The organism is Acidobacteriota bacterium (genome assembly GCA_016208495.1).
GTDB lineage: Bacteria > Acidobacteriota > Blastocatellia > Chloracidobacteriales > Chloracidobacteriaceae > JACQXX01.
Window position 1 is genome coordinate 1 of sequence record JACQXX010000117.1, and the last position, 49,023, is coordinate 49,023.

Sequence of the window (49,023 nt, forward strand, 5' to 3'; positions counted from 1 at the left end):
AGTTGAGCAGGCGATTGCCCGCTTCCAAAATACCCAGGAGGAAATTTTGGCGTTGTGTGGGTTGCGGGAAGCAGCTTAATCACCTTTTGGTTTTTCTTATATTACTGAGAAATGACGCGCGTGCCCTGGAAATATTTATCTGAAAAGCTATAGTTAAAATCATTCAATCCAGTGGTCTCGGCTATTTAACATCCCCCTGATATCATTTCATAAGGCAATTTCCCAAAAAATCATAACTGCATCCAGGTACTTTCCCATGAAACAATTCCACCTCTCCCTTGGGATCTCAAATCTGTTCATCAACCGGCCAGTGATGACAACGCTGGTTATGCTTGGGATTCTCTTGTTTGGGGTGCTGGGGTACAACGCGTTGCCGGTCAGTGACTTGCCCAACGTTGACTACCCTTCGATTTCAGTTTCAGCCAACCTGCCCGGCGCCAGCCCTGAAACCATGGCCTCTGCCGTTGCCTCACCCCTGGAGCGACAGTTTTCCGGGATTGCCGGAATTGATTCAATCAACTCACAAAGCTCCCAGGGGTCAACCCAGATTACGATGCAGTTTGCCTTGAATCGCGACATTGACGCAGCCGCGCAGGATGTCCAAACCGCAATTTCCGCGGCACTTGCCCAGCTCCCGCCAGGGATGCCCTCTCCGCCCAGCATGCGCAAGGTGAACCCGGCTGATGCCCCCATTCTGTTTATGGTGCTGAGTTCGCCGGTTTTACCGCTGACCACCGTCAATGAATATGCCGAAACCGTGATTGCACAGCAGATTTCAATGGTGAAAGGGGTCGCCCAGGTACAGGTCTTTGCACCCCAGAAATTTGCGATTCGGGTTCAAATTGATCCGCACGAACTCCAATCGCGGGGCATCGGGATTGACGAAGTCACCTCAGCCATACGCCGGGGCAATGTCAATCTCCCAGTGGGTTCAATTTACGGAACTGATCAATCACTCACGCTCCAGGCCAACGGGCAACTCAATAATTCGGCTGAATACCAGCAGTTGATCGTGACGTACCGCAATGGCGCCCCTGTCCGGTTAAAAGACGTGGCCACGGTCATTGAGAGCGTGGAAAATGACAAAAATGCCGGATGGTTCAACGGCACCCGGAGTTTTACGATGGCCGTTCAACGCCAACCGGGGACAAATACAATTGAAGTCGTTGATAATATTAAGCTTCTCCTGCCTCGTCTCCACGAACAGCTCCCCGCCTCGGTGAGACTTGATATCCTCAATGACCGGTCAGCTCAAATCCGCGAGTCAGTTCACGATGTCCAGTTCACACTGATGCTGACGGTTGGGCTGGTGGTAATGGTCATCTTTCTCTTCTTGAGGAATGTGCGGGCAACCATCATACCCAGTCTTTCCCTTCCGGTTTCCATTTTAGCCACCTTTGCCGTGATGTATGTACTGGGGTTTAGCCTCAACAACCTGTCGCTGATGGCACTCACTCTGTCGGTCGGGTTTGTGGTGGATGACGCCATTGTGGTTCTTGAAAACATTGTTCGTCGGATGGATCTGGGCGAACCTCCGCGTTCCGCTGCCCTCAACGGAGCGCGTGAAGTCGGGTTTACCGTGGTTTCGATGACCATTTCCCTGGTTGCCGTCTTTATTCCGATTTTATTTATGGGCGGGATTTTGGGGCGGTTATTTAAAGAATTTGCCATCACCATCAGCCTGGCAATTCTGTTCTCGGGGTTTGTTTCCCTTTCGCTGACGCCGATGTTGTGCAGCCGGTATTTGCGCCCCACGGCGGAACACAACCAATCCTGGTTGTATCGGCTGACGGAAAAAATATTTAACGGCATTCTGAAAGTCTATTCCCAGAGTCTGCGCGAGGTGATGCGGTTTGGGAAAACCACACTCACGATTGCGTTTATCCTGATTGGTATAACCGGATGGATTTTTACCCAGGTCCCAAAAGGGTTTATTCCCAACGACGACTATGGCTTTATCTTTGGAAGCACAGAGGGGATTCAGGGAATTTCCTTTGCGGAAATGAAAAAGATCCAGGAACAGGTGGTTGCCATTGTCCGCCAGGATCCCAATGTGCTGGCGGTGTCTTCAAACGTTGGGGCCGGGGGCAGAAATTCGACCTCAAACAGCGGTTCAATGTTTGTCAAACTCAAACCCTTAAAGGATCGAAAAGTCAGCTCCGAGCAGTTTATCAATCAAATTCGCCCCAAACTGGCCAAAGTTGCCGGGGTTCGGGTGTTTTTATTTAACCCCCCGGCCATTCGGATTGGTGGCATTTCCTCGCGGAGCGTGTATCAGGCGACGCTCCAGGGCACCGATATTGCCCAATTAAATGCCGCAGCCCAGCAGCTTGAACGAAAAATGCGCGGTATCAAGGAGTTGCAGGATGTCACCAGCGATCTGGAGAACCGCAATCCGGAACTTGAGGTTTCGATTGACCGCACACAGGCAGCCGCCTATGGACTGTCAGTTGAACAAATCCAATCGGCATTAAATGACGCCTTTGGAACCCGGCAGATTTCAACCATTTACACCGAAACGAACGAATATCAGGTCATTGCCGAACTCAAACCTGAATTTCAGCGAAATGTCGAGTCAGTCACATTGCTTCCCATTCGATCCAACACTGGGAAATTGGTGCCGCTGGGCGCCGTGGCCTCGGTACAGGAAAGTGTCGGCCCACTGGTCATCAACCACGTTGGCCAGTTGACCTCGGTCACGATTTCATTCGGGCTGCGGCCAGATATTTCACTGAGTCAGGGAACGGCATTGATTCGTGAAGCTTCAACTGGATTGTTACCGGCGGATATCGCCCTTTCCTTTCAAGGTACGGCTCAGGTATTTGAAGAATCAATGAAAAACCTGAACTGGTTGCTGCTCATCGCCGTGCTGGTTATCTATCTGGTTCTCGGCATTTTGTATGAAAGCTTTATCCACCCGTTCACCATTCTTTCCGGATTGCCTTCAGCCGGGATGGGGGCACTGTTGACCTTGTTGCTATTTCAACAGGAACTCAATGTCTATGGGTTTGTGGGTCTCATCATGTTGATTGGAATTGTGAAGAAAAATGCGATTATGATGATTGACTTTGCCCTCGAAACCCAGCGGTCATCGGGGTCTTCACCGGAAGAAGCCATTTATCTGGCCTGTGTCGTTCGCTTTCGTCCAATTATGATGACAACGATGGCGGCCTTGATGGGAACACTGCCCATTGCGCTTGGGTTTGGCGCCAGTGCCCAGGCCCGCCGGAGCCTGGGATTGACCGTGGTCGGAGGGCTGGTGGTATCGCAAATTCTGACGCTGTATTTGACCCCAGTGGTGTATGTCGCCCTTGAACGATTCAAAGCCCGGTTTGGTTATGCCGAATCAAGTTCTGATCACCTGTTCCTTTTAAAAACCAGGTCGTTACCAACGAACTTTAACCAGTAAGGTCAAATCTTTTGATCTCGATCCAAAGGCACAGGCTGGGCTGGGCCTGCGGTGTCTTCGTGTTTCTTTTATTGGAATGCTGTCTACCAGTCTGGCAGGCCATGTGCCTTTTGAATTGGGCAATTCACCTGGCCAGACATTGAAGTCATTCACCTTGGTGGAGAATTGTCAAAAACCGTCAAACATTTGACGATGTCAACATCCGGAGCCCAGTTAACCCTCTGGAGGATGCGCAGCATGTTGTTATATTACCGGAAACATCAGGGCCTGATGGGAGCGTGGCTGGAGCGGCTTTTCGAACCATCCTGGCATAAAATCCAAGCCTGGGAAAACTCTGGTACGGAAAATGCCTATTCATTGGCCAAGGCCGCCGACTCCCAAAACCTTCTTTCCTTGATGCGGCAAGCTTGGCAAGAAACACAGGGAGGGCGGCTCTCTCCTCCACGACCCTGGTAATTCAACCGAAGAAGTAAGAAACCGGGTCGCATTGAAGGGTCAAGGGTTATTTCAGTCTTAATAAAATTGAACAAAATAAAATCAACAGCTTTCATTCTGGAGGAATGGTTGAGTTGAGACCAGTCCTGTGGGGCCAGAGCCGGTGATCGGGGATAAATTGATGGCTGCGGGCGGCGAGAAAACCAGCCGTGCCGAATCCCAGATTTCCAACCAGTCTCTAAGTACAAGTCCCCATAAATAAGGGGTGGGAATTCGGTTCCTCCGAATTGGCTTTCGCCCGGATGGGCGCCGGACAATAGCCGGTGGTTTGCCGCTTTGGGCACACCACCGGAGCGTCGGTCCACAGTGGTTCGCGCCCGGATGGGCGCTGGAAGCTGGTTTGGGTCCCGGTTTTCGTGGAAGTTTCGGCTACTGGCTCACGACGCCTGTTCCAGCGCCCATCCGGGCGAAAACCAATGTTTCTCCCAGCGGGTGGTTGAATTTGATCCCTCTTTTATGGAAATTTGTACTAAAGCTAGAATAAATCAAAGATCGCCAAAATAAGAAGCGCCTGCTGGAAATGGCTGACACAACAGCAGCAGGCGCTTCGGTGGTTGTCGAGGGAAATGATTTGGATTACCAAAGTTCAACGCCAGAGTTCGAGGTTGGTTCCAAAATTAAAAACACTGGTGACAAAGACTGTCCATCTGCCGCAAACAGGTATGTCCAGAGTTGACAAAATCCGTCAACCAGGTGCATTCCCGCCAAAGAGTACTCAATTTAACTCTTTAAAGAAGAATAGTTTAAAAAAAATTAAGACTCCTGGCACACAAGTTGTAACCAGAAAATACATCTCAATCAAATCCGCACAATTGAATACTGAAGACACTGGGACCCGGGTCGTTGCCAACAGGTTTTTTAGCGACAGAGTCCTGCCTATAGGTGTTGTGTATGCGAGTGACTGGAAATCTATTGCCTGATGGTGAGCGACTCAGTGATGGGAGTGGCACAGGGATAAGTTCTAAACCTGTAATCTGGAAATTTACCAGCGTAGTCCTGCTCGTTGGATTAGCGATATCCCTTGGGTTTAATTACGAAATGCTTAGACAGCAAAAAATCCGCCTGGCCGACCAGCGAGCCTGTTTGCTCCTTCGACTCATTTTCCAGGCCCAATACTCCCGCCAGTTGATCAATTTTAATGGAGGATATGCCACTGAATTGTGGGAGGTTTGGCCTCCGTGCCTTAAATCTGATGTAATCTGTACCATTGGTGCAGACAATGAATACCACATCAATCAATACCAGCGTACCCGGGCCCAATTCGAAAAATCTTATCTCATCACCGGGTTTCAGGTTTCCAAAAACACAAATCCTTCAAAATCAACATTTTATGTAACCCTTGAACCAACGATCAAAACCGGGTTCTTTCAAACCGGATCAGATTGTTTTTACCTTGATCAAACCGGAGTCATAAAACATTCAGGGTCGGCTCAAATTCCGGCGGGACCAACCAGCCCGCGGCTGGATGAGTTTGAGTACCTGTATTTCAAACCACGGCTATATCTGAACCCCCGGTTTTTTCCATTTCCGATATGGTTGCACCATTTTGCAATGATGTTATCGCATTAGCACAAGGTTAAGTTGTTGATAAAATTGTATTTCCCTTAGCTATTAGCCCAATCCCCTCAGTCCCAAATGGCATTACCCCGCTTAGCCTGACCTTAACCCCACTTTGTTGTGAGGAGAACCATGTCCAATCTCATCATTCGCTCAATGGGTTTGCCCACCCGGTGTGAAATTTGTCATCAGTTTGATCTCTTTGATCAGGAGTCAAATTTCTGTGCCAGGTGTGATGGGCTGGACCTGCAATTTGTCCACGGGTCAGCCGGCGTTCACTTACCGGAATCGGAGCCGCTTCAGCTAGGGTTTTGGGGAATTTGTACTTACTTGCTGGTCGGCGGGATTGGAGGGGCCTTTGTTTTCAACATTGGTATTTTAAGCTGGGCTGAGTTTTTTCAGTCTGGAACCAATCTCATCATCGCAGTGTCCTTGCTTTTGGGTATTTGGGTTACATTGTTGTGCATCCCAGTGATCCTTGATCATGCGAAACCAATTGAAATGACACCTCCCTTTCAACCTGCGATTGAACCAGGAAGTGTTTGGATTCCAATTGTCAAAAAACAAATTCATTGGCGATGGATTCTCCTGATGGCTGCCTCGTTTTTGCTGACCGGGGTGAGCTTTTTCCTGTTTTTGCAATACGTTACACTCAATAATACAAAACTTGTGGAAATGATTAATGCGGGTGAAGCCCACAAACTGGACCTTTTGCTTCAGCTTGGGGTGAATCCAAACACCATTTATGAGGACACCCGGTACTTTTCAAACACCTTTCTTTCCTTTGCGATTGAATCTCAGGAGGTGGCTGTTGTAGAGGTATTATTGCAACACCATGCCGATCCCAAGTTACTCGTTCGATCCCAAAAACCTCAGTACAATGGTCAAGCTTCATTCAAAACAATGCTGGAAATGGCGGCTTCACTTGGCCAATCTCGTTCGGTTTCAGGTTTACTGCGGACGTGTTTATGGGCTGAAATTGAAAAAAATGAGGCACTTGCGGCAGCCGTAAAAAACAAACATGTATCAGTTGCTCAAACATTGTTACGTGTGGGTGCCGACCCCAATTTCTCTCATAATCTCCCGTTACATCTGGCTATCAGGGCCGGGCACTTGAAAATGGTCAAATTGCTTTTAGCCTGGGGAGCCGATCCAGGTATTGATGAGGGCAGCTCCCTCAAGCTGGCAAAATTGATGGGCGAGAAACCAATTTTTGACGAATTAAGCCAGCTTGCATTACTTGAAAAACCAATTCCACCCCCAGAACTTAAACCTCAGCCCAATCAACCCCAGACGGATGGCCTTTTGATTTCACTTGTCCTACATTCTTTTTGTTCAGAACAGTTGGCTCAGGGGAAAGGAAATATTTCGATCATTTTAACCAATGTTTCAGGTCAGAACCTCAAGGTGTGGAAGACCAATTATAACGATAACCGCTGCCCCTTCAGACTGGAATATCTGGATGAATGGGGACACTCAGGCTTTATTTATCAGCCCAGGAATGTCTGCTCTGACTTCCAGCCCACACCGCATGTGTTGGTTCCATTTGAATCAATCGAATTCCAAATGCGACTGAATGATTCGACCTGGGTTCAATATCCCAAAACTTCAGAATTCTCGAAGGATCAAATCCTCCGCTTCCGCGCGGCATATGATTGCCCGAAGACAGATGCCCTGGTTCAACAGCATTTCTGGACAGGTGTTATTGCTACTCCCTGGACACCCGTTCCTGGCTAAATCAATCCGCAAAAGTTCAAAGACCTGAAGGTTGTGAAAAATTCAGCCTTCAGGTCAGTGGGGAGAACCAGAAAAACTAACATTTCTCAAGTTTGGTTATGCAACACCGAAGTAATTTTGTTAACGGCATCTTCACTGGCTCCAATGATTTCCCGGGTAAAGACGCCAGCCGTTGACTGAATCTGGATGATGGACAGCGCAACCGCCGCTATTACTTCATGTACTCGCGGGTCATTTAACGAAATTTTTTGGTTCCCAAAAAAAGTGTTTGGGCGTTCCGCGGCTTCATTGATCAGGCGCTTCATCAGGTACACCGCCGGGCTCAGAATTCGTTTTTTCTGTTCGATTGGCTTGTCCTGGCACATATGCTCGATCTGTTCGGTACAGGAGCGCCCCTTTCCATTTTCAGGATCAATGTGCATTTGCACGGAAGGCAGATAGTCAGGTGACAACAGTCGTTTGCGAAGCATAATGATGAGGACTTCGATTCCTTCTCGGACCAGCCGTTTTTTGAGCCACTCCTGAAGTGGTTCAGTTTCATTTTCCGGTCCAAAAATATAGGACATCATGCCTGGGACGAGCTGACGCGCAATCTGCCAGTCCGACTCATTCGCATTCAAATCCGGCTCTTTGAAAGGATTGAGGAATTGTCCGGTTTGATGGATGTCAAAATAATTCATATGGCGACCTTTAAGTATGAAAAGAGTGCCCAAGATAAGGATTGGCAGGATAACCAGATTGAGGGAGTGTGACGCTGTATTTTCATCATCCATCAACTGGAAATTTCCGGCAAGGACTTTTCACAAATTTCCACCAGACTCTTTCAAATTCATCGAATCCAACCTCTGCCGCTACAATTCTGGTGCGAAAAATCGAGTCACTGATATATGCTCCCGCCCCAACTCAATCCTTTTCAATCCGCGAGTATTTTCGGTTATGTCTTTTGCCCTGTTCCACATCCTGGGTTTGGTACTGACTGGATGTCTGGCCCTCTCTGGATTGGGCTGGTCCATCCAGGCTAAGACACACCAGGAAATCCAGCCTCACCCCCAGCCGGCATCCCAAACGGAGCCCGAACCTCCATCAGTCCCCAGTCCCCCACGCTGGAAATGGGAATATACCCTTCGAAATCGAACCGGCCTCAAGCTCAACCAGCCGCACGTGGTGCAACTTTCCCGGACAATGGTTGATGTCAAAGGCGTATGCGAATTTAACCCGACCTGGAGACTCACGGTTGAAGGCCGGGCCAGTCTGGATCCAGTCCACCGACTGGGTTATCCAACCGGAGTTTGGGCCGAACCACGCCAGGTTTTTATTGAAGGAACCGTGAAAAAAATCGGTCTCAAGTTGGGACTTCAGCAACTGGTTTGGGGTCAGGCAGATGGGCTTCGGGTGCTGGATGTCATCAACCCGCTCGATTACCGCGAATTTCTTCTGGATGATTTTCTGGATTCACGCCGTCCGTTGTGGATGGCACGGGCTGATATTCCCATCGGCACCGGGTCGCTTCAGGTCGCCTGGATTCCCTATTTCGCGCCTGGACGGCTACCGGTCAATACCGATGAATTCGGGTTTGGAAAATCGTTCGGACTGGGGCTCTTTGAAGCCCAGGCAGCTTTGACCGGAACCATTGCCACCAGGGTCGAACCCACCCGCCGCCCCGCGTACCGCCTGAATTCAAGCCAGATTGGGCTTCGATATAGCCAGACTCTGGGAAACTGGGACGTCACCGCAAATTTTTTTCACGGATGGGAAGATGTCCCGACGCCGTACCCCAAAGGAGTTGAATTTTCACCTCAACCCACCGTGGTTTTTGAGCCAGATTTTGACCGCAAAACCGTGCTTGGCGGGACCGGTGCCACGACCTTTGGGCCGGTTGTGCTGCGACTTGAAGCAGGTTGGAATTTCAACCGCTCCCAATTTTTGAGAAAATCGGCCACTGACATCGGATTTGAGAAAAAAGGACAATTTTCAAGTGTTGTGGGTTTGGATTATTCACCCCGCCAATGGCTCTGGTTGAGTGGTCAGTACTTTACCCAGGTCATTGCCGCACCGGGTTCGCAACTCTTTGTTCCTAAAACCAACCACCTGGTTTCAGGATATGCCAAATTCAATTTTTTTCGTGAAACTTTGAGACCAGAACTCTTTATCCTGACTGGCCTGAACCAGTCGCAATACCTGATTCGGCCCCGAGTGTACAAAAGCTTTGGTGACCACTGGAGCGTTGGACTGGGAGCAGATTTTTTTGGCGGGAATCCCAAATTGAATGCTTTCGGCTTCTTCCAAAACAAAGACCGGGCGGTACTTGAAATAAAATGGACCAAATAAATGGAGCGCACCGGCGCAGACAGATTTGAGGTAAAAATGAGCTTCCCCACGCTTTTTCGAAATAATAAACCGGTGATTGGAATGATCCACGTCGGGGCCCTCCCCGGAACACCCGCCAGTCACCAATCAGTGGATGAGATTGCAACCGAAGCACTCCGTGAAGCTCGACTGCTTCGCAACCTGGGGTTTGACGGTCTGATGATTGAAAATATGCACGACACGCCCTATTTGAAAGGAAGCGTTGGGCCGGAAATCGTGGCGGCCATGACCGTGATTGCCTCCCGAATGAAAGCTGAAATTGACGTGCCGCTTGGAATTCAGATTCTGGCGGGTGCCAACCTCGAAGCCCTGGCCGTGGCCCACGCCGCCAATTTTGATTTTATCCGCGTCGAAGGATTTACCTTTGCTCACGTGGCGGACGAAGGGCTGATTGAATCTTCAGCCGCCAAACTCCTCCGGTATCGCCGAATGATTGGCGCCGACCAGATTCAAATTTGGGCTGATATCAAGAAAAAACACTCATCGCATGCCATAACCGCAGATGTGGGGTTAGGCGAAACGGCTGAAGCGGCTGAATTTATGCGGGCTGATGCGGTGATTGTAACCGGCGCGGCAACCGGGAAACCGCCCAACCCGGCAGATTTTGGTGAAGTGAAGCGGCACTGCACCTTGCCGGTCATTCTTGGGTCAGGAGTGTCTCCGGAAAACCTCGAATTATTCTTTCAACTGGCAGATGGCTTTATTGTCGGTTCAAGCCTGAAAGTAGCCGGGAAGTGGTCAAATCCAATTGATCCAAAACAGACCTCAATTTTCATTGAAAAGGTCAATGCGCTTCGACAGGCTACCCAATCAATACGTGATAGTTTTTAAAGACCAGGAAAAGTGCCACTGCCATCACAAAAACGGCAAACCCATTGCGCAAGCTGGAGGCGCGGACACGGGTCGAAAGTGCGGTTCCGCCAAGTGTTCCGGTAACGGCCAGCAGGGCGACCAGCCCCGTCAATTTCAAATCAAAATGTGCCTGACTCAAGTGACCCAGCAATCCAGCCGCGCAGTTAATGGCAATCACCACCAGTGACGTTCCAACCGCGTCTTTCATATCCAGACCAGCAAACAGGACCAGGGCTGGAACAATCAGGAACCCGCCACCGACGCCCAAGAATCCGGTTAAAACCCCAACCACCATTCCAACTCCAATGGCTTTGGGCATACTGGGTGGACCTTCTGGCGTTTGTGAAACTTCATCCGACTGGTCTTTTCGGGTCAGCATCAAGGTAGCCACAACAAGCATCAAGGCCGCAAACGCCAGCATCAGCGCGTTGGAGGAAAGAAGCCGGGTAAATCTGGCGCCAACCACCGCGCCAGCCATCCCAGCACCACCAAAAATCAAACCGGTTTTGAGTTCAACACAGCCATTTCGATAGTGAAGCGATGCTCCAACCAGACTCGTCGCCCCAACTACGGCCAGCGACATGCTGATGGCATCGTGGGCTTCAACCCCAAGCACATAGACCAGTACCGGGACTGTAATAATTGAACCGCCTCCACCGATTAAACCCAAAGAAAACCCAATCGCGGCGCTTAAAATCAACCCAATGATAAATTGAAGACTCACGTTGTGCTCCGTGGTGTAAGGGAAGGATGGTGAAACTACCAAGCATAGAACAGAATCAGGGGAAATACCTAATCGGACAATTTTTTCTGTTTCATTCCCACTCCACCACGGACTACGGGAACTGATAAAAAGCAGGCCGATGGTTCACTTTACCTGAGCGACTTCAAATTTCACGCCTTCAAAAGGTGTATGGTTTTGGATCAAAGATTTCAACACCGTGCCAATTGAAGTTTCGTCATTCCCACTTATCAAAAAAATGGTTGATTTAGGATTGCGTTTGACCGCCAGCACAAACGCACGGTATTTTTTGGCGGCTTGAAGTGCCTGTTTGAGGGCGGGCTTCCCTAGTATTTTTTCCCAGCTTTCCAGTTCCTTGACCTGACTTGATTTCAAAACTACCAGTCCATTCATTCCTGGGTAGGTCTCAAATGCAGTGAGGGCATCAGGAGAAAGTCCATTGCCGACATAGGTGCTGCTATATCCAGCTCGGATACCTCGGGCCAGTTCCTGTGCCAGAGGCCGAAACCCGGCATCAGCCAAAACACTGGTTCGAACAAACAGACGCAAATGCGGGTCACTTATCCTGTCACCCAGGGCCTGGCGGGCGGTCGAGACATATTCATCAACAAACCCATCAAAGAGCGACTGACCCGATTCAATTCGTTTTCGAATTGCCGGCATCATCGCTTTGGCGGTTTTATCAATAAATGGATCGTTGTAAAACGACTGGTCAATCGCAATAAATTTTTCGAAATACTGGCTGGTCGAGACTTTTTGAAATACCAGCCCGTTGCCCAAGGCCGTCGCCAGCACTTCATCCAGAATGTGATACACGGCCAGTGAATCCGGGTCCGGGTGCCTCGCAAAGGCATTGACCAGGGCAATCCGTTTTTCAACCGGCGACAGGCTAAAGAAATGGTGAAAAACTTCGTGGAGCACCACATCAATTCGCTGCTCTGGCCTTTCGCCTTCCAGCACTTCAACAGTTGAAAAGTTGTCAAAGACTTCGCCGCTGGTGTGCTGATTTTTGGATTTGGGACGCGCCATCAAAAAAATGTTGATCGCATAACCCGGTGCAATTTGGGACTCATAAAACCGGGCGACCTGATTGCTGAATTCGGTGAGATTTTTCTGAGCCATGAGATCGGTAAACTGTTTGACGAACGGCTCGGAAATCCGCTTGCCTTCGGTTTCCCACCACGGATGAAACCGAAGCTGGAAACTTCGGAGAATCGCTGTCAACTGGTAGGCATCCGCCGGAAGGACCGTCACGGCCAGGGCTGACTGGTAATCATCAACGTTGGTCGCAATTAAACTGGCAATCCGGATTTTCTTGCTCAAATCAACATAGGGTTGAACGGGCGGATTGGGCTGATACAGCGGCTCCTCGGGCAGTTGCCCAAGTTTAACTGATTCAAAATATCGCTGGCGGCATTCACGCCACTGGGCAAGGAGTCTTTCATCTTCGGCTGACCAGCCGATTTTATTTTTCCACAGTTCGCGAAAGACTTCGCCTGAGCCCATTTCCAGGCCAGCCATGGCATCAAGCTGATAACACAGGTTGGAAAGTTCAGTGGTGTAAAAGTGAAAGGTAATCCCCTGGGGATTTGATTGAGGTGGGAAACTGGCGGTAAACCCAGAAATTGAAAACAGCCCAAAACACAGAAAAAGCAAGATGATTCGGCGCAAAGCCAGATTCATAGGTATCTCCAGGCACAGAGTGAGATTGAGTTCATTTTGAGGTTGGGGGAGAGCAAACAGCAACTCCATTACAGCCTGTTTTACCTGGAGAGTTCCATTTTTTAGGGCGGAAGACATTGGGCGGAAGACATCGGGCTGAGAAAACCAGGGCTGAGGGCCTGGGGCTTGGGGCTGAAGGCTCGAAGACTCGGGGCAATTGAAGGGATGAGGGATGAAATAAAACCCATTCTTCAGCCCAAATATTCAATTCGACTTTAGAAACCAAAGAAGGGTAATCTGGGGTTAAAGGACAGCCGTGAACTTCAACTGAGACTTGGAGCTGGAAACGATGATTCTGACTGAAATAGAAATGGTAAATTACCGGGGCGCCTCAGCTTTGAAGCTGGAGTTAAACGAAAAACTGAATGTCTTTTTTGGAATGAATGGCGCGGGAAAGTCAACTGTTTTAGATGCTATTGCTCTCATGCTCTCGTGGCCTGCGAGCCGAATCCGTCACACCAACAACCCTGGACGACCGATTTCCGAAAGCGAAATTATGAATCATAAGTCTTTCGCCTCAATTGAAGTATCGTCCAATACGCCTCAAGGGAAAGTGAATTGGAAACTCTTGAAAAATAGGGCTGGTCACCTTGCCTCGGATGAAAAGAGCCAATTTCTCAAATTGAATGACTATACACGGTGGCTTCAAACACAAATTACAGAGACTTCGGAGCGCTGTAACCTTCCAGTCTTTGTGTATTACCCGGTCAACCGGGCGGTTGTGGATATTCCACTGCGGATTCGGGACAAACATCAATTCAGTTTACTTTCAGTTTATGAAGAAGCTTTAATCAGCGGCGCCAACTTCCGAACGTTCTTTGAATGGTTTCGGGAACGAGAAGACCTTGAGAATGAAAACCGAAAATATTTAGGCAGTCTCCTACCGCCTGAAGATTTTCAGTTTCCAGACTTGCAACTTGAAGCCGTTCGTCAGGTCCTTTCGGAATTTCTTCCGGAGTTTTCCAACCTTACCGTTCGTCGCAACCCTTTGCGTATGGAGGTCGAAAAAAATGGTCGGCGACTGGCCGTGAATCAGCTTTCTGATGGCGAAAAGTGTTTGGTGGCTTTGCTTGGTGATCTGGCTCGAAGGATGGCCATTGCCAATCCTCGACTTAAAAACCCGTTACAAGGAGTGGGGATTGTCCTGATTGACGAAATTGATCTCCACCTGCACCCAAAATGGCAACGTTTGATTGTTCCCACATTAGTCAAAGTATTCCCCAACTGTCAGTTTTTTATTTCCACCCATTCACCCCATGTTATTTCCCACGTGCAGCCAGAGGATTTGTTTCTGCTTGAACAAACAGGAACGGATATTATCGCCACGAAGCCAAACGAGTCCTATGGAAAAAATGTAGATCGTATTTTAGAAGACTTGATGGGATTGGAAACGACCAGACCTGATCAGGTTCATGTTGACCTTCAGAAAGTGTTTCAAGCCATTGAATCTGGAAACCTGGATGATGCCAGAACCCGAATTTCAGCACTTCAGAAAATGATAGGGAGTGATCCAGAATTGGTGAAAGCCGGAGTCCTCATTCGCCGAAAGGAACTGATCGGCAAATGAAGTACATCGTAAAAAACGTTGAACCTCAAGCGTTTACGGACTGGAAGGCTCTGGCGAGTGAAGACTGGAAACCGTCATACGACAAGCTAAGTGGAGTTGAAAAGCAGACGGTCAAGGCCGCCTTAATGCGAGAGCAGGGAGATTTGTGTTGTTATTGTGAGCGGCGATTGACTGACGAGGACTCTCATATTGAGCATTTTAGACCCCAACATGACTCGCTGGTTGATCCTTTGGATTTTGCCAATCTGTTATGTTCTTGTCAGAACAAACTCATGGCTGGTGAGCCCCGGCATTGTGGGAATTTGAAAGGTGACTGGTTTGATGACCGATTGTTGATCTCACCTCTCAACCCAGGATGTGAACAACGGTTTGTTTATTATGGCAATGGCACGATCCATCCTGCAAATGCTGAAGATGAAGCCGCCAAAATAACTATTCAACGTCTTGGGTTAGGAATTGCTAAATTGAATGACCTTCGCAAAAAAGCGATAGATCCTTTTCTTGATGAATCACTAGACGATAGGGAGTTCAAGACTTTTGTGGCTGCCTATTTGCAGCGAGATAATGAAAATAGATTTGGGGAGTTTTGGACAACGATTCACTCTTTATTTGGCCAGGATCAAGAAAGACCAGGGCCTGGGGCTCAGGGCTGAAGACATCGGGCTGAGAAAACCAGGGCTCAGGGCTTGGGGCTCAGGGCTGAAGAATTGGTTTTATTTCATCCCTCATCCCTTCTTTTGCTCCGAGCTTGCGAGTCTTCAGCTCCGAGCCCGACAGTCTTCAGCCCGATTCCTTCAGCCCTGAGAGAGAGGAGAAATCCGAACGGCGACGTGTTTGTGATATGGCGTTCCGGCAATCGGGTCCATATCGTGGGTTGAGGTTAGTTCGTTGATGCGGGCGCCGGACCGTTTCCTCCCTGCGCCATTGGAAGGATGTTCCATTCCGTACCCGTGCGGGAGCGTGACCACGCCACGCTGAACCGATGGATGAACTTCAAGTTGAACCTGAACCTGACCGCGTTTGGATTCACACACCACCCAATCTCCGTTTTTGACGCCCAATTGTGTCGCATCCTCAGGATGAATCCGAAGCGCCCCGTCCGGATCCTGTTTGCGCCAGGATGGGTCACGGTAGATGGTGTTGGCATTGTATGAACGGCGTTCACCCGCCACCAGCACAAATGGATAGCCAGAAGCTGTCTGGTCATTCCTGGTCGAAAGCTGCCGAACCGCTTCGAGCATTTCGGGAATTTCCAAATGGATTTTCCCATCTTTGTGGCGAATGAAATTCCAGTTGTCTTCATATTCGTTGACGCTAAAGACAACACCTGACCGCGAGCGGAGCAAGGCTTCAAAGAGCACTTCCCCAAGCATTGGCCCGTCTCCGCGATGCCCGGCGCGTTTAACGGCCTCAGGATTTCGTGCGGCAAACTGATGAGCGGTTGCCCACAGGAAGGCAGCCGCGGCAGCGCCATCAGGGAGTGTCGGTCCGAGCGTTCGATACAAAATGATCGGGGCCAGATCGGCCAGTTCCGGATGCTGTTTGAGGTATTTCTGGGATGCCATGGCAAAGGGCAGACGACCCATTTTTGCGGCGGCGGAAAGCTCGGGAAACTCGGCTGGAAGAGCACCCATTGCCTGAACGAGCCGGGTGTAAATTTCTGGTTCGGGAAGGGTTCCAGGGAGTGGCTCCAGCAATGGTTTGCGCAAGTGAAAGGCGTTACTCGGAAACTCAAGATTGAAAAACGTGGCTTCCCATTTCTCAAACTGCGACGAAGCCGGCAACACATAGTGCGCCAGCCGGGCTGATTCAGTCATGGCCACATCAATCACCACCAGCAGCTCAAGTTTGGCAAACGCTTTTTCATAGGCATGCGTATCCGCCGCCGTCACCAACGGGTTGGCACTATCAATCACCAATCCACGAGTTCGGTCTGGATGATCGGTATCAATTTCAAGCGGTAAAATATTGGGAGGCAACAGGTTGGCGATGAATGGAAAACCGGTGACCGCCGACCGCATTTGACGCTCGCCTTCCTCGGAATGACCAATCAATGGCACCAGATAGGTATGAAAATTGTTGCCGCCCGGTTTTCCGAAATTGCCCGTCAATAAATAGAGCAATGCCCGCAAATAAGAATTGAGCGTGCTGTTGAGTGTTTGTTCGATTCCAAGGTCGGTCCGGACTGCACAACTTGACGCCCCGGTAATCACAGCCACCGCCTGTTCAACGTCGGCCAGATTGACTCCGGCACAGGCAATAAATTCTTCGATTGGAATATTAGCCAGTGTGTCACGAACGGCTTCAAACCCGACGGTGCGCTGATCGAGAAATGATTGATCCTGACGCTGATCACAAACAATCATGGCCAGCATGGCCGACAGCAAAAAGGCATCGGTTCCAGGTTTGAGTTGCAAATGCAGATCCGCCATCGCCGCCGTTTCAGTCCGTCGCGGATCAATCACAATCATTTTGCGGTTGGGGTCTTTTTGAATCTCAATCAACACCGTGCGGGCGTTCCGAATCCCATGCGATTGCCAGGGATTGGTGCCGATAAACAGCACAACCTCCGCGTTTTCAACATCTTCGGTCGGGTGACAGTTTTGCCGCCCATACAATCGCCCGTCAACCCAAAAGCCACCGGTTTTTTCCTGAGCCAGCGCCGAATAATAATTGACGGTTTTCATAGCAACCCGAAGCGCCTTGGAATAGGGACCCGCCAGATGATTTCCCTGTCCGCCGCCGCCGTAAAACGCCAGGCTTTTGCCTCCAAAGGTGTCGCGTAACTCAACCAGTTTGGCGGCAATTTCGCTGATGGCCGTCTCCCACGAAATTTCTTCAAAGGTCCCATCCGGTCGCCGACGAAGTGGCGACGTGAGCCGGTCTCCGTGATTTTGATAGTAATTGAGCCGCTGGGCTTTCTGGCACAAATACCCGGTTGAAACCGGATGTGCTTTGTCACCTCGAATTTTGGCGAGTTCACGCCCGCGAACTTCGACTTCGATGCCACAGTTACGGCTGCATAGGATGCAGGCCGTCGGTTGCCAGGTGCTGGTCAGTTCGGTTTGGGTCATACATCTCCTTGGGTCGAGTCTTCAGTTGGTTGATCTTTGGATTTTTTTGAAAGCAGCTCCTGGCAAAGCTGGAGCGCAATCGTCCGGTTGGCTTTCAGGATTTCGTCGGAAAACTGTGGGGAATCAACTGCCCGGGCCAGCATCAAGCCCCCAATCATTTGCGAGACAAGAGCAATGGCCAGGGTTCGATCCGTTTCGGCGTCGGTTGAGAGTCGTTTGCAAATTTCGGAGACCAGTCGCTGAATGTATTTTTCATACATTTGTCTGGCTTCGGGGCTGCTCCGGGTCACATCCGGCGTCAGAGCCGGGAGTGGGCACCCTTCGCTGACCATATCGCGGTGGGTACGACTTAAATAGGCTGAAACCAATGCCTGAATCCACTCAGCGTCCGAGTGATGCTTCAGAAGTTCTCCGACAGCCGCGCTCCGAGCCTTCAACGATGAGGCCAGAGCCTCAGCAAACAGGGCCTCTTTGGAAGGAAAATGGGCATAGAACCCGCCCGGCGTCAGTCCGGCTTCGGCCATCACGGCATCAACACCAACTCCGTTATAGCCGTGTTCACGAAAAAGGCGGGCTGCGGCCTGGAGGATTTTCTGTCGGGATTCTTCTTTTCGGTTGGCTGGATATCGCATATCGCCATAATATGACGAACGTCATATTATGGCAAGCAAAAAGTCTCTTCAGAAAAAGGGGTTGCGTTTAAATCAACAGACCAATTCCAAACTCATCGGCCTGGATGGATTCGTTTTCTCATCTCATTTTGGAATCATATCCCTGATTTATCAGAGAGTTAACCCATTGAAATAATTGCTTTTCCCTGAACCCTGAACCCTCACTGGTACGACTCTGTCAATACACATCCGGTCGTTCGAGCGTTTGCTGGGAAAACAGACTTTCATTCAGCCCGGTATTAAACTTGATGTCTTCAATCACCATCAGCGTCCGGGTGTTTTCAGTCTTGGAAGCCATTTCCACTTTTTTGGCCACCCAGATGTTTGAGATTTTCACCAGATCAGTGGCGTGGTATTCGCGAATCATCTTCCCCTGTTTGTCAAACATTTGCGCCAGAATGACATATGGCACATCCACCGGCACCCAAAGGTAAATGGACTGGTATTGCGAACGATCAGGTGCCACCGGGCGAGCTTCGATTTTGTAGGTTCTTCGTCCGTCAATCCAATCGTTTTCGACAATCATCTTGTAATTGAAATCATCCAGAACGCGTTCCTGCATGTCTTCATTGGTAAAATCCGTGCCTAAAAAGCGGCGGTCACGTTCCTGTGGAGCAATCCGGCGGGTACGTTGAATGGCCGGGGTGTAGAGCCATTGCCGGTCTTTCTGGCCTCCCTGATTAATGGTTAACAACCCAACACCGCGAACTTCAGCCGGATCCAGAAACCGAACCAGCGTTTTGCTGTTTCCAAGCGCCCCAAGTTTCCGAAAGACAAATTTCTTGCGCCGCAACCCGCCTTTTTTGTCATAGACATCCATAAATGCCTGCCAGGCGGTGTCCTGGCTGGTGTCTTGACGATACACCGCTTCCATTATCCGGCGGGCATCAACCGCCGCATTCACATCGGTAACAAAATTGATTCCGAAACAAAACAATAAAAACACGATCCAGACTGTATGAACCCCACGATTATTCATATCCAATTGCCTCGACAATTTTCAGGTTTACGGCCCTGTGTGCCGGCCAGTAGGCAGCAATGAGCGCAATCACCACCACCACGGGCAGCGTTCCAAAAATCAGACTGAAGGACAGATCAAATGGAATGGTAAAGCCTCCCAGGATCAACGCCACCAGTCGGACCAGAATATAGGTATTGAAGGCCCCGGCAAAAACCGCCGTCACCAGACCCACAATCGCAATCACGACGGCTTCGAGGAGCACCATTTTCCGAACCTGCCCGCGCAATCCGCCAATGGCTCGCAACACGCCGAGTTCACGTTTCCGCTCAGCCACGGAAATCATCATGGTGTTGAAAATTCCAATCGCCGCCACCAGTACCGAAATAATCGTTTGCAGGTAAATCACAAAAAAGAAGGTATCGAGCAGGTCAAAAACCCATTTTTTGTATTCCTGGTTGGTATAAATAAATGCCTGCTGCTCAGTTGAAATGACTTTTTCCAGTTCACGTTTAAAGGCGACGGCATCCACTCCGGGCTGTAAATTGATGTCCACAATGTCAATTCCGTCATCTTTCCAGAATTGAATATAGAGCGCCCGATCCATAAACACCGTTCCCTGGTCGGAGGTGTAATCTTCGATGATGCCGGCAATCGGACGTTCCAGGATGCCAGTTGGGGTATCGAGCGCCACCGTGTCGCCAACCTTGAGCTTCCACCGAAGGGCAAAATTTCGGGCGACCAGAAATCCTTCGCCTTTGCACGCCATCGCTTCAGCCCGAACCGGGTCGCCTTCATCCACCATATCTTTGGTTCGGGCAAACAGACCATCCATTTCCAGCGCAATCAACGAAGGTGTCGTCCCACGATACTCAACCGTAATAAAACGCACATTTTCAAGCCGTTTGACGCCGGGCACCGCCGCGATTTTCTGACTGAACTCCGGGCTAAAATGGTAACTGCGTGAACGAACCTGCTCTGAAGTGGTTTTGACAAACAAATCAGAATTGATCGTGCGGTTCATCCAACGCTCAACCACGCCTTTATAACTCTGGACATAGGATCCAGTGGCATACACAAACATCAGCCCAAACATCAGTGCGCCAACGGTGGCATTCATTCGGCGCGGCGCGTGAATCATGGCATCAACCGCCAGGGCGCCTTCGGTCCCAAACAGAAAATCCATCGGTGTCCGCAAACTTCGCGCAATCAATTCCGCCATTTTGGGCAGCATCAACAACAACCCGAAATTCAAAATTCCAGAGTAGACAAGCTGAAACATGCCGCCGACTTGCGCCGGGCTAAATCGAACGAAAACCACGGCCACTGTGACCAGCAGGGCACCCGCCAACGTGCGCATCCATCCGGCAACAACTTCTGGCTGGCGGATTTCAATGTTGTGCAGCGCCAGTACCGGATTGAGTTGCGAGGCGGCCCGAGCGGGCATCCACGCGGCGATGAGTGACGCCAAAACGCCCAAAACAACGGTCGTGGCGGCAAAATCCCAGCGAAAAACCGGTTGATCAACCCCGGCAGCCAGCCCAAAAATCGTGGCGGCGACAATACTCAGGATTTTCGCTGCTCCCTGGGCTAAATAGAGTCCCGCAACAATGCCCACGAGCGAGCCAATCACCCCAATCACCAGCGCTTCGCCCATAAACATAAGGGCAATGTTGCGGCGCTCAACCCCAAGGGATCGCAGGATCCCAATCTCTTTCCAGCGTTGATTCACTGAAATGGTAAATGAATTAAAGATGATGAAAATACCGACCAGTAGCGCGACATAACTGGTAATGAGCATTCCCTGCTGCATGGCCGCCATCACGTTTTCGATGTTTTTTCCTCGTGAAGCAGGTCGTTCGACTTCGATGGCCGCCGGAAGCTTGCTTCGAAGCGCTGCCTGAACCTGTTCGACCGAAACACCGGGGTCGGTTTGAATATCAATCCGGTCAAAATTCTTGCCACGTCCAAACACATACTGAGCCGAATAGACGTCCATCACCGCAATTTGCCCGTCAAAAACAGCGCCAATTCCCGCCGGAGCAAAAATACCGCGAACATTAAAAGAGAGTTTTCCACGTGAGGTGTAGAGCGGCAGTTTATCGCCTTCCTTCAAATGGTAGCGGTCCGCAAACTTGCGCGAGACCAGAATTGAAAAAGGTTCTGACAAATAGACGAGCGGATCATTTAACTCCATCTGCGACTCGTCAAACTGATATTCGCGGATGGATTGGTCGCCAGTGGTATCAGTTCCCACAATCAAAATGTTCCCCGGCGGGTCAAAAGCCGTTTTGGCCAGAGTTTCAACCACGGGTTCAGCCACCATCACGCCGGGTGTTTCGCGCACAACGTCGAGGACTTCCTCGGGAAATCCGCTTTCACCCGATGCAACCTGGAGCGTGGCTTTTCCGGCTAGTTTTTCAACCGTTGTTTTGAGCGAACCCAGCAAGGTCAGATTGGCGGTTTTGACGGCGAAAAAAACTGAAACGCCGAGGGCAATCCCGAGAATGGTAAAAGCGAGCCGGAGCCGATGTGTTCGCCACTGCTTCAATGTCACTGAAAGTAAAGCACTTAGCATACAACAGCCACTCCTGTGCTGACCAGTTCGCCATCTTTCATCGTCAACACCTGGTCGCAATGTTTGGCCGCCTGGGCGTTATGGGTGACCAGCAAAATGGTGGTGTTCAGTTCCCGGTGCAGTTCATCAAGCAACGCCAGAATTTCATTTCCAGTTTTGGAATCCAGGTTTCCAGTCGGTTCATCACCCAGGAGCAACGGGGGCTGAAAGATCAACGCTCGGGCAATGGCGACACGCTGGCGCTCGCCGCCTGAAAGTTCATCGGGGCGATGGGTCTGGCGTTCGGCAAGCCGAACCCGATCAAGCATTTTCGCTGCCCGGTCCATGGCTTCGCGACGGCCAATCCCTTTTAACCTGAGCGGAAGCGCGACGTTTTCCTGAGCGGTCAAAGTCGAAAGCAAATTAAAAGTTTGGAAAATAATGCCGATTCGTTCCCGTCGAAGCCGCGTCCGTTGATCGTCGTTGAGTTCAGAAATATTACGGCCTTCAAACACAATCTGGCCTGTGGATGGCTCATCAAGCCCGGCAATAATATTGAGCAGAGTGGATTTTCCCGAACCCGACGGACCCATAATTGCCACTCGTTCGCCTTGATTGAGTTCAAAATTGATATTTTTCAAAGCTGTCACGGCTTTGCTACTGTCGTACACTTTTGAAATATTGCGTAATTCTATTACTTTCATTGCAAAGTCACCTTTCCATCAGTAGAGGAAGAGTCAATAGTCAGTAGTCAGTAGTCAGTAGTTGATAAGTCAGTAGTCAGTAGATCAAACCTGGATCGTTGAATCCGTGGAATTCTTGAAAAGAATTGTTCCTAACTGATTCAAATCGAACAAAATCCACTTGACACGAATTCCAAAATCCCGACACTCGACTACTGACTACTGACTACTGACTACTGACTACTGACTACTGACTACTGACTACTGACTACTGACTACTGACTACTGACTACTGACTACTGACTACTGACTACTGACTACGATCTTAAGGAGCTTCTTCCTCTTCAATTTGGCGCAGATTGACCCTGGCTTTTAACCGGAGCGCCATTGACCGGATGCCCAAAAAATTGCGGTTGAGCCAGTTATTGACTGGCTGTGAGCGGGTATAGCGCTTGCCGATAATTTCCATCAGGATTTCCATCCCCCGCTGTAAATATCGTTCATTCCCAAAATCAAAAGTACCATCAACCCGAAGCGGCTCCCACACCCAATCAATATATTTTTGGAGTACTTTTTCGAGCTCCGGGTCAAGATCATCAGACGGACCGTAACCAACTGATTTTAAAAGGGCACCTTTGAGTTTTTCGGGACTGTTTTTGCAACTCGCCTCCATTTCAAACATGTAGTCAAATTCTTCGTCTGAAAGGTCGCGGCAACAGCCAAAATCAATCATTCCAAGTCGGCCATCCGGCAAAAACAGATAATTTCCTGGATGCGGATCTCCATAACACATCCGCCCCAAATTCATCAGTCGAAACGCAGACCGGGCAATCCGTTCGCCGTGCTGGTCACACTCGGCCTGAGAAGGGTTCGTCGCCAGATAAGCGTTGATATGCTGTCCCTCCAGGAACTCCATGGTCAAAATCCGGCGGGTGGTAAATTCACCAAACACCCGTGGAATGACAATCCCTTCGTCGGGTTGAAACAAAAATCGGGCTTTTTGTAATTGTTGAGCTTCACGCAGGTAGTCGGTTTCCTGCTCCAGCACGTGCAGAATATCCGCCATTTGCTCGCGGAAATTCTCCCAATCGTCACCCAATCGAACCGGCCAGAGCAGGGCGTTCAGATTTTTGAAATCTTCGTGGATGGTGCGAGCAATGTTTGGATATTGGATCTTGACCGCCACCCGTTCGCCTGATTTCAACCGGGCCCGATGGACCTGCCCAAGTGAAGCGGCGGCAAATGCGGTGGTTTCAAATTCAGCAAAAATATCTTCCGGGTCGGCCCCAAGCTCGTTCGAGACGTGTTCGCGCAGTAACGAATAGTGCATCGGCGGGGCTTCAAAATGGAGCCGCCCCAGCGTGTCAGCTAATTCAGTTGGTACAACACTCGGAAAATTGGCAATCGCCTGCCCCAGTTTCAAAAAGGAACCTCGCAGGTAACTCATGCAATGCAACAGTTTGACGGCGGCATCGAGATTCGTTTGATTGAGTTGTTGCTTTCGCTCAGGTGCGCTGAGAAAGGGCGACCGCATCCAGTAGGCCAGATATCCCAATCCGATTTTGACCTGAGTGGCACCCAGCGGGAGCAGACGCGAAATCCGTCCAACTGGAACTGGTCGGTGCGATAAACTTTGAAAGAATTCATCCATTTGCCCCCGACGCAACACCTCGCCGTCGAGGTCAGGCGGTAATTCTTTGAGAAAATCAGGATGCGAACGCACCATGTGACCAACCTCCCTAAACGTCGGTGGCAGGTTTGAGCGAACCGGAAAACAACCGCATCGCCTGATCCAGCACCACCAGCGTATCTTCCTGGTTAGGCGAATCATCATTTGACCAGAAGGCCAGAACGCCAATGTAGAGAATCCAATACAGGTGCAGCGTGATGTAGGTCACCTCAGCGTTCCGCACGTGGTTTTGAATAATCTCGATGACGGTTTCAAGATGCTGCTGGCGGACCTGCTGGCCGTGGCTGGTGCGGGTGTGTTTGGCAAATGGGCTGAAGGCCGATTCAATCACTTCGCCAATGTAATGCCGGGCGGGTTTCAGTTCGCGCAAACCAGCCAGAATATACGCAAACAAATCCTCAGCCAGCGATTCCGTACCACGCCTCCGCCGGTGATAAACAGCAGCGCCATCGTGCAATCCCTGAGCCAAAATAAACATTGCCAGTGCTTCTTTATTGGGAAAGTAATTAAACAGCGTGCCCGTCCCAATTTGGGCTTCGGCGGCAATGTCGCGAATCGTGGTTTTGTCAAAGCCTTTGGACAAAAACAACTGGCGAGCGGTCGCCACGATCCGCTCCTGAGTTTCAGCTTTGGCCTGGGCAGTGATTCGCATTGGCTTTCCTTTCTAAAATGAACGTGTTCATATTACTCAAAGAAAGACCAATGTCAACCAGAAAGTGAACACGTTCATAAAAGCAGCGGGCGGAAGACTTCAGCCCTGGTTTTTTCAGCCCTAAAAAGAAGCCCCTATCCGAACACCGCTCCAGGCTGGTATGATTTTTTCGGCTCGCATTCCAGCAACTCCAACCCTTTACCCCATCACAGAGATAAACTTATGGCACGTTCCGATACCCGTCCGCTTCAACCGATCAACCTCGAAGATTCCGCCGTTGAATTTGTTCCACCTTCCCTTTCGGGCTCGCGCCATCTTTTGTTTAACCGCGAGTTAAGCTGGCTTGAATTTAACCGCCGTGTGCTGCAGGAAGGTCTGGATCCAACTCAGCCACTCCTTGAACGGCTCAAATTCCTGGCTATTTTTTCCACCAACCTGGACGAATACTTTATGATCCGGGTCTCCGGATTGCAGGAAAAACTCGAAGAAGAAGTCCAGGAATTATCACCCGACGGAATGACACCGTTTGAGCAGTTGCGTGAAATCAGACATCGAACACTTCCCTTGCTGGCCGAACAAATGAAGTGCCTTCGAACCGAGGTCTTGCCCCAACTGGCCGAAGCCGGGATTGTCGTAAGTTCCTACACCGAATTGTCCAGGGCTGAAAAAAAGAGCGTGGACCATTATTTCCACGAAAAAGTGTTTCCCGTACTGACGCCCCAGGCTGTGGATCCAAGCCACCCGTTTCCCTATATTTCCAACCTGAGCCTGAATCTGGCCGTGATGGTTGAACCTGCCCAGTGCGCTGATATTGGTTTATCAGGCGTGCGGTTTGCCCGAATTAAGTTACCGCCGATGGTGCCGCGCCTGGTGCCGGTTGATGCCTCGGGTACCAAATTCACCCTTTTGGGAAGTCTGATTGCAGCCAACGCCAACACCTTGTTTCCTGATATGAATTATGGCCGGTTTCATCTCTTCCGGGTCACCCGTGACGCGGATATTGAAATCCGTGAAGATGAAGCCGGTGACCTGCTTCGGTTTATGCAGCAAAAGCTCAGCCGCCGGCGCCGGTTTGGCGCCGCCGTCAGACTCGAAGTTGCCTCAACGATGCCCAATGATATGGTTGACTATTTGATGGCATCGCTCGACTTAACCCCAGAAGATGTGTATGTGATTGATGGGCCGCTCAATATTCCCGATTTTATGCAACTGCTGTCGCTGGATCGGCCCGAACTCAAGGACCGCCCAATGCAGGTTGTGGTTCCAGCCCCTTTGCGTCAACAAAAGAAACAGAACATCTTCGACCTGGTCAAAAAGCAAGACATTTTGCTCCATCATCCATACAACTCGTTTTCGACCGTGATGGATTTGATTGATATGGCCGCCCGTGATCCGCAGGTGGTGGCGATCAAAATGTGCCTTTACCGAATCGGGCGGCATTCACCAATTGTGCAATCTCTGATTTCAGCCAGCGAACAGGGGAAACAGGTTGCGGTTGTGGTTGAACTCAAAGCCCGGTTTGACGAAGAAAACAATATTGAATGGGCCAAACAGCTTGAACAGGCTGGGGTTCACGTCGTCTATGGGTTGATGGGCCTCAAAACGCACTGCAAAGTGGCCCTGATTGTCCGCAACGAAGGTGAGACCCTGCGGACCTATGTGCACATTGCCACCGGAAACTACAACGCGGCCACAGCTAAGATTTATACCGATTTGGGAATTTTTACCGCTGACCAGGAAATCGGCTTTGATGCCACCAACCTCTTTAATTATTTGACCGGGTATTCGCGCTATTCCAATTACCGGCGATTGATGGTGGCGCCAGTGAATTTACGTCAGCGATTTTTTACCTTGATCGAGCGTGAAACTGAGCATGCCCGTGCTGGTCGTCAGGGCCATATCATTGCCAAAATGAACAGCCTGACCGATATGGAAACCATTCAGGCACTCTATCGCGCGTCACAGGCCAATGTGAAAGTCGAGTTGATCATTCGAGGGATTTGCTGTTTGCGGCCTGGCGTTTCCGGATTTTCTGAAAATATCACGGTGCGCAGCATCGTCGGTCGGTTTCTGGAACATAGCCGGATTTACTATTTTGCCAACAATGGCGAAGATGAGGTTTTCATCGGGAGCGCCGACTGGATGGGACGCAACCTCAGCCGCCGGGTGGAAGTCGTGACACCGGTTCTCAATCCGGAATTAAGGAAATATTTGCGCGAAGACGTACTCAATGCCTACCTGCGCGACAATCTCAAAGCGCGGATTCTTCAACCAGATGGCACCTATGTGCAGACCAAACCTTCTGAAACGGAAGAGCCATTTAGTTCGCAGCTCTATTTCGCCAATCTGCCTCAGCTTGAAATGGATGAGGATTAACGGGTTGCTCCTGGTCAATCTTTTATGATGACGACTGAGTTGGAAATCCTCAAAGAGGTTTGTCAAAAGCTGGAGGGGGTTGGGATTGACTACATGCTCACTGGTTCGTTTGCCATGATTCACTATGCTCAACCCCGGATGACTCGTGACATTGACCTTGTTGTTTCACTGAAACCTCAAGTGATTGAACAGTTTGTTGGATTGTTCGATTCTGGGTATTACCTTTCAAAAAGTGTAATTGAGCGGGCGATGAATAACTGTTCAAATTTCAATCTGATCCACCTTGAAAGCATTGTAAAGATTGACTTTGTGGTTCTCAAAAACGAACCATTCCGACAAGATGAATTTGCCCGACGAAAGCGAGTTCCCCTGGCCGATTTTGAAGTGTGGATTGTCAGCCTGGAAGATTTAATTCTTTCAAAACTGATTTGGGCCAAACCAACCAGGTCTGAACTCCAGCTTCGGGATGTGAAAAACTTGTTGAAGGGCACTTATGAGGAAGCATATCTGCTTGAAAAAGCCAGATCACTTGGTGTGAGTGAGTTATTGGAACAGGTTTTAGCCTTATGACTGACACGCCCCCGGAAATCCAGAAAATCCTCGACGAACGCTTCCAGGCACTGACCCCAACTGAACGGGTGATCATGGCGAGCCAGATGTTTGACAGCGCCCGGCAAATTATTCTTTCATCGTTCCCGCCAGATTTATCTGAAATCGAAGTCAAACGACGTCTCTGTGAGCGGCTATATGGCGATGAAGTGGACGTAGACGCTTTTATCAACTATTACCTCGAACGGAAATCTATTGTAAAAGATATTTAAAGTCAAATTACCCATATATTTGCTATGGTCAATGACTTTCTTCTCACTATCACCAGTTATTTTTGAACACTCCCTCAATTTTGCAGTGTTTTCTCCCAGGAGGTCGCTATGTCGAAAAGTGGATCTGGAATGCGTTTCAAAAACCGCCCCGCCGTTCGAGCACAAGTCACCAAACAACGAGTCAAAGCCGCACCACCTCAGTCACCCAGGCGGCCTTCACTGAAAAAACCAAAACCCCAGGATCAAAACACACACGGAACCACTCATGAATAAAGAATTCTTCAAGACATATGGCTTGATCTTGTTTTTGACGGTTATCGCTTTTGGAATTGCCTTTCAGTTTGCCGAACCGGCCCCGCCACGCAAAGTTGTGATGGCAACGGGTTTGGAAAGCGGCGCTTATTACAAATTTGCGCTCCGGTATCGAGATTATTTTGCCCAAAATGGAATCCAGCTTGAGGTGCTGCAGACTTCAGGTTCAGTCGAAAACCTGGAACTGCTCAAAACCCACGGCAAAGGCGTGGATATCATTTTCGCCCAAACTGGAACCGGGGATCCGGCTGCCACCCCTGACTTTACTTCGGTGGCAAGTGTTTTTTATGAACCGCTGTGGGTGTTTTATCGCGGGGAACAGCCGATTCAGCGACTGATGGAATTGAAAGGGAAGCGGATTGCGGTTGGCTCGGAAGGCAGCGGCACCCGGATGGTCTCGCTGAAAATCTTGTCTGACAATGGCTTGACGGTGGCCACGACCCAAATCCTGCCACTGGGTGGAAATCAGGCTGCCGAAGCGTTAAAAACCAGTCAAATTGACGCTGCATTTTTTGTCGGTGCGCCAGAAGCCCCGGTCATCAATGATTTGCTGCGGGCTGAAGGTGTCCGATTGATGAATTTTGAACGAGTCGAAGCCTATAAAAGCCGCTACCGCTATTTTTCCAGCGTCATTTTGTATGAAGGCGTGGTGGATATGCAGAAAAATATTCCAGCGGAAGATGTGGTCCTCCTGGCCTCAACTGCCTCGATTGTCGTGCGGGAGAATTTCCACCCGGCACTTGTCAATTTGTTACTACAAGCCGCAAATGAAATTCATCGCAAGGAAACCGGAATGCTCGAAAAAACCGGCCAGTTTCCCTCCTCTGATTTTATTCAATTTCCGCTGAATGAGGAATCCGTGCGGTATTTTCGATTTGGCCCATCATTTCTGACTCGCCATTTGCCGTTTTGGGCGGCCACGGCGGCTGATCGGTTGAAATTTGTGCTGTTGCCGTTGTTGACGATGCTGATTCCACTCCTGCGAATTGCCCCACCAATTTATGCCTGGCGAACACGGCGAAAAATCTATACCTGGTACGGCATGCTTATTGCCCTTGAAAACAAAGTGGTGAACCCTGAGCAAAACCAGGATTTCGCCCAGATTCTGGCTGAACTTGATGACCTGGAACGCGAAGTCGCCAAAATCGTCGTCCCGCTTTCCTACACCGACGAAGTGTACAATCTTCGGCTCCACATTCGACTGGTTCGGGAAAAAGCGATGGAGCAGCGAAGTAGCGAAGTAGCGAAATAGCGAGTAGCGAGTAGCGAAACAGTGAAATAGCGAAATAGCGAGTAGCCAAACCAGCGGCGCAGGTCAATCACTCATATGCGCCAGGATAAGGAAACAGAACCCGATCTGGACAAAGGGGACCGGGAGACAGGGGAAAAAACAAATGGTCGCCTTCCCCCACTCTCAATCGGAACTGATTCAACCTGACACATCTGGTGAATTGTCTCTGTGTCTCTCCAGCTCCTTGTCTCACACAGGCTCAAAGTTCCTTCTCCTGGCGCTTATGACCCTCAGCCCTCAGTGGTTTTAGTCTCCGGTGGCGGCACTTGCCTGTGGAATCAATCCCCGGCGCTCCAGTTCGCGCAGGATCTTGGCCGCACTTTCATCAATCGTTTCACGGTCGGTTTCAACCGTCACTTCGGGGGAATGAGGAGCTTCGTAAGGGTCTGAAACACCAGTAAAACTTTTAATTTCACCAGTTAAGGCTTTTTTATATAGCCCTTTCACATCCCGCTCGATCAAGGCATCAAGTGAACATTTGACATAGACTTCGATAAATTCCGCGCCGTTTTGTTCAATATCGGCCCTGACTTCGTTGCGAATGTCGCGATAGGGTGAAATCGCGGCTGAGATGACACCTACTCCGTTGCGAGCCAGCAAGCGACAGACAAAGCCAATGCGGCGGATGTTTGTGTCGCGATCTTCTTTCGAGAACCCAAGTCCTTTTGAAAGATGGGTCCGCACTTCATCACCATCCAGCACTTCAAGTCGAATGCCGCGGCTGGCAAGTCGTGAAACCAGAACGCCGGTTAACGTTGTTTTTCCAGCTCCCGAAAGTCCGGTAAACCAAATCGTAAATCCTTTGTGTTGACTCATTTTTTTCTCCTGAAAAATAGATAATAACCACACGAAACCCTTTGAAAATGAAGGTTTTATTTTTCGTGTATTTCGTGTATTTCGTGGTTTCTTGGTCTGTAATTCTGAATTGTTACGCCATTCTGGGATCATTGCCTCGATTCAGCAGAAGGTTAACCTATTGAAATCATTGCATGTTCTTGAACCCTGAACCCTGAACCCTGAACCCTAACTGGCATTAGCGATGTAATCCGCATTCAGTTTTTTCCGTACCGCGCCAGCGACCAGCCCGCGAATGTTCCCCAATTTGAACCGGTGTGGTGCAGGGCGTACAGCCGATAGATGGATATTGTTGATCGTGCAACGGGTTATATGGAATTTTATGCTTGAAGATAAATCGCCACACATCCTGACTGGTCCAGGTTGCCAGCGGATTGATTTTGATCAAATCAAATTTTGAATCGAATGAAACAATTGGGCTGCTGGCTCGGGTGACTGATTGATCCCGGCGAATCGCTGTCACCCACGCCCGCAAATCGGAAAGTGTTTCAACCAGTGGCTCGATTTTTCTCAACTGGCAGCACCGGTTTGGCTCACGTTCCCACAATCGGTCGCCGTGGATCCTGGCCTGGGCTTCAACTGAAATCCGCGAAGCCCGCCGTTCAATCTGGACGCCATACCGGGCTTCAAGTTTTGCTTTGAGTTCGTAGGTTTCTGGAAACAGGAGCCCGGTGTCGAGGTAAAACATTCGAGCCTTTGGATTGATTTGGGCCAGCATATGCACCAGCACACACCCTTCGGCCCCAAATCCGGTTGCCAGCGCTACATCCTGGCCAAATTCTTCGAGAGACCATTCTAAAATTGCTTGCGGAGTTTCCGATTCAAACTGAGCGGAAAGACGGGTTAATTCAACTTCAGTCAATTCGGAAGTCAATTCAAACGTTGTGTTTTCCATACTTTGTATTTGTTTCTATTTTTAGGAAATGTAACCACGCAATACACTGCAACACACGAAGAAGATCAAAAAGGCAAAACAAGTGCAGTGGTTTCAATTGTTTTCGGTTTGCGAAACCAGCGATGCCGCCCCTTGAGTTTCAGCAAAAAATGCAAATTGAGCCGGCTGATGGACCGGAAACCAGTCAAGCTGGTCGTGCAGACTGACTACATCGCCAATCACAATCACGGCTGGCTGTTTCATCTGGGCACGTTCGGCGGCTTCGGCAATGGTTTCCAGCGTTCCGACGACCTTTTGCTGGCCGTCATAGGTTCCCCACCGGATGACAGCCACGGGCGTGGTCACCAGGCGACCTGCGGCGATAAACTCAGCCACAATCAAACGCAACTGAGCCATTCCCATTAAAACCACCACCGTGTCAGCTCCGGCGGTTTCGGCGATGAGTGTTTCAGAAAGCGCCCCGTCACCGGCCCGAGCACCACTCACAACCGCAAATGAAGACGACAGCCCGCGATGGGTCAGCGGAATTCCCGCATAGGCCGGCGCCGCCAGCGCCGAACTGATTCCGGGAACGATTTCAAATGGAATACCGGCTGCCTGGAGCGCCAGGGCTTCTTCGCCACCGCGTCCAAACACAAACGGATCACCGCCCTTGAGCCGAACAACACGTTTCCCCTGCCGGGCCTGGTCAATCAACATCTGGTTGATTTCGGATTGAGGCGTTTGGCGACCACCGCCAATTTTCCAAACCGGAATGTATTCGACATTCTTACGGGCATATCGGAGCAATTCCGGGTTCACCAGATAGTCATACACAATGACATCGCACTCAGCCAGCAGGTCTCTGGCTTTGATCGTCAGCAGTCCCGGATCACCCGGACCAGCCCCGACCAGAAACACTGTTCCGTGTGGTGCTCGATAGGCGGGGAAACTCGGTGTATTCCAGCTTTCAGCCGCATTGATCCGATCAATTGAAGCGTCAATGACCGACCAGTGACCTGACAGCGGTTCTGAAATCGTGAACGTCACATCAGGATGGTTTTTCGCCGCTTCCGCCACTTCGCGTGGCAAATCACCTCGGGTATGACGTCCTGGAGACAGAAAATAGGGGTGAACCGTGATGTGGTGGGCGCCCTGCGCCACCAGACTTTCAAATCCCTGGGCAATCGTCGGATGGGTGATTTCCAGAAAAGCCGCTTCGACCAGGTCATACCCGCCGCGCTCGCGGATGCGTTCGGCGGCGGAAATGACGTCCAGATTGGCTTCTTCGCGTCGACTCCCGTGACCGACAACCAGGATGGCGTGTTGAATATGGTGAGTCATATCTTAGGGTTCAGGGTTCAGGGTTCAGGGTTCAGGGTTCAGGGTTCAGGGTTCAGGGTTCAGGGTTCAGGGTTCAGGGAAATACAATTTCTTCAATAATTTAGCCTCCCGTGATACGAGGATTTCATTGCAAAATGGTATAATTCCTCAAACCCTGAACCCTGAACCCTAATTGGTATTCCAGTGGTCATCAGGCGGTTAATGCGACTCGCTCCTCAAAACTGCCCAGGTGTTCGAGTTCTTCCAGGTTTTGGCGAGAAAGAAATGCCTGAAAACTTTCCGCCGGGCTGATGCGATGCGCCAGGTAGTCGCGAACCACTCGTTCGAGATAATACTTGACCTCTTCAGCCGCAACTTTGGTGGACAACTCCCGTCCAAACCGATAGTCATTCCCTAAATGACCACCCAGAAAAACGCGAAACGCCTCGATTTTTCCGGCTGGAGTGACGATGTGATCTCCGACCAGACCGACATCACATACCTGATAATGGGCGCAACTGTTGGGGCATCCGGTGACACTGATGCGAAGCGGAACTTTCAGGTCAGGAACGGTAGCTTCAAGGTATTCAATCAATTCCGAAGCCCGCGCTTTGGTTTCAACCACCGCCAGTTTGCAAAAACGTTTCCCCGTGCAGGCAATGGTTCCGGTTCGAAAAACCGACGCATTGGTAAAGAACCCAAGCGCCGCCAGTTCATTTGAAAGTAAATGGCCAGCATGTTCCGGCACATCCAGCACGACAAAATTTTGGGTGGTTGTGAGCCGAATGCGATTGCTGCCGTAACGTTTCGCACTATTGGCCACGGCAATCATTTCTGTTCCGTTGAGTCGGCCACGTTCAGTTGCCACGCCGGCATACTGCAACCCAGATTGCTTTTGGGCGCGGATCCCAATGTGGGCCCGGTTGGCATTGATCGGGATCGTGGGGGCTTCGCCGTCTGTAAGCTGGCGACCCAGTCGGGTTTCGAGTTCCTGGCGAAATCGGGCTGGCCCCCAGGCTTCCAGTAAAAACTTGAGCCGTGCTTTGTGGCGATATTCGCGAAACCCGTGATCGCGGAAAATGGCACAAACCTGGGCTGTGACTTCAACTGCTTCTTCAGGAAAGACATGCACGCCAAGCCGGTCGGCAAATCGCTCTTTTGACCCAAGCCCGCCGCCGACCCACAGGTCAAACGCAATCCGGCCATCTGGACGGCGTACGGCAATCAATCCGACATCATTGATTTCGTGACCGGTGCAATATTGCGAGCATCCAGAAACGGTAATTTTGAACTTTCGTGGCAGGTTGGAATATTCATGGTTATCAAGAAAATACTGATGAATTTGCTCAATAACTGGTTCAGCATCAATTAATTCGGCGGAATCAATTCCGGCCAGCGGGCAACCCGTTACATTACGGGTGATGTCTCCGCAGGCACCCGAAGTCGTTAGTCCAACGCGACTTAGCTCCTCAAAAATGGCAGGCACGTCTTCGATGCGAATGTAATGAAATTGTATATCCTGGCGCGTTGTAACATCACCGGTGTTTTGCCCAAACCGAACCGAAAGCTGCCCCAGCGTTGCCAGTTGTTCAACCGTGAGTGTGCCATTGGGAATTTTCACCCGGAGCATGAAATACCCATCTTCTTGTGGGCGTTGGGTATACAGGCCATACCACCGCAGCCGTACGTCAAGATCATCTGGATCAATTGACGCAAAACCTTCTTTTGCATAGCGCAGCAGATCATCCAAACAATCAAGGGCATCACGTTCGCGTTTTACTTTTTCAGCTCGGGTTTCTTTCTTTGCCACGGCAACCTCCTTTTGGAATGAAGAATGTGATGAGTGGTTAGTAGTTAGTGGTTAGTGGTTGGCTCTTGGTTCTTCTTCGAAAGTATTGATTTCTAATCACTAACCACTAGATGGTTTCTTCATTCTTCGAATCAGATCAGCTCTTCGAGTTCGGCGCGTTTCTCAATTTTTCCCAACGGAATCGCGCTCCAGGCTCGCTCGTGCAGGAAAAACACAATCACCTTGATAATGGTTTCGCCACCCGCAACGCTGAGAGCCAGTAATCCTTTTTGAGTCGCGCCAAAGACAATTCCTCCGGTGATCATTGAGGAGATAAGTCGGTAACTCATTGCTTTCATAAGACTTCTGTAATGTGTTTCCATACAAGTGAAAGACGTTGACAATGAAACAAAAGGCAATTTTTAAGCCTTCGAGATGAAAACTTACGTGCCGTTTGTTAGCGGCAACAACACCAGGTGGACTTTTGGGCTCGTCCGTGCAACAGCATCCTGATTTGGCTCATAAAGAATACTTTCTGAACGAAAAAACCTCGTGCTTTTGGGAATCGCACGAGGTAAACACACATATCTTCGGGCGGTTCTTTAGCACTTTTTAGCGTGGAGCAAGCGACCATAAATCACCACGTGGAAAAATTTTGAAAACAATCAAATGCGAGCTGTCAATATAGCGACAATTTTGTACAGTATAGTTTCGGCAACGTCAACTCTTTTTTCCTGAAGGCTTCAATTGAAAGCGGCGTCAAGCCGTCGCGCTCCAAAAAATAGCTTTCTGTAAATTTCTCGTTCCTGTCACAAATCCTGTGATGACATTGATTTTGGAAACTTCCTCATCATGAACCAGAGGACCTACTGGTTCAAATCCTTCCTGTTGAGCCTCTCATCACAGGATTTGTGACAGAAAGTTTTTTTTCACCACAGAGGACACAGAGGAGCACAAAGGTTAGAGGCGATTTATTTTCCTCCATGTTTTGCTGTGTCCTCTGTGGCGTCGTTGGGTTTTCTGCAAACCGACTTGCAAGCGTTTGATACCTGGGCGAAACTGCGGGCGTTCAACTCTTCAAACGTTCGTTCAATCAACCGTACACTATGAGTTCAAATCCATTACCACCTTCATCAGTTCATTCAACCACGGAAGTCGCCACGCTCGGAGGCGGCTGTTTCTGGTGTCTGGAAGCCGTTTTCGACCAGCTTCAAGGCGTGCTTCACGTTGAGTCGGGATATTCGGGCGGGACCGTCGAAAATCCAACCTATATGCAGGTGTGCGCTGAGATCACTGGTCACGCTGAGGTTGTTCACGTCACTTTTGATCCGACCGCCATTTCATTTCAGGAAATTTTGCAGATCTTTTTTGTCATCCACGACCCAACCACATTCAACCGGCAGGGGGCCGACATCGGAACTCAATACCGGTCAGCTATTTTCTATCACTCTCCAGAGCAAAAACAGGTTGCCGAAACGATGATTCGGGAGTTAAATGCGGTTGGGGTTTATGACCGACCGATTGTCACCGAAGTGACCGCTTTTACCCAGTTTTTTGAAGCTGAGCCGTACCATCAAGAGTACTTTGTCCGCAACCCGGCTCAAGGCTATTGCCAGTTTGTGGTCTCACCCAAGGTGGCCAAATTCCGCAAACTGTTTGCCGAAAAACTGAAGAAATAAAAGCCGTCAGTCATCCGTGAACTACAGGGCAGTCGCACGAACCCTTTTTCGTGTGCTGCCCTTTTCTGTTTGCAAAGGAGTTGTATGTTGTATCTTGAAAACAATGCTTCAGAAAAAGCCAGTGTTGAAGAACGCTATCCCGATAATGTGCCAGGTCCTTTTTACTGTGACACGCAGTGCCTGGATTGTGATGTGTGTCGTGATACGGCACCCTACAATTTCACTCGAAATGATGACGGAGGGTATTCATACGTCTATAAACAACCAACCACAATTGAAGAACTCCTGGCCTGTACGGAAGCCATGGAGGCTTGTGGTGTTGTTGCAGTTGGGAATGATGGTGGCCCAGTCGGTGACTGGTTTACCCCAAATGACCTGATCCTTTTCTACGAACTTCAAAACTCCCCAACGCTTCAGACTTTTTTGAACTACGTTGCGCAGGGCGGCGACCTCAACACGGCCTTTCGACTGGCTGCCCAGTACGGAACGGTTGAAACCATCAACGCTCTACTGGATATGGGCGCTGATATCAACCATCAATCACCGCTGGATGGCTCAACGGCGTTGATGTTTGCTGTTCGTGGTCGAGATTTGGAAATGGTTGACTGTTTAATTAACCGGAATGCCGATGTTCATTGGTGTAACTCCAAGGGAGAGACGGTGATGGATCAATTTGAGCAATCGAAAAAACTCCCTGACCTGAAAGCGAAGTTGCTTGCAGTTGGAGCTATTCCAACTCAGAAATAAAGTCTGGAGTACGCCGACTTGTCGGCGCTTTGGTTTGAAAGCGCCGATAAGTTCTCATCGTTTCAAACCTGAATCCAGTACACCTGGAGGTTATATGAACCTTTTCCCATCAAATTTTCTTCCGCTGGCCTGCTCACCGATGGCGGAATTGACCCAGATTCTAGGCGGTCCCCTCTGGTTCTATCAATCCGCAGGGTTAATCTTGAGTGCCATCCTCTTGAAATCACTCACCTTTGCCTGGCTTGAGAAATCTCATCAGGCGTTTTGGCTTATGCTGGCGGGGAATGTCGCCAGTTCAATGGTGATTGGGCTGTCGTTTCCGTTTACTGCTACCCCTGATCTTGGCTTTATCTTCCTGCTTCTTATTATTTTTGGTATTACCTCTGTGCCGGCCCAAAGGCTTCTGGAAATAAATGGCTATCAGGAACGCTGGTGGTTCAATCGGGCCACTGTCGCCTTGTTTGTGGTTGGATTGTACATTCTTTCAGTTATTACTTTTGCTGCTGCTTATGGAAACCTGGAGCGAGGAGCTATTGGCTGGTATTGGGGGTTCAAAGTTGTGGCCATGATTGGGTCACTCACAATAAGTCTATTTATATCAATTTTTTATGAAGAATGGGTTATTTCTTCATGTTCAGACCCACCAACCGTAAACCCAATCCGGCTGGATCGGGTCGTGAAGGCCAATTTGATAACCATGGGATTGATCTTGACCGTGCTGGCGGTCAATATCCTGCCGCAACGGTTTGGTTATTCATTTGTACTGGTCAAGCTGATGCAATATCCCCAAAGTAATGTCTCTGAATCAGCTCAAGATTTATACAAACGATAGAATTTGAATGGTTTGGGCCATTCAGCCCGAGGTTTGAAGGCAATGGCCACTTCGGCGCCGTCAAGCTTTGATTCGGTGATGATGACGTGATCGGGGACGGCTTTGGCCTGTTCAAATTCAGTATCAGTGACCTTGCAGATGGTTTTGTAAAATGGACCAGCGAGCCATTCGGAAACTTCAAGCGAATCCTGAAATTTCAAATACGCTGCCAGCGAGGCATGGGCTACGGCCACGAGTGCATAACCAACCGGAATTGATTCCTTGACCAAAATGTACATTTTCATGATGTCTCAATCCTCGGGACGGGTTCAATACCCTGAGCCCGACTTCTTCAGCCCGATGTCTTCAGTCCCAAGCCCTGGTTTTTTTCAGTCCTCAAACTCCGTTGCGGAAAGGTCGGTTTTCGCCCGAATGGGCGGTGGAAAGTAGCCGGTGGGCAGCCTGCTTTGAGGCGCACCCACCGGAATGCGGATCGGAATGGTTCGCGCCCGGCTGGGCGCTGGATCAAAATCCGAAGGGCCCCGAAACTTTCGCCGAAACCTGACTGACGAACGCTTCCAGCGCCCAGCCGGGCGCGAGCGGAATGGGCCATGATCCGGTGGTATGCCCAAAGCGGCAAACCACCGGCTACTTTCCACCGCCCATCCGGGCGGGAGCTATCAAGCCCAAGCGACCTTTCCGCAACGGAGGTCCTCAAAATAGTGGCTTGGCGAAAACACAAAAGTTGAGTATAGTGGGTTTATCCAACAACTTGGAAGAACTTTGCAGGTTACAGCCACCTAACCTCTCTCAGGGAGACGATTCAACTGGTTTTTGTGGGAAACGTGTCAGTGTTTGAAATGAAGGATTCGTGTCCAGCGATCCTGAAGAACAACTGAACGCCCACGTTACACAGAAAGTGGAGTTTATGGCTCAAGTATCTCCGAAACATTTTTACAAGGTGGACATGCGGACGTTTTCGCTGTCTGAAATTCTCTATTACCTGCCAGGAATCAATGGTTTTCTCACCTGGTTATTGAATGTGCTGGGTATTAAACCTTTACCTGTCTATGAATCATTGGTGCCATTTCCAGTTCGGGCAGATAGTTTTTTTTGTGACCACACCGAGGTTTCTCTGACTGGTCGAGAAATGATTGCTCCGTTTGTTGAGAGTTTTGAAAGACTAGGGTTTTCAGTCCTGGGGTATGAACAAAATCCTTCGATTGATCCGAATGTTCTGGATTGTGCCGCATGTCATTTGCTCCATCAAAACGGGAATTTTTTTAGCAATGTCATCTTCCTCAATTCAGTTGAAGCCTCTGAACCCCATCGGGTTTCTCTTACCATATGGTGCCTGGATTCAGAGAACCGGGCCTTTGGGTTACATAATAAAGCCCGGTCCTATGATATTTTTGCCGCCAACCTCTTAAAAACTACCAGTATACTGATCCACACGGATTCTCCTTTTGAACTCTTTCGGGAATTTGAATTACGGGTCAATGCTCAATTAGACTTTTCATCGCTTAAACCACTTTACAACCGACACCAGTATGCTCAGTTGATTGAAACGAGAAGCGTTGCTGTTTTAGAAGAAGGTCTTCGGCGTGGACGGTATATTCCAATGACCGAAATCGAGGTCCAGGAACTGAAGCGGAAACATAGCTGGCGGTATGCTCAGACCTAATCGAAGGACCGGGGAAGTGTTACACACTCAAAAATTGTAATAGGGCTCAAAATTCTGCATTCAGCCTTTTGAAAGACTTACAACTCACAGAGATAAGTTACAGCCACTCGCATACAGCGCATAAACAAAATGGTAGAGAGGAACAGATATGTCACCACTTCGAATAAGCATCGGGGTAATGATTTGCCTTGTGGTTCTTTTCCTGGGAACTCCAATCGTCAACGCTGAGGATTGGAAGCCGATTGAATCATCTCACCTGGCCCTCAAAGCTCCCATCGTTGATCCCAATGCGGATGCCGAAGCGATCTTTTGGGAAGTTCGCATCAACGACTCCGAAGCGGAACCAGCCTTTGATCACTACATTCGGATTAAAGTCTTTACCGAACGCGGCGTCGAAAAAAAATCCAGGATTGATATCACCTATCCCGATAAAGTCAGAATCCACAGCATTTCGGGGCGGACGATCCAGCCTGACGGCTCAATTCAGGAGCTGAAAAAGGATGGGATTTTTGAGCGGACCATTGTCAAACTCAACAAACTCCGGCTGAAGGCCAAATCGTTTACCCTTCCTGGTGTCAAAGTTGGCTCCATCATCGAGTACAAATGGAGTGAAAGTCGGCCCAGTGGATTTGCCGACAACGTTCCGTTGCGCTTTCAACTCGATATTCCGATTCAAAATGTCAGCTACCTGGTCAAACCCTGGAGCGACCGCAATTCAAACTACAAGATGCGGTCCATCGTGTTTAATGGCCCCGAAGCCACCTTTGATAAAGGGAATTTTGGGTTTACGCGGATTTCAATGAAAAACCGCCCGGCAGTGGTCGAAGAACCGATGATGCCGCCAGATGATGAAGTTGAAAACTGGATGTTGCTCTACTACACGGAGTTAGGTGATTACACTCCAGAAAAATACTGGAAAGACATCAGCCGCCGAATCTATGACTCAACCCGTGGGTATATCAAGCCCAACGACGAAGTCAAACAGCTCGCCAGCTCACTGGTGGCTGGCATAACGACACCGGAACAAAAAATTGAGAAGTTATTCTGGTACTGCCGGACCAAAATCAAAAATACAACCTTTGAAGACCTGCCCAATGAGGACAAGCTCAAGGAAAACAAATCGCCGGGCAATACATTGAAAAATGGATATGGCGATGCGGTGGACATCAATTATCTCTTTGGTGCGATGTGTGTGGCAGCGGGACTCGACCCCCGAGTAGCGCTGGTGCCAGATCGAGGCCAGAAGTTTTTTGACATCAGTCATACCATTTTCTTTATGAAACAAATCGTGATTGCTGTCCGGGTGGGTGCGAACTGGCAGTTTTTTGATCCTGGCACCAGCTATGTTCCAGTGGGAATGCGAAGGTGGCAAGGGGAAGGCACCCAGGCCCTGGTTCTGGACGAAAAAGATTCAAGGTTTGTCACGACCAACCCGTCACCGACCACCAGCTCCAGTTACATCAGAAACGCCAAACTCGAACTGGCCGAAGACGGCACGCTAGAAGGGGATATTCGGATTGTTCTGACCGGGCATGTGGCTTCGGGAGAAAAGCTGTCGCTGGCCAAAGAATCACCTGCCGATCAAGAGAAAGAAGTTTTGAGCGATATTAAAAAGCGGATGCAAACCGCGGAATGCACCAATTTGAAAATCGAGCACCTGGATATGACCGATCAGCCGGTGGTGTATAGCTTTCACGTAAAAATCCCCGGATATGCCCAACGGACTGGAAAACGACTGTTCATCAAACCAATGTTTTTCCAAAATGGCGAACCGGTTTTGTTTACCAATACCACTCGAACCCATTCAATTTACTTCCCTTATGGCTGGCATGAAGATGACACCATCGAACTCAAACTCCCCGCTGGATTTGAACTCGAAAGCGCTCAGTCGCCGGGTGGCATTAGCTTTGGTCAGGTCGGCGGATACGAAGCCAAGTTGTCGAGAACACAAGACGGCTCAAAAATCTTTCTGAGACGAAAACTCACGTTTGGAAATGATGGCATGATCCTGTTTCCCAAGGATTCCTACCCGCAGTTGAAGGTGATTTTTGAAAAAATCCATCAGTTTGACGACTACTCGTTGACGCTCAAACAAGCCCAGGCCGCTTCAGCTCAATAGGTTGCGGCAATTGAGAAAAAAGGAGATATGCCGACATGATGATGCGTTTGCTGGCTTGCGTAGGTTTATTGCTTGCGGGGTCGCTTTCAGTTTTGGCCGGGGATGATGCGCCGGCGTGGCTTCGACAGGCCGCCGCGATTCCAACGCCACTTCTGATGAAAGGACCGCCGGCGGTGGTGTTGATTGATGAATCCCGGATCACGATTGATGACCAGGGAAAAGTGGTCGAGACCCACACCTGTGCCATCCGGCTCCTCACCCGTGATGGCCGAGACTATGCCCTGGCCCGTGAAGTGTTTAATGCGGACAGCGAAAAAGTACGCGAGCTTCGAGCCTGGCTGATCAAACCGGGCGGCGAAGTGGTCAAGTATGACAAAAAGGAAATTGTCGAGCTGGCCGTGGTGGACAACGACATTTACAACGAAGCCCGAATGAAAATGATATCACCCGGCACCGATGCCGATGCCGGGTGTGTGTTCGGTTTTGAATCAGTTACCGAACAAAACTCGGTGTTTTCACAATTCATCTGGGATTTTCAGGAGCGCTTACCGGTTCTGGTTTCACGGTGTTCGCTCACCACACCCACCGGGTGGAAAACTGAAAGCGTGACCTTTAACCATTCAAAGGTGGAACCGCGCATCTCGGGCAATACTTCGACCTGGGAATTGACGGGATTGCCGGGGATTCCGTCAGAACCAGCCAGCCCCGAAGTCACCAATATGGCGCCGCGGGTTGCAATCAGCGTGTTTCCACCTGCGGGGAGTAGTTCCGGCTCCCTACGGACGTTTGCAAGCTGGTCAGACGTGTCACGCTACCTTTCAGAACTGTGCGACCCGCAGGCCGCCGTCACCGATGCCATCACCAGCAAGGCCAAAGAAGTCACCGCCAGTGCCAAAACCGAGCAGGAACGCATTGCTGCCATTGCCCGCTTTGCTCAGAAAATCCGCTACATTTCAATTCAAATCGGGGTTGGTCGCGGCGGCGGATACCGTCCCCATGCCGCCCAGGAAGTCCTCACCAAAGCCTATGGCGACTGTAAAGACAAAGCCAATCTCATGCGCGCCATGCTCAAAGCCGTCAACATCCCGGCGTACCCGGTGGTGATTTATGCCGGCGACCCGACCTATGTCCGTGAAGAATGGCCGTCTCCGCACCAGTTCAACCACTGCATTGTCGGGGTCAAAGTTTCGGACGAAACCAAACTGGAAACGGTCATCCAGCACCCGAGCCTGGGCCGAATTCTGATTTTCGACCCAACTGACGAATTCACCCCGATAGGTGACTTGCCGCATCACGAACAGGGAAGCCTGGCCCTGGTGGTGGCTGGTGAAGCCGGGGCGTTGCTTCGCATGCCGCAAACCTCCCCCGAAGCCAATAGCACTGACCGGACGACCCAGGTCAAAATGTCAAACACCGGAGGCGCCCAGGCCAGTTTGATTGAACTCGCCAGCGGTCAGGCGGCGGTTGAGTATCGCGGAGAATTTCGCAGCCAGCCTCCAGCCGAATATTCCAAATTGATTGAATCGTGGATTAGCGGCACCTTTTCAGGCGCCAGTGTGGCCAGCGTGAAACCAAATGACGATCCGGCTGCCGGGAAATTTCAGTTGAATGTGGAATTTACAGCACCCAACTTTGGCCAACTGATTCAGGGAAAGTTGTTGATGTTCAAACCGGCCATGCTTACCTTGACCAAGAAATACCGGTTGACCAATCAGCACCGATTGCACCCGGTGGTCATTGAACCGGAAAGCTTTCGTGAAATCGCGACGTTTCAGGTCCCAGAGGGGTTTGCCGTGGATGAAATCCCTGACCCAATTCAACTTGAAGCACCATTTGGCAGCTATTCCGCTACCTGTGAAGTCAAAGGGTCAGAAATTCGATATTCCCGGTCATTACTGCTCAAATCCAGTACCGTTCCGGCCTCTGACTATGAGGCAGTGAAAGGGTTTTTCACCAAAGTCAAAACGGCTGAACAATCCGCTGTCGTGCTGATTGCGAAGTAAAATCAGTTTGTAGTCAGTAGTCAGTAGTCAGTAGTCAGTAGATAAAATCTGGATAGTTGGATCCATGGATTTCTTGAACAGAATTGTTCCTAAATGACTCAAATAGAACCAGATCAACTTAACTGGCAATGCAAGATCCCAACACTCGACGACTGAAGACAAACTGGCTTCACAAAAATAAAAAAGGGCACAATTGTTTGTGCCCTTTACCTTTTGGATCAATTTTTTCCCATCGGGTCAAACTCACCGCCGCAAAATCACCACCACTTCCCTGCCGCCAAAGGCTGTGTTTCCAACGGTAATTCCAACAAAGGTGTATCCGTTTTTCCCAGCTTCTTCCAATTCTTTCTGCATGGTCGAAGTCTTTTTAGTGGCCAGGAGTTTGTATTCAAAGGGTCTGGTTTTGGCTTCTTTGTCGCGTTCCAGGATGACGACCACTTCTTCTCCGCCAAACGTGGTGTTGAACACCGTCTGGCCGCGATATTCATAGCCTTCATCTGCCGCCGCTTGAAGCTCTTTTTGCATCGTCGAGGTTTTATTGGTGGCCAGCAACCGGTATTCAAACTGGCCGCCCGTATTTTCTTTGGGATTGCGCGACATAATCACCACGGTTTCAGAGCCGCCAAACGAGGTTTCCCCACCCATCACTCCATCATACCGAAACCCGCTGCCAGCCGCCTGATTGAGTTCTTTTTGCATAGTTGAGGTTTTGTTGGTGGCAAGTAATTTGTATTCCATGCCAGGCGTTACCGCTGGAAGAACCTGAGGTGATTGAACAGGTTCACCGCCGAGAAATCCGAAAACAGTCAGGACTGTGGCTGAAAGAAAGGCAAACATAAGTATTCTCCGAGGATGTTGATTGAATGAATTGAGACAGGCTGAACAAGGCGTTGACTCAGTTTTGGCTGGTCACGTTGCCACAACGGGTTCAAGAGAATGACTGTTCCAAGAAAATAGGACCCGTCGGTCGTCAGTCGTCAGTCGTTAATAGTTTGTTAACTCCAGTTGATTGAATTATTTGACCGCTTTCTCATCCACGGACTTCATTGCAAAACTGGTATCACCTGAAAATGTTTGAGATTCTTCACGCAACCACCTCCTAAAAAATTAGGTTGACAAAAAAAGACTGGCGGGCTAATCTCCTAAAAAATTAGGAGACCTTATCAATGGCCCGCAAAAAAGAAAGTTCACACCTCACTCCGCTTGAGCTGGAGATTATGCAAATTCTCTGGGATCGCGGCCCGTCAACAGTCCAGGAAATCCGCGAACGACTCGGGAAAGACCTGGCTTACAACACGGTTCAAACCATGCTCAACCTGCTGGTGAAAAAAGGGAAAGCGGATCGGTCACTGAAGGAAAAAGCCTACCAGTATCATTCAACGGTCAATCAACAAAGTGCCCTCCGGCAATTGATGGATGATCTGGTCAACCGTGTTTTCGGAGGCTCCGCCGAAAATCTGGTGATGAGCCTGGTGGAAACTGATCATCTGTCTCCCGAAAAACTGGCCCACCTCAACGAACTGGTGAATCGAAAGAGGAACTCCGATGATCAGTCAAATTAGCCTTACGATTGTATCCTACCTTGTTCATTGTGGCTGGATCATGCCCATTCTGGCCCTGATTGGATGGTCATTTGAACGAATCCTCATCACCAGTCGTCCCAAAAGCCGATTTCAGATCTGGGCAGGGATTGTTGTCCTTTCTGTGCTTGTCCCACTGGCCGTTGTCCAGGTTCCAGTGTCGCAAACCACTCTTGTTCCACTCATAAAACCAGCCGCGGGTGTGGTGAAGGAACGAATGTTAGCTGTGCCCCCAGCATTGGTGGCTGGTGATTTAAAGGTCAACGCCACTCAACAAACCCGAATTTTTGAACTCCCGAAACCGATCATTTTCGCACTGGCAGGCGGTTACGCGGCCTTGTTTCTGTGGTGGGTGAGTCGGATTCTGGTGGGGGTATATCAGGTTCAGCGATTTCGGAAAACATTGAAACCAGTTGAACTGACTGAGCCGCTCCGCCTCAGGTTGAGCCATTGTTCTGAAAAGATGAACGTCCCGCTTCCCCTGGTGTTGTCAGATCCGGCAACGCTCCAACCATTTACCTTTGGCATCTTTCGCCCGGCAGTTGTGATTCCCCAAACGATCTTTGAATCAACCACTCCGGAACTTCTTGAATCAGTTTTCGCCCACGAACTGGCGCACATTCGACGGCACGACTTTGGGTTCAATCTGGTACTGGAACTTGGCACTGCTTTTTGTGTTTTCCATCCCGTCATTTGGCTTATTCGGAGACGGTTATTTTTGCACCGGGAAGCCGCGTGTGATGAGATGGTTACCGGGCAGCTCATTGATCCACTGACCTTTGCCCAATCGCTGCTTACGGTCGCCGACACCCTGTCGAACCGCCATGCACTTACCCCTGGCATGTTTCATGCAAATACTTTGGAGGAACGCATTATGTCGTTGACCAATTCGGTTGACCAACCCGCGAGACCAACCATCTCCTTGTTTCAACGTCTTTCATTTGGGCTGGTTTTAAGCTTTGGAATCGGTGCCTTTGGTCTCATTCCCGCTTTGATTCCAACACTGGCAGAAACCCAATCTCCCCAATCACCTCAAGGTGAATCGGTTATCCTCCGGCAACGATCTCCCGCCGGAGTGATGTATCGTGTAGATTCAGACGACTCGCATCAGTCCTATCTTTTTCGACTTGAGGCATTGGATCGGTTGGGAAAAAAGTATGAAGAAATAAAAGAAAAACCGACTCACCCACATCTTTATTTTTCTTATGAACTGCGTCGAATAGATGAGACCAAAGCTCAGGTGATTTGTCTCATGGCTGCTCAATTTGGCAGCAACTGGGTTGAGGTCAAAGTTGAACCTGGAAAAATGGAAATTGGGCCGGATGGAAAACCAGTTATTGGGGAAAACGGATTGGCTATGGTTAATCCAGATGGGTCGAATGGGATGATTCGTACAGGATCAGACCCAACCAACACGACGAGTATTCCGAGCCCCATCACTCCAACTATTATTTTTGCGGTTCAGCCAGACACTGATGCCGTAGTCATCAGCTTCAAGCTCAAAAAAGATGAAGAACCGATTAAACTGATTATGCGATTAGACAACCAAAAGCCAACCAGCGGGGCTATGGTTATTGATTGATCCATTTATGTTGGTAAGGACATTTTGTCCACGCGTGGACACACCACCTAAATGTTGAAATGATTTGAGATCATTCAACATTCATGGTGGTTTTTTGTATTTCAAAAATTCATTTCCCGTAGAATCTAATCGTGAATCATTTATTGATATTTGTTCAGAGTTCAAGTTTTCGCTTGCATTGCGGCTGACGATTAAGCCAAAACACTGATGACCTCCGTTGCGGAAAGATCGCCTGGATTTGACATTTCCCGCCCGAAGGGCGATGGAAAATAGCCGGTGGTTTGCCGCTTTGGGCACACCACCGGATCTTCGGTCCACAGTGGTCCGCGCCCGGATGGGCGCTGGAATATCTTGTCGGTCGGGAATCCTCAATTTTCCGAAACTTTTGAACCTTTGTTCCAGCGCCCTGCCGGGCGCGAACGCTTCCACAACTTGCGGTCCGGTGGGTGCGCCTCAAAGCCGGCTTCCACACCGGCTATTTTCCGGCGCCCATCCGGGCGAAACCCGACCTTTCCGCAACGGAGACTCATTAAGAACCTCAAAAAGATACAAACCCAAAATCTTTGTAAGAACGCTTGAACTCTGAACTTCTTTCTCAACGGATTGGTCTGCCCTCAGCAAATGGAGCTTGGGAAAATTTGAAATTTCAAGTAGGCTTTTTGCCTTCTGACTTTCAATTTCCTGGGTTTTCCGACCATGCACTACAGCCCGATCAATCTTGGTAAAACCTTAAAAAAAGCGGACTTACCCGGTTTTGTTGTGACTGAGGCGCTGCATAAACCGATGACGGTGCTGGAGTGCCACGCCCACGAACACGCCTGCATGGCGTTTCTCTACCGTGGTTTTTACACCGAGCGGGTCGGCTCCAAACTGCTCGAATGCCCCCAGCACAGTCTGCTGATTCGGCCTTCCGGGTTCGAACACAGCAACGATTACCAGCGGACCGGCGCCGCCTCAATCATCATCGAAGTCAAACAACCCTGGTTAGAACAGTTTGAGCAACGTTCAGCTTTGTTTCAGGATGCCTGCGTTGTCCAACACCCGGTTCTGGTGCCGACGTTTCAGCGGATTTATGACGAGTTTCATTCGCCACAACCGCTCTCGGATTTGTACCTCGAAGGGTTGATTTTGGAAGTACTGGTCCAATCCACCCGGCTCCAACCCAATCTACCTGAATCGGGCCAGCCTCTGTGGTTAAAGACGGTTGTCGAATTGATCGAAGACGAATTTTCCCGCGACCTGTCACTGGCTGAAATTGCCGCCGTTGCCGCCGTTCACCCCTCACATTTGACCCGAGTCTTTCGACAGCAGTTCCACTGTTCCATCGGCGAATATGTGCGCCGGGTCCGGGTGAACTTTGCCAAACGCCAGCTTGCCGAAACGGATTGTTCACTGGCTGATATCGCAATGGCCGCCGGTTTTTTTGATCAAAGCCATTTCTCAAATGTGTTTCGGACGGCGGTTGGCCAATCACCTTTGAAATACCGACAAGCCAACCGCAAACGCTCATCCTCTCCAAAAATGAGCTAAATTTCCAAGAATTTTTCATTGAATTTCCATATAAATCGCACATTCCCGGAAGGTTGATTCAATCATTGACCTTCTTCCCTGGAGATTTTTTTCATGACGACCGATTACATAAAACCCGTTATTGGCTCGCTGGCGAAGTTTCCCGAACACCTTCGCCAGTTTGTTTCTGATTTCCCCGCCGACAAGGAGAAGCTCAAACCTTCTGAACATGAATTTTCACTGCTCGAACACCTGTGCCATCTGCGCGACCTGGAAGAAGAAGCGTACGGCGTGCGAATTCAGCGAATTCTCTCTGAAGATGGTCCCTTTTTGCCCGATGTAGATGGTGGAAAGCTAGCACGGGAACGCGATTACCAGCGTCAGGAACTCCAACCGGCACTGGACCGCTTTTGCGCCCTCCGCGAAACGAATATTGCGTTGCTCAACTCTCTTTCGCCAGACCAGTTTGACCGGCATGGCGAATTTGAAGGCGTGGGTCACGTCACGATGGTGCAACTTTTGGGAAAAATCGTCGAGCACGACCAGGCCCACTGGGAGGAAATCCAAAGTCTGAGTCGATGACCGAATGACAAAGTGACAAGGTGACAAGATGACAAAGTGACAAGATGACAAGGGGACAAGGGGACAAGGGGATTTTTTTCATCCCTCATCCCTCATCCCTTGAAAGAACCCTGACCTCTGCCCCCATAAGCACCAGGATAAGGGTTTTAGGCCCGAAGGGTCGTCGTGTAATAGCCGTGGTGCGAAGCCCACGGACCTGGCCAGGACGGGATCCCATAAGCGCCAGGATAAGAATCCTTGTGTCCTTTCCGTTGGCATTGAACGATTCTTTTATCGGGATTGGGCCGCGTCCTGGCCGTGACCGTGGGCTTCGCACCACGGCTATTACACAACGACCCTGCGGGCCTAAAACC

The 49,023-nt window shown here is 49.8% G+C and carries 38 protein-coding genes; 21 read left to right on the top strand and 17 right to left on the bottom strand.

The window, feature by feature from the left end; all coding sequences use genetic code 11:
- The first annotated feature begins 256 nt into the window (after positions 1–256).
- The 3 genes from HY774_24500 to HY774_24510 all read left to right on the top strand — a co-directional run bounded on the left by HY774_24500 (position 257) and on the right by HY774_24510 (position 7,198).
- Positions 257–3,409: an efflux RND transporter permease subunit gene (locus tag HY774_24500; GenBank protein ID MBI4751655.1), complete on the top strand. Its 3,153-nt coding sequence runs from the start codon at positions 257–259 to the stop codon at positions 3,407–3,409.
- Between the two features lie 1,386 nt (positions 3,410–4,795).
- On the top strand, positions 4,796–5,473 hold the full coding sequence (locus tag HY774_24505; protein MBI4751656.1) for a hypothetical protein: 678 nt from the start codon (positions 4,796–4,798) through the stop codon (positions 5,471–5,473).
- Between the two features lie 120 nt (positions 5,474–5,593).
- Positions 5,594–7,198 carry an ankyrin repeat domain-containing protein gene (locus tag HY774_24510; protein ID MBI4751657.1) on the top strand — a complete coding sequence of 535 codons (1,605 nt, stop codon included), beginning with the start codon at positions 5,594–5,596 and terminating at the stop codon, positions 7,196–7,198.
- A gap of 86 nt (positions 7,199–7,284) precedes the next feature.
- Here the strand turns inward: HY774_24510 and HY774_24515 are convergent, their stop codons facing one another.
- Positions 7,285–7,878 carry a hypothetical protein gene (locus HY774_24515; GenBank protein MBI4751658.1) on the bottom strand — a complete coding sequence of 198 codons (594 nt, stop codon included), beginning with the start codon at positions 7,876–7,878 and terminating at the stop codon, positions 7,285–7,287.
- A gap of 256 nt (positions 7,879–8,134) precedes the next feature.
- Here HY774_24515 and HY774_24520 point away from each other — a divergent pair, with 256 nt between their 5' ends.
- Positions 8,135–9,526, top strand: a complete 1,392-nt coding sequence (locus HY774_24520; GenBank protein ID MBI4751659.1) for a hypothetical protein — start codon at positions 8,135–8,137, stop codon at positions 9,524–9,526.
- Positions 9,527–9,562: 36 nt separating this feature from the next.
- Positions 9,563–10,396, top strand: coding sequence for a BtpA/SgcQ family protein (locus tag HY774_24525; GenBank protein ID MBI4751660.1), 834 nt, complete (start codon positions 9,563–9,565; stop codon positions 10,394–10,396).
- Here the strand turns inward: HY774_24525 and HY774_24530 are convergent.
- Together HY774_24530 and HY774_24535 are read right to left on the bottom strand one after the other, a co-directional pair.
- A complete protein-coding gene (locus tag HY774_24530; protein ID MBI4751661.1) occupies positions 10,368–11,141 on the bottom strand; it encodes a sulfite exporter TauE/SafE family protein in 774 nt (257 codons plus the stop codon). The genes HY774_24525 and HY774_24530 overlap by 29 nt on opposite strands.
- Before the next feature lie 144 nt (positions 11,142–11,285).
- Positions 11,286–12,842, bottom strand: a complete 1,557-nt coding sequence (locus HY774_24535; GenBank protein ID MBI4751662.1) for a hypothetical protein — start codon at positions 12,840–12,842, stop codon at positions 11,286–11,288.
- 328 nt (positions 12,843–13,170) lie between these two features.
- Here HY774_24535 and HY774_24540 point away from each other — a divergent pair, with 328 nt between their 5' ends.
- Together HY774_24540 and HY774_24545 are read left to right on the top strand one after the other, a co-directional pair.
- Positions 13,171–14,448, top strand: a complete 1,278-nt coding sequence (locus HY774_24540) for an AAA family ATPase (protein ID MBI4751663.1) — start codon at positions 13,171–13,173, stop codon at positions 14,446–14,448.
- Positions 14,445–15,101 carry a TIGR02646 family protein gene (locus tag HY774_24545; GenBank protein MBI4751664.1) on the top strand — a complete coding sequence of 219 codons (657 nt, stop codon included), beginning with the start codon at positions 14,445–14,447 and terminating at the stop codon, positions 15,099–15,101. Before HY774_24540 ends, HY774_24545 begins: the two co-directional genes overlap by 4 nt.
- Before the next feature lie 141 nt (positions 15,102–15,242).
- Here the strand turns inward: HY774_24545 and HY774_24550 are convergent, their stop codons facing one another.
- The 7 genes from HY774_24550 to HY774_24580 all read right to left on the bottom strand — a co-directional run bounded on the left by HY774_24550 (position 15,243) and on the right by HY774_24580 (position 24,733).
- Entirely contained in the window at positions 15,243–17,522 is a 2,280-nt protein-coding gene (locus HY774_24550) for a molybdopterin-dependent oxidoreductase (protein ID MBI4751665.1), read from the bottom strand.
- Complete coding sequence (locus HY774_24555; protein ID MBI4751666.1) at positions 17,519–18,154, bottom strand: TetR/AcrR family transcriptional regulator; 636 nt, start codon at positions 18,152–18,154, stop codon at positions 17,519–17,521. The genes HY774_24550 and HY774_24555 overlap by 4 nt, the downstream gene beginning before the upstream one ends.
- Before the next feature lie 217 nt (positions 18,155–18,371).
- Positions 18,372–19,172, bottom strand: a complete 801-nt coding sequence (locus HY774_24560) for an outer membrane lipoprotein-sorting protein (GenBank protein ID MBI4751667.1) — start codon at positions 19,170–19,172, stop codon at positions 18,372–18,374.
- Positions 19,165–21,729 carry an ABC transporter permease gene (locus tag HY774_24565; protein ID MBI4751668.1) on the bottom strand — a complete coding sequence of 855 codons (2,565 nt, stop codon included), beginning with the start codon at positions 21,727–21,729 and terminating at the stop codon, positions 19,165–19,167. The genes HY774_24560 and HY774_24565 overlap by 8 nt, the downstream gene beginning before the upstream one ends.
- Positions 21,723–22,412, bottom strand: coding sequence for an ABC transporter ATP-binding protein (locus tag HY774_24570; GenBank protein ID MBI4751669.1), 690 nt, complete (start codon positions 22,410–22,412; stop codon positions 21,723–21,725). Before HY774_24570 ends, HY774_24565 begins: the two co-directional genes overlap by 7 nt.
- Before the next feature lie 304 nt (positions 22,413–22,716).
- The gene (locus HY774_24575) at positions 22,717–24,117 is read right to left on the bottom strand and encodes an AarF/ABC1/UbiB kinase family protein (protein ID MBI4751670.1); all 1,401 of its coding nucleotides are present in this window, start codon (positions 24,115–24,117) and stop codon (positions 22,717–22,719) included.
- A gap of 13 nt (positions 24,118–24,130) precedes the next feature.
- Positions 24,131–24,733: a TetR/AcrR family transcriptional regulator gene (locus tag HY774_24580; GenBank protein MBI4751671.1), complete on the bottom strand. Its 603-nt coding sequence runs from the start codon at positions 24,731–24,733 to the stop codon at positions 24,131–24,133.
- 222 nt (positions 24,734–24,955) lie between these two features.
- On the opposite strand from HY774_24580, the gene ppk1 reads away from it, so the two are divergent.
- From ppk1 to HY774_24600, 4 genes are all read left to right on the top strand, one after another.
- Complete coding sequence (gene ppk1, locus HY774_24585) at positions 24,956–27,109, top strand: polyphosphate kinase 1 (GenBank protein ID MBI4751672.1); 2,154 nt, start codon at positions 24,956–24,958, stop codon at positions 27,107–27,109.
- A 24-nt stretch (positions 27,110–27,133) separates the two neighbouring features.
- Complete coding sequence (locus HY774_24590) at positions 27,134–27,679, top strand: hypothetical protein (protein ID MBI4751673.1); 546 nt, start codon at positions 27,134–27,136, stop codon at positions 27,677–27,679.
- A complete protein-coding gene (locus HY774_24595; GenBank protein ID MBI4751674.1) occupies positions 27,676–27,930 on the top strand; it encodes a hypothetical protein in 255 nt (84 codons plus the stop codon). The genes HY774_24590 and HY774_24595 overlap by 4 nt, the downstream gene beginning before the upstream one ends.
- A 265-nt stretch (positions 27,931–28,195) precedes the next feature.
- Complete coding sequence (locus HY774_24600) at positions 28,196–29,494, top strand: TAXI family TRAP transporter solute-binding subunit (GenBank protein ID MBI4751675.1); 1,299 nt, start codon at positions 28,196–28,198, stop codon at positions 29,492–29,494.
- 285 nt (positions 29,495–29,779) lie between these two features.
- Here HY774_24600 and cysC read toward each other — a convergent pair whose 3' ends face one another.
- From cysC to HY774_24625, 5 genes are all read right to left on the bottom strand, one after another.
- Complete coding sequence (cysC, locus tag HY774_24605; protein MBI4751676.1) at positions 29,780–30,349, bottom strand: adenylyl-sulfate kinase; 570 nt, start codon at positions 30,347–30,349, stop codon at positions 29,780–29,782.
- A 217-nt stretch (positions 30,350–30,566) separates the two neighbouring features.
- A complete protein-coding gene (locus tag HY774_24610; GenBank protein ID MBI4751677.1) occupies positions 30,567–31,283 on the bottom strand; it encodes a phosphoadenylyl-sulfate reductase in 717 nt (238 codons plus the stop codon).
- A 93-nt stretch (positions 31,284–31,376) separates the two neighbouring features.
- Positions 31,377–32,606, bottom strand: coding sequence for a uroporphyrinogen-III C-methyltransferase (cobA, locus tag HY774_24615; GenBank protein MBI4751678.1), 1,230 nt, complete (start codon positions 32,604–32,606; stop codon positions 31,377–31,379).
- A 190-nt stretch (positions 32,607–32,796) separates the two neighbouring features.
- Entirely contained in the window at positions 32,797–34,395 is a 1,599-nt protein-coding gene (locus HY774_24620; protein ID MBI4751679.1) for a nitrite/sulfite reductase, read from the bottom strand.
- A gap of 131 nt (positions 34,396–34,526) precedes the next feature.
- Positions 34,527–34,724: a DUF2061 domain-containing protein gene (locus HY774_24625; GenBank protein ID MBI4751680.1), complete on the bottom strand. Its 198-nt coding sequence runs from the start codon at positions 34,722–34,724 to the stop codon at positions 34,527–34,529.
- Between the two features lie 756 nt (positions 34,725–35,480).
- Between HY774_24625 and msrA the strand changes: the two genes are divergently transcribed.
- From msrA to HY774_24640, 3 genes are all read left to right on the top strand, one after another.
- Positions 35,481–36,053: a peptide-methionine (S)-S-oxide reductase MsrA gene (gene msrA, locus HY774_24630; GenBank protein MBI4751681.1), complete on the top strand. Its 573-nt coding sequence runs from the start codon at positions 35,481–35,483 to the stop codon at positions 36,051–36,053.
- Between the two features lie 84 nt (positions 36,054–36,137).
- On the top strand, positions 36,138–36,800 hold the full coding sequence (locus HY774_24635) for a ferredoxin (protein MBI4751682.1): 663 nt from the start codon (positions 36,138–36,140) through the stop codon (positions 36,798–36,800).
- Positions 36,801–36,894: 94 nt separating this feature from the next.
- Complete coding sequence (locus HY774_24640) at positions 36,895–37,632, top strand: hypothetical protein (protein MBI4751683.1); 738 nt, start codon at positions 36,895–36,897, stop codon at positions 37,630–37,632.
- On the opposite strand, the gene HY774_24645 is transcribed toward HY774_24640, so the two are convergent.
- The gene (locus HY774_24645) at positions 37,611–37,916 is read right to left on the bottom strand and encodes a hypothetical protein (protein MBI4751684.1); all 306 of its coding nucleotides are present in this window, start codon (positions 37,914–37,916) and stop codon (positions 37,611–37,613) included. The two genes, HY774_24640 and HY774_24645, sit on opposite strands and share 22 nt — an antisense overlap.
- 566 nt (positions 37,917–38,482) lie before the next feature.
- On the opposite strand from HY774_24645, the gene HY774_24650 reads away from it, so the two are divergent.
- The 3 genes from HY774_24650 to HY774_24660 all read left to right on the top strand — a co-directional run bounded on the left by HY774_24650 (position 38,483) and on the right by HY774_24660 (position 43,417).
- Complete coding sequence (locus tag HY774_24650) at positions 38,483–39,295, top strand: hypothetical protein (GenBank protein MBI4751685.1); 813 nt, start codon at positions 38,483–38,485, stop codon at positions 39,293–39,295.
- A gap of 148 nt (positions 39,296–39,443) precedes the next feature.
- Complete coding sequence (locus HY774_24655) at positions 39,444–41,414, top strand: DUF3857 and transglutaminase domain-containing protein (protein MBI4751686.1); 1,971 nt, start codon at positions 39,444–39,446, stop codon at positions 41,412–41,414.
- Positions 41,415–41,449: 35 nt separating this feature from the next.
- Positions 41,450–43,417: a DUF3857 and transglutaminase domain-containing protein gene (locus HY774_24660; GenBank protein ID MBI4751687.1), complete on the top strand. Its 1,968-nt coding sequence runs from the start codon at positions 41,450–41,452 to the stop codon at positions 43,415–43,417.
- Between the two features lie 243 nt (positions 43,418–43,660).
- Here the strand turns inward: HY774_24660 and HY774_24665 are convergent, their stop codons facing one another.
- Entirely contained in the window at positions 43,661–44,254 is a 594-nt protein-coding gene (locus HY774_24665; protein MBI4751688.1) for a hypothetical protein, read from the bottom strand.
- Positions 44,255–44,583: 329 nt separating this feature from the next.
- Between HY774_24665 and HY774_24670 the strand changes: the two genes are divergently transcribed.
- The 4 genes from HY774_24670 (at position 44,584) to HY774_24685 (ending at position 48,670) form a co-directional block, all read left to right on the top strand.
- The gene (locus HY774_24670) at positions 44,584–44,979 is read left to right on the top strand and encodes a BlaI/MecI/CopY family transcriptional regulator (protein MBI4751689.1); all 396 of its coding nucleotides are present in this window, start codon (positions 44,584–44,586) and stop codon (positions 44,977–44,979) included.
- Positions 44,963–46,579, top strand: coding sequence for a M56 family metallopeptidase (locus HY774_24675; protein MBI4751690.1), 1,617 nt, complete (start codon positions 44,963–44,965; stop codon positions 46,577–46,579). The genes HY774_24670 and HY774_24675 overlap by 17 nt, the downstream gene beginning before the upstream one ends.
- Positions 46,580–47,275: 696 nt before the next feature.
- The gene (locus tag HY774_24680; GenBank protein MBI4751691.1) at positions 47,276–48,109 is read left to right on the top strand and encodes a helix-turn-helix transcriptional regulator; all 834 of its coding nucleotides are present in this window, start codon (positions 47,276–47,278) and stop codon (positions 48,107–48,109) included.
- A 93-nt stretch (positions 48,110–48,202) separates the two neighbouring features.
- On the top strand, positions 48,203–48,670 hold the full coding sequence (locus HY774_24685) for a DinB family protein (GenBank protein ID MBI4751692.1): 468 nt from the start codon (positions 48,203–48,205) through the stop codon (positions 48,668–48,670).
- Positions 48,671–49,023: the final 353 nt, after the last annotated feature.

Coding starts and splice junctions, on each gene's coding strand:
- HY774_24550 (MBI4751665.1), bottom strand. CDS start 17,522: ATGACCCAAACCGAACTGACCAGCACCTGGCAACCGACGGCCTGCATC.
- HY774_24510 (MBI4751657.1), top strand. CDS start 5,594: ATGTCCAATCTCATCATTCGCTCAATGGGTTTGCCCACCCGGTGTGAA.
- HY774_24600 (MBI4751675.1), top strand. CDS start 28,196: ATGAATAAAGAATTCTTCAAGACATATGGCTTGATCTTGTTTTTGACG.
- HY774_24560 (MBI4751667.1), bottom strand. CDS start 19,172: ATGAATAATCGTGGGGTTCATACAGTCTGGATCGTGTTTTTATTGTTT.
- HY774_24570 (MBI4751669.1), bottom strand. CDS start 22,412: ATGAAAGTAATAGAATTACGCAATATTTCAAAAGTGTACGACAGTAGC.
- HY774_24655 (MBI4751686.1), top strand. CDS start 39,444: ATGTCACCACTTCGAATAAGCATCGGGGTAATGATTTGCCTTGTGGTT.
- HY774_24610 (MBI4751677.1), bottom strand. CDS start 31,283: ATGGAAAACACAACGTTTGAATTGACTTCCGAATTGACTGAAGTTGAA.
- HY774_24680 (MBI4751691.1), top strand. CDS start 47,276: ATGCACTACAGCCCGATCAATCTTGGTAAAACCTTAAAAAAAGCGGAC.
- HY774_24540 (MBI4751663.1), top strand. CDS start 13,171: ATGATTCTGACTGAAATAGAAATGGTAAATTACCGGGGCGCCTCAGCT.
- ppk1 (MBI4751672.1), top strand. CDS start 24,956: ATGGCACGTTCCGATACCCGTCCGCTTCAACCGATCAACCTCGAAGAT.
- HY774_24625 (MBI4751680.1), bottom strand. CDS start 34,724: ATGAGTTACCGACTTATCTCCTCAATGATCACCGGAGGAATTGTCTTT.
- HY774_24590 (MBI4751673.1), top strand. CDS start 27,134: ATGATGACGACTGAGTTGGAAATCCTCAAAGAGGTTTGTCAAAAGCTG.
- HY774_24635 (MBI4751682.1), top strand. CDS start 36,138: ATGTTGTATCTTGAAAACAATGCTTCAGAAAAAGCCAGTGTTGAAGAA.
- HY774_24675 (MBI4751690.1), top strand. CDS start 44,963: ATGATCAGTCAAATTAGCCTTACGATTGTATCCTACCTTGTTCATTGT.
- HY774_24555 (MBI4751666.1), bottom strand. CDS start 18,154: ATGCGATATCCAGCCAACCGAAAAGAAGAATCCCGACAGAAAATCCTC.
- HY774_24535 (MBI4751662.1), bottom strand. CDS start 12,842: ATGAATCTGGCTTTGCGCCGAATCATCTTGCTTTTTCTGTGTTTTGGG.
- HY774_24645 (MBI4751684.1), bottom strand. CDS start 37,916: ATGAAAATGTACATTTTGGTCAAGGAATCAATTCCGGTTGGTTATGCA.
- HY774_24545 (MBI4751664.1), top strand. CDS start 14,445: ATGAAGTACATCGTAAAAAACGTTGAACCTCAAGCGTTTACGGACTGG.
- HY774_24670 (MBI4751689.1), top strand. CDS start 44,584: ATGGCCCGCAAAAAAGAAAGTTCACACCTCACTCCGCTTGAGCTGGAG.
- HY774_24565 (MBI4751668.1), bottom strand. CDS start 21,729: ATGCTAAGTGCTTTACTTTCAGTGACATTGAAGCAGTGGCGAACACAT.
- HY774_24525 (MBI4751660.1), top strand. CDS start 9,563: ATGAGCTTCCCCACGCTTTTTCGAAATAATAAACCGGTGATTGGAATG.
- HY774_24665 (MBI4751688.1), bottom strand. CDS start 44,254: ATGTTTGCCTTTCTTTCAGCCACAGTCCTGACTGTTTTCGGATTTCTC.
- HY774_24580 (MBI4751671.1), bottom strand. CDS start 24,733: ATGCGAATCACTGCCCAGGCCAAAGCTGAAACTCAGGAGCGGATCGTG.
- HY774_24660 (MBI4751687.1), top strand. CDS start 41,450: ATGATGATGCGTTTGCTGGCTTGCGTAGGTTTATTGCTTGCGGGGTCG.
- HY774_24575 (MBI4751670.1), bottom strand. CDS start 24,117: ATGGTGCGTTCGCATCCTGATTTTCTCAAAGAATTACCGCCTGACCTC.
- HY774_24520 (MBI4751659.1), top strand. CDS start 8,135: ATGTCTTTTGCCCTGTTCCACATCCTGGGTTTGGTACTGACTGGATGT.
- msrA (MBI4751681.1), top strand. CDS start 35,481: ATGAGTTCAAATCCATTACCACCTTCATCAGTTCATTCAACCACGGAA.
- HY774_24640 (MBI4751683.1), top strand. CDS start 36,895: ATGAACCTTTTCCCATCAAATTTTCTTCCGCTGGCCTGCTCACCGATG.
- HY774_24515 (MBI4751658.1), bottom strand. CDS start 7,878: ATGAATTATTTTGACATCCATCAAACCGGACAATTCCTCAATCCTTTC.
- HY774_24500 (MBI4751655.1), top strand. CDS start 257: ATGAAACAATTCCACCTCTCCCTTGGGATCTCAAATCTGTTCATCAAC.
- cysC (MBI4751676.1), bottom strand. CDS start 30,349: ATGAGTCAACACAAAGGATTTACGATTTGGTTTACCGGACTTTCGGGA.
- HY774_24685 (MBI4751692.1), top strand. CDS start 48,203: ATGACGACCGATTACATAAAACCCGTTATTGGCTCGCTGGCGAAGTTT.
- HY774_24595 (MBI4751674.1), top strand. CDS start 27,676: ATGACTGACACGCCCCCGGAAATCCAGAAAATCCTCGACGAACGCTTC.
- cobA (MBI4751678.1), bottom strand. CDS start 32,606: ATGACTCACCATATTCAACACGCCATCCTGGTTGTCGGTCACGGGAGT.
- HY774_24505 (MBI4751656.1), top strand. CDS start 4,796: ATGCGAGTGACTGGAAATCTATTGCCTGATGGTGAGCGACTCAGTGAT.